Genomic DNA, 57,671 nt, shown 5'->3' with positions numbered 1-57,671 from the left:
GCCTGAAGCTGGTCACCTTCCAGCCGTTCCGCGATTTCGAAGGCATGCCCGAGCCCCAACGTACCCGCGCGTTTGAACGGGCCGAACGCAAGTTTGACCTGATGGAAGAACTGGGGACGGATCTTTTGATGGTCTGTTCCAACGTATCCCCGCAATCATTGGGCGGGCTTGATCGCGCTGCCAAGGATCTGGCAGAGCTTGGCGATCGTGCCGCCAAACGTGGCCTGCGTGTCGCGTTCGAGGCCCTTTCATGGGGCAAGCATATCAGCGACTATCGCGATAGCTGGGAAGTGGTGCGTCGCGCCAATCACCCGAATGTTGGTTTGGTGCTTGATACCTTCCACATCATGGCGCGCAAGGTACCGCTCGATGCGATTTCGTCGATCCCGGGCGACAAGATCTTCCTTGTTCAGGTCGCGGATGCGCCAATCCTTGAAATGGATGCATTGTCATGGAGCCGCCATTTCCGCTGCTTCCCGGGGCAGGGGGACTTCCCGCTCGGTGAATTCATGCGCAACCTTGCGATGACCGGTTATGACGGCCCGCTTTCGCTTGAGATTTTCAACGATCAATTCCGATCCAGCTCGACCAAGAACGTTGCCAAGGATGGTTTGCGATCGCTGATTTATCTTGGGGATGGTATCGAAGGTGTTCAGGTTGGCAAAAATGGTACGGCCCTGCCGCCAAAGGCGCATGCCAAGGAAGTCGGCTTTGTCGAGTTCGCGGTTGAAGAAGAAAATGCTGAAAAGCTTGCGACCCTTTTTGCCGCCCTTGGATTTGAAAAACGCGGCAGCCACAAAACCAAGGCCGTAACCTGGTGGAAGCAGGGCGACATCAACCTTGTGATTAATTGCGACAAGGATGGCTTTGCGCATTCCTATAATATCGTGCATGGCCCGTCGGTCTGTGCTGTGGGGCTTAAGGTCAATGATGCCAAGGCGACCATGGATCGTGCGCAATCCTTGCTTGCCGCCCCATTTAGTCAGGCGGTTGGCAAAGGCGAAATTGAAATGCCCGCCATCCGTGGTGTGGGTGGCAGCCTTGTTTACTTCCTTGATGATCACAGCGAATTGTCGCGTATCTGGGATGTCGAATTTGAACCCGCCAAAACCGCCGAAGATGCCAAGGCAAAATTTCGGGCGGTCGACCATGTTTCATACTCGATGCAGTATGAGGAAATGCTGACCTGGCTTTTGTATTTCACCTCGATCTTTGATCTTGGCAAAATGCCAACCCTTGATATCCCGGATCCGGGCGGGCTTGTGCAAAGTCAGGTGGTACAAAGCGATGCGGTGCGTTTGATCCTCAATGGATCGCAAAGCCCGCACACCCAGCATTCCCAGTTCCTCAATGAATTCTTTGGCAGCGGTGTGCAGCATCTGGCGTTTTCAAGCGACGATATCTTTGCATCGGTTGATTATTGCATGGCACATGGGGTCGAAATTCTGCCGATCCCGGAAAACTATTATGACGACATCGAAGCACGTTTTGGCTTGGAACCGGAACTGCTTGATCGTTTGCGTGCACGCAATATTCTTTATGATCGCGATGATGAAGGCGAATATTATCAGGCCTATACGCGAACCTTTGCCAACCGATTCTTCTTTGAATTGGTCGAGCGTCGCGCGTATCGTGGCTTCGGGGCGGCCAATGCGCCAATCCGGCTTGCGTCACAGACACGGATGAACCGTCGTGGTGAGGCGGCGAAATAACCACACGGCCCCAAGCGGATAAAGGCGGGAACAAGGAAATGAGCGTGCAGGAAATTCTAGTCATCAACGGACCGAATCTGAACCTGCTGGGGCAGCGACAGCCAGAGATTTATGGCTATGACACGTTGGCCTCGATCGAGGAAAAGTGTGCTGTGCTCGCCAGGGAACTTGGCGTTTCGGTGCGGTTTGGCCAGTCCAACCATGAAGGTGCGATCATTGACATGATCCACGAGGCGCGCACGAAATCAGCCGCGATCGTGATCAATGCCGGGGCCTATACCCACACCTCGATCGCGATCCATGATGCGCTCAAGACCTTTGAGGGCTACATCATCGAGTTGCACATTTCCAACCCGCATGCCCGCGAAGAATTCCGCCATACCAGCTGGATCAGCTCAGTCGCCGATGCGGTGATGGCCGGTGCCGGTGCCTATGGCTATGAGCTGGCAACCCGCTTGGCAGCAGAGAAGATCAAGGCTGCATCTTAGGGCGGGATTATCCAATCCTTTGGCCGTGAAGTTCTTTAATTTCAGCTCAAAATGGTTTGAATAATCGCGACACAGGGTTTGCGAAGACATGAAGGGTGGCCAAGGCCGCCCTTTTTGCTAACTACGTGATTGCTGACTAGACCGAGCTTCTTGACCGCAAGGCTGCCGCCAATGTGCCGTCATCAAGATAATCAAGTTCACCGCCAACGGGTACGCCATGGGCAAGGCGGGTGACCTTGACCCCGGTTTCGATCAGCCGTTCGGTGATGTAGTGCGCGGTGGTCTGGCCATCGACGGTGGCGTTGGTCGCAAGGATAACTTCGGATACGCCATCGGCGCGCACGCGATTGACCAAGTGATCAATCTTGAGGTCATCCGGGCCAACGCCATCAAGCGGTGACAGGGTGCCACCCAGGACGTGATACCGCCCCTTGAAGGACGCCCCACGCTCAAGGGCCCAAAGATCCTGAACTTCCTCGACCACGCAAATAATATCCGTGCTGCGGTTCTGATCGGCACAGATATGGCAGGGATCGGTGACATCGATATTGCCGCAATTGGTGCAAGTCGTCATGACCTCGGCCGTGGCATGCAGCGCATCGGCCAGCGGGATCATAAGCGTCTCGGGTTTTTTGAGCATCTGCAAAACCGCACGCCGTGCCGAACGCGGCCCAAGGCCGGGCAGGCGCGAAAGCAGCTTGATCAGATTTTCAATTTCCCGTCCGGTCATGATGATCCCGTGTCTTAAAACTGTGATCGATACATATTGCTTGTATCAAAAACAAAGGGCGGCGCAATGCCACCCTTTGCCGCGTACGATGAAAGTACGAAATTTATCGTGTGTCCGATGAAAGATCAGAACGGCAGTTTGAAGCCTTCTGGCAGGTTCATGCCGCCGGTGACGTCTTTCATCTTTTCCTGGACGGCGGCCTCGACCTTGACCTTGGCGTCGTTATAGGCAGCCACAATCAGGTCTTCGAGGACTTCGGTGTCGTTCGGGTCAACGATGCTTTTATCCAGCGAAAGGCCGCGCATTTCGCCTTTGCCGTTCAGCATCACCTTGACCATGCCCGCACCGGACTGGCCTTCGATTTCAAGTTCAACCAGTCCTTCCTGCATTTCCTGCATTTTGGACTGCATCTGCTGGGCCTGTTTGAGCATCCCTGCAAGGTTCTTCATAGCTCGTCGTCTCCTTCGAGATAAAATGCGTCGTCATATACGGAACCGCTTTCGTCCTCTTCACCTTCGGCGTTTTCCTGTCCGGGTGGCAGATGGACGGCAACGATTTTGGCTTTGGGTAAACCATCAAGTATGGCCCTGACCAGCGGATCTTGCGAGGCATCCGCCTTGCGCTGTTCAAGGGCCTCAAGTTCCTGTTCCTTAAGCGTCGGGGCCCCTTCTTCGCGCTCCGACACACTGACCAGCCAGCGATGACCGGTCAGGCCATTCAGCGCCTTGATCAGCTTGGTCGAAAGGTCCGATCCCGCCCCGCGTGCCGGGCGAAATTCGATGCGACCCGGCTCATACTTCACCAGATGCATATAGTTTTTGACCTGCATCGAAAGGCCGGTGGTTTCCCGGTCCTTGCCAAGCAACTCGGCAACTTCTTCGAACGTTTCCGGCATCTTGGCATAGACTGGCTGTTCGACCTGTTGGGGTTCGCCCAGCGGGTCTGGTCGCGCCCGCGCCACTGCGGCTGCACCGCCGCCGCCATTAACAACCTGCATGCGCGGTCCCGGACCGCCACTGCCGCCGCCATTGCCGCCACCTTGGGGCGCGCCGCCGCCGTTACCGGCATTGTTCATATCCTGACGCAGCTTCTTGATCAGATCACCGGGTGGTGGCATTTCCGCGGCATAGGCCAGACGGATCAGGATCATTTCAGCGGCCTGAATGGGCGATGGCGCAATCCGCGTTTCTTCAAGGCCCTTCAGCAGCATCTGCCAGGCGCGGGTCAATTGCGGCATGGCAAGCTTGGCGGCGATTTCCTTGCCGCGTTCGCGTTCGATCTGTGACACGCCGGGATCATTGGCGGCATCAGGCGACAGCTTCACACGTGTCAGCCAGTGGGTCAGATCAAGCATATCCTGCAACATCACCGGCGGATCACCGCCAAGGGCATATTGCGCACCAAGAAGTTCCAGCGCCTCGTTAATCTCGCCCTTCATGGTGTGATCGAACAGATCGAAAATCCGCGACCGATCCGAAAGGCCCAGCATATCACGCACCTGCTGGGTGGTGACCTTGCCAGCACCATGCGAAATCGCCTGATCGAGCAAGCTCATGCCATCACGCACCGAACCATCGGCGGCACGCGCGATCAGGGTGACGGCTTCTTCTTCGATCTCGGCATTTTCAAGCCCGGCGATGCGGCTATAGTGCGCGGCCAGTTCGTCGGTCTGCACTCGGCGCAAGTCAAAGCGCTGACAACGCGACAGGACCGTGATCGGGATTTTGCGGATTTCGGTGGTGGCAAAGATGAATTTCACATGCTCTGGCGGTTCTTCAAGCGTCTTCAAAAGCGCGTTAAACGCACTTTTCGAAAGCATGTGCACTTCGTCGATGATGTAGATCTTGTAGCGCGCCGACGTCGGGCGATAGCGTACACCCTCGATCAGTTCGCGAATGTCATCAACACCGGTACGCGACGCCGCATCCATTTCCAGAACGTCAACATGACGGTCTTCGGCAATCGCGCGGCAATGCTCACACACACCGCACGGCTCGATCGTCGCACCGCCCTTGCCATCCGCACCAATGCAGTTCAGGGCACGCGCAATGATACGCGCCGTCGTGGTTTTACCAATCCCGCGCACACCGGTCAGGATAAAGGCATGGGCAAGACGGCCACTTTCAAGCGCATTTGACAGCGTCTTGACCATCGGCCCGTGGCCGATCAGTTCATCAAAGGATTTCGGGCGGTATTTCCGCGCAAGAACCTGATACTCGCTTTTGCTTTCTGGCTCGGCCGTGGTGACGGGCGCGGTTGTGTCCGCGACGTTACTGTCTGTCACCGTGTCACCTTCTGGTGCCGTTTCGCTGGCGGTCTCGATCTGCTCGCTCATTCATCCGGTCCGGACTGTTTTAATTCTCATTCGGTTTTAGCAGCTTCGAAGCCCTATGGGAAAGGCCAAGTGGGAAATTTCCCATACAAAAAAACATCTGCCCGCGAATGTCAGGGGCATGGCAAATATCAGCGATTTCAAAGGGAGAAATGAAAGGGTGAGAGACTGAACAGCGACCCGGAAAAACTCGTTACGGCTGCTACCTTCCGGTCCTGACCGGGTTGGCGAGCGGTCCGTCCACTGCCAGCCTCTCGCCCCCTATATCGCGCAAGCGTCCATAAAACGCAAGGGTTGGCTGGGATTTTTTCTGTTATCAAGCAATCGTGGCTTTTGACCGATCCCCACCCACGTTAATGTCATGCTCCGTCACCACAGGAAATGTCGGCGATCCCATGGGCTTGCCCGATATTTTCCGCATCAGAATTTCAAGAAAGTGACCACCATGTACAGGCTGTTTTATGAATCCGTTGATCTTGATCGCGATGCGGTTTTGCGCAAACGCGAAGACTGGCAACAGGTTCTATTGGCCGAGGAGTCGCTGCGCATCCTGATCTGTCACGCCGGTGATCCACTTTTTGCCTGGCCCGAAGATATGGACGCCCATGAACTGGTGGTGCTCGGCGCCCCGGCCGTGCCGCATCTGGATGTTGATCTTCATCGCGGGCAGTGGATTTATCTTGGCCGTGATGAAAGCGGGCCGGTGATTGCGGTCGATATTGCCGCGGTGGTGACCGATCGTGACGAGGCGATCCGCAAACTCGGCGGTGGTTTTGGCGATATGCGCACCCGCATGGCCAATCTTTCGGTGGATGAGGCCGCCCTTGCCGCACAGGCGCGCGCGATTTTCAACTGGCATCAGGGGCACCAGTTTTGTGGGGCGTGCGGCCATCCGAACCTGGTGGCAGAGGCGGGCTATCGTCTGCAATGCAGCAATCCGAACTGCGGCAAATCGCATTTCCCGCGCACTGATCCGGCCGTGATCATGTTGATCCATCATCAGGATCATGTGTTGCTGGCAAGATCCCCGCAATTCCTGCCCGGCATGGTGTCGGTTCTGGCCGGTTTTGTCGAACCGGGTGAAACCCTTGAACAGGCGGTCGCGCGCGAAGTGTTCGAAGAAGTCGGTGTCCGGATCAAACGCCCGCAATATGTCGCATCCCAGCCCTGGCCGTTTCCGGGGTCCTTGATGCTGGGCTTTGTCGCCGAGGCCGAAACAACCGACCTTCTGCCTGATAACGACGAAATCGAGTTTGCCATGTGGGTGCATCGTGATGATGTGCCCGATTTGCCGGAAAAGGGCATCAACCTGCCGCGTCCGATATCTATCGCGCGCTTCCTTCTGGAAAACTGGTGTGCCGGGCACATATAAAGACAAAGAAGCCTTTGTCACCATCCTGGTGATACGGCATCGCTGTACTGGGTGATGATCGGTATTCAGGAAAAAGCTTTGGTAGCGATACGTTTTCTACGCGATTTGGTTGTAACCGGCGTTGCTGTCTGTTTGCTTGCGACTTTGTTCGCAGTAACGGCCGCAAAGGCTCATGAACGGATCCCCGTCAAGGTTGGTGCGTACGAATATGGCGTGGTCTATTTCTATGATGATGGCAAGCCACAGGGCATGGTTCTGCACCTGATCAGACTTCTGAATGATTTGCAGGACGAATATGTGTTTGAACTTGCCGAAACCTCATCGCGCAGGCGCTATCAGGCCGTCACCAGTGGCGAGGTCGACCTTGTTCTGCTGGAAAGTGCGCAATGGGAATGGCGGAATCTGGATGTTCAGTTCTCCAAATCCATTGTTCAGGAAAAGGACCTTTATCTGACGCTTGCCGGGCCGGATAACACCGACGCACTTTTGTCAGATGTGACAAATTATCCGATCCTGTGCGTGTTGGGGTTCCATTACGGATTTGCCGATTTCAACGCAGATCCGGAATATCTGCGCCAGAACTTTGATGTTTTGCTGCGCTATAACGAGCAAGAAGTCCTTGACGGACTTCTGGCCGGGGAAGCCCCGATTGGTATTGTTTCGGCGGGCTTTCTGGCTGCCCGGTTTGTTGATTATCCGTCTTTGCGCGAAAGCCTTGTGATTTCCGATCAGCCCGATGCCGTCCATGATCTGGTGGCGGTGCTGTCAGCCGGATCGTCTATCCCGCTTGAACGGTTCAATCAATTGATTGCGAAACTGCAATCCACTGGCGAGGTCGAACGCCTGTGGCAGCAACTTCACATCGGTCTGTCTGGCTAGGTCCTGACCCAAGTCCTGCGCCAAGCCCCGACCGGATTGGCTAGTCGATCGGTGGAATACGGGCAATAACATTGCGGCGCAGGGCGTCTGGACGTTCGCGCCAGGCAACAATGCCCTTTTCACTTTCGGCATATTTTGACGCCAGTTCACACAGGTCTTCTACCATGCTGTCAGGATCAACATTGCCATAAACATATCCCCATTTACCCGATCCGTTCAGCGCGACCGAACAGCCAGACTTGCAGTTGGTCAGGCATTCAACCGGTTTAACCTCAAACGGCAGATCGCGCGTGGCACAGACTTCCTGAATGCGCTCAAAAAGCGTCTGACCATCGCGCGGATCACTCGGTGCGCTGGCGATTGAGGACGTGCAGGTCGTGCAGATATTCAGGCGGGACTTGGCAGTCATGCGGGTGATCTTATCCGGGCTGGTGACAGGTAAACGACGCGGGGGCGCATCCAATCAGCTTGCGACTGGTTTGGTCAAGTCATCATCAAGATGTTGGGTGACATATTCCTGAATCGCACCGGCAAGCTGGCGATTGACCAGCGGATGGGCTTCTTCGGCCAGCATGACAGCAACACCGACGGCTGGCAGTGGCGGAAATCCGTCCCGCGTATCAAGGATTTTGAATTCGTCGGTCACACTGGCCGCCGCAAGGGCGCCAACCCCCAACCCATCGCGGACCAGATGCAACATCGAGGCCGCTTGCCGCGAGGTCGCATAAAGCGTGAAGGGCCGGTTGGATTTCGAAAAGGCGTCAATCGCCCATGCATGAAACTTGCAATCCTCGGCCGGCAGAACAAGCGGCAGCGGATCAAGAAGATGCTGCTTATGAACCGCCGATGTCACCCAGACCCCAAGTTCATGGCACAGGAAATATCCCTCTTCACCTTTTTCCGACCGGCTGATGATCGACAGATCAAGCTCCCCCTGATCAAGCATCCGGCGGAGCAGGATCGTCGGATTGACCGACACGAAAAAGCGCGCCTGTGGATGCACCGCACTTATGGCGCGCAGAACAATTGGCAAAATCTTTTGCGCGTAATCATCAGGGCAGCCGATGCGGATCGGACGGCTTTCTTCCTGCGAACGCAATTGTCCCATCGCCTCATCTGTCAGGCTCAGGATCCGTCTGGCATACCCGACAAAGGTGATGCCTTCATGGGTCAGTTGAACGTTGCGCCCGTTGCGCTCAAACAGTTTGTTGTCGACCAGTTCTTCAAGCCGCTTCATCTGCATCGAAAAGGCCGATGGCGTGCGCCCGATACGGTCGGCGGCACGGTTGAAGCTGCCGCATTCGGCAAAGGCGACAAAGCTTCTGAGAAGATCGGAATCCATGGCCTCTCCTTTGATCAGAAAAATTGATCAGGAATTTTGAACAATAGGGTCAAAACTATTCGATTGTCCGATTTTGATCCAGCGGCAAATATCAAACCCGGCCGGCCAATGCTGTAATGCGAATGCTTTTGATGCATATGCCACAAGGATGAGTCTGATGATTTTGAACGACTATTTGATGTCGGGAAACGGCTATAAGGTCCGTTTGCTGCTTTCGATGCTGGGTCAACCGTTTGAATATGTCGAACGCGACATCATGAAAGGCGAAACCCACACGCCCGAATACCTTGAAAAGGTCAACCCGAACGGCAAAATTCCAGCCCTCGTCCTGGATGACGGAAGGACCCTTGCCGAAAGCAACGCCATTCTGATCTATCTGGCCGAAGGCACCAATTTCATCCCCGAGGATGCCTATGACCGGGCCGATATGATGAGCTGGTTGTTCTTTGAACAGTATGACCATGAACCGAACGTCGCCGTTCTGATTTCATGGTATGCGATCAAGGGCCTGCCGGAACATGCCGATATCCTTGAACCGATGAAACAGGCAGGGGCCAAGCGTGCGCTTGATCTGATGGAAAAGCGTCTTTCAGGGCATAACTGGCTGGTGGGCGATGCGCTTACCATCGCCGATATCTCGCTTTATGCCTACACGCACCGGGCCGAGCTTGGCAAAATCAGTCTGGCACCCTATCCAGGCATTCGCGCCTGGCTTGACCGGATGACGGCGGTTCCGGGCTATGTACCGATCACCTGGACGCCTTAAAGGGCACCAAAAAGCAGCCACCACAAACAGGAACGTCACCCAAGGCAAGGGGGAGGCGGGGGAAGTTGTTCCCATCCGTGGTGGCTGAATACCCTGACGGGAGAAACGTCAGGGTGGCGGTACAATTTTCAGGCTGATTTCAAAAGCTTTTCTGGCAAAAGCGGATCGGTCTGGGCCGCAGAACTTCGCGCCTTGAAGCGCCTAAAGGCATCGGCGACATTGGGCGCGTTTGCCAACATTTCAGGGCCGCCCGGCATCGCGTTCAGATAATGCATCATCGGCATGATCATCATGTCGGGAATGGTGAAACGGTCGCCACAAACCCAGCCATAGCCATAAGCAGCATCAAGGACAGAAAGATCGTGACGGATGCGGTCCGCCATCTCGTTCATACGGGTGGTAAATTCCGGGTCGCGACGTTTGACATCATCGGCAAAAAACATCGGAATAACGAAATTGCGGATGATGTCCGGATCAAGCCGGGTCATGGCGACACTGATCCACTGGTTCATCCGGGCCGCTTTTTCGGCATGCACCGGGCGCAATAACGGCCCGGGGAAATTATCATCAATATAGCGGCAAATGGCGGCGGTTTCATAAAGCACGAACGGCCCGTGGGTCAGCACCGGCACCTTGCCAAACGGGTTGTTGTGCAAAACTGCCGGTGTTGGCGGATGGCCGGGTGGCTGGACATTCCGGCTGCTGAACGCGAACGGTATTTCCTTTTCCAGACAGGCAATGCGAACTGTGCGTGTCAGGTTACTGCGCGGCATTCCGATAATTGTGACATCCGACATGGCAAGACCCTTTTGTTTGGTGAACTTGCAGACAGGATTACGTCCCCCATAATATGTTCAAGAACATATTATCAGAATGTGTCATGGTGAATCTGTCGCCAGATCCAAACATCCGATGACGTCCGATTACGTGATGGAGTTCGAAATGCCCTATGCGCCGACGCACAAGCCCAAAACCCGCATTCGCATCGTCAATGCGGCAAGTGCGCTGTTTAAAAAGCACGGGTTTGAAAATGTCACGATTGATCAGGTCATGGCAGCGGCCGGGCTGACCCGCGGCGGGTTCTATGCCCACTTCAAGAACAAGGAAGCCCTGTTTGTTGCCTGCGTTGAAAACGGCATGTCGCTTTTGTCATCGCCCGTGCTGGCAAAATTGCGCAAGGCCGAGCTGTCCGGAAGCGACTGGGTGACATCCTTTGCCGAACTCTATCTGTCACGGGTGCATATCGATAACCCCGAACTTGGATGTGCGCTGCCAACCCTGTCGTCCGAAGTCTCACGCTCCGGCGATCAGGCGCGTTCGGCGTTTTCAAAACTGATTGATCAGGCATCGGGAAAACTTGCCTGGAAACTGGCAAAGGAAGACGGTGTTCCGGGTATGGATAAACCTGTCCCGGTCGATGGTGAGTCCGTACTGCCAGATGTTCCTGATGGTTACCGCACCGAAGCCACATCTATGCTGGCGATGCTGGTCGGGGCAGTTGTTCTGAGCCGTGCAGTCGATGACGAGACGGCCGACGATATCCTGACCTCTACGCGCAAGACAATCCTGCAATCGCGAGATCGCCTATGCGCGAAGGCTGGTCAGAAAACCGCCTGATCAGTCGTAAAAGCCCGACAGGATTTCGGCATAGATTTTCACAAGGTTTTCGATGTCATCGACCATGGCGTGCTCATCGACCTTGTGCATGCTTTGCCCGACCAGACCGAATTCGGCGACTTCGGTATATTTCTGGATGAAGCGGGCATCTGATGTGCCGCCGGTCGTGCTCATTTCAGGTCGCTTGCCAGTGATTTTTTCCGACGCATCAGCAATCAGGTTGGCGAGTTTGCCCGGATTGGACAGGAAGGCCTCGCCGGAAATCTTGACTTTGAGATCGTGCGCGCCGGCATGCTCGGCACAGACATCCTCGATCCATTTTTTAAGATCGGCACCTGTGTGTTGATCGTTAAAGCGGATGTTAAACGCCGCACTGACCTTGGCAGGTACGACGTTGGTTGCGGTATTCCCCGCATCAACCGTGGTGATTTCAAGGTTGCTGGGCTGGAAATGATCCGTGCCCTGATCCAGCTCACGGGAATTGAGCACATCCAGCGTTTTGAGCATGCGCGGAACCGGATTGTCGGCCAGATGCGGATAAGCCACATGACCCTGCGCGCCATAAACCGTCAGCCAGCCGGTGATCGAGCCCCGTCGCCCGACTTTCATCATCTCGCCCAGATATTTCGGGTTGGTCGGTTCGCCGACCAGACAGGCATCAAATTTTTCGCCCTGCTGATCGCACCATTCGACCAGCTTGACCGTGCCATTGATCGCATCGGCCTCTTCATCGCCGGTGATGAGAAAACTGATCGATTCATCGAAATCCGGGTTGGCGGCAAGGAAGGCGTCAACTGCACCGACAAAGCAGGCAATGCCGGTTTTCATATCCACAGCCCCACGGCCAAACAGACGACCATCTTTGACCTCGCCGCCAAACGGATCGACGGTCCATGCGGCACTGTCGCCAGCCGGGACAACATCGGTATGACCGGCGAAACAGAAATTGCGGCCCTTGGTGCCAAGGCGGGCATAGAGATTGTCAATCGTGTCACTGCCATCGCCATCGAAAACCTTGCGTGTGCAGGTAAAGCCGCGGGCCTCAAGCGCCTTTTGCAACACATCAAGCGCGCCTTCATCAGCCGGGGTGACCGACGGGCAGCGGATCAGGGATTGTGCAAGTTCAAGGGCGGTCGACATTGGTGCTCTCTTGGTCTTTGGGTGCTGGACAGCAATAGGAATTTGTGCCTATTTTTTGTTTCACGTGAAACAAAAGAAGAACAAATATACATTAAGGGGCGAAACAGCCATCCGTTTCGCCCCTTATATCATGATCGTAAAGCGCGTTGCAGATCAGTCGCGCAGCAGCTCATTGATCGAGGTTTTCGAGCGGGTCTTTTCATCAACGCGTTTGATGATGACCGCGCAATACAGGCTCGGCCCCGGCGTACCATCCGGAAGCGGCTTGCCCGGAATGCTGCCCGGCACGACGACGGAATAAGCCGGGACACGACCGACAAAGGTTTCGCCGGTGGTGCGGTCGATGATTTTGGTTGATGCGCCGATAAAGACACCCATCGAAATGACGGCACCTTCTTCGACGATGACACCTTCGACGATTTCCGAACGGGCACCGATAAAGGCATTGTCTTCGATGATGACCGGGCCGGCCTGAAGCGGTTCAAGCACGCCACCGATGCCCGCACCACCCGACAGGTGAACGTTTTTGCCGATCTGTGCGCAGGATCCAACCGTCGCCCACGTGTCGACCATAACGCCGGTATCGACATAGGCGCCAAGGTTAACGAATGACGGCATCAAAACGGTGCCCGGTGCGACATAGGCCGAACGGCGCACAATGCTGCCTGGAACGGCGCGGAAACCGGCCTGTTTGAATTCGGCTTCGCCCCAGCCTTCGAATTTCGACGGGACCTTGTCCCACCAGTTGGTGTTTTCGCCCGGGCCACCTGCGATGGTGGTCATGTCATTGAGACGGAAGGACAGCAGAACCGCCTTTTTCGCCCACTGATTGACAACCCATTTGCCGCTGGTTTTTTCGGCAACACGCAGTTCGCCGGAATCCATGGCATTGAGCGTCTGTTCAACAGCCTTGCGGATTTCACCCTGGGTAGAGGAGTTAATCTCGTCGCGGTTTTCCCATGCGACGTTGATCACGCCTTCAAGCTCGGTTCTGTTCATTTTTCGAAGGTCCTTGCGGTCAGCCAAAATTGCGTCGGCGGAGAATGGTCAATGCGCGCGCGCAAGTCAACTCCGCCAGTTTACGTAGAAACGCCTGTTTCAGGCAGATTTCCGTTCCTGATCCCGTATGGCCGATAGACATAGCCGATCATACCGCCAAGCTCAATCCTGGAACGATGACAAATCAGCGCTGCCCTGCCCGGTAGCGGGGAAGTGAAGCGCCCTGATTGGGCGCAGCTTTAACGGGGGGATTACGATCCGGTGTTAAGCCCGCGCAAGAAGCCGACAAGATCATCCGTTTCATGATCAATGCGCGGATCATCGCGACCGGCCTGCGCCCATTCAAGATCGGTATGCACCCAGACGGTGGTCATGCCCATATCCTTGGCCGGCAGAAGGTTTTTGGCCATGTCTTCGAAATAGACCGCGCGGGTCGGGTCGATGCCATCGCGCGCCAGCAACAGGTCATAGGGTTCCTGCTTGGGCTTGGGAATGTATTGCGCATCGACAATGTCAAAGATGGTTTCGAAATGATCGGCAATGCCAAGCCGATCCATCACCCGTTCGGCATGGCCGCGCGATGCATTGGTGAAAATCAGTTTGCGACCCGGAAGGTCATCAAGCGCAAGGGCAAGATCCGGTGCGGGTGCCACGACCGACAGATCAATGTCATGCACCTTGGCAAGATAATCGGCCGGGTCGACTTCATGTTCGGTCATCAGCCCGTGCAAGGTAGTGCCATAGCGATGGAAATAATCCTTTTGCACCCGATAGGCTTCATCGGCCTCAAGCTTAAGCGCATCGCGGACATATTGCCCGATCAGGTCGGAAACCTGTGAAAACAGATTGCAGGCCGCAGGATAGAGCGTGTTGTCGAGATCAAAGATCAGCACGCTGTCATCGTCAAGACGGGGCAATGCGGATCTGCTTTTCGCGGCGGTGGTCATGATCAGGGGCCTTCCGGATATGCTTGTTGGACAGACGTGCCTTCCGCACGTGTCAGGCAGTCGACATTTGTATGCGATCCTTACGTCGTTGCAAACCGTCAGGATCAGTCAGAACGTTAATCGTGTACATGCGGTCATTTGTTCACCGTTGCGTTGCATGCATGCGCGCGCGATGTGCGCAGGGGTTTAAAACGGCCGACAAGACCAAACATATATGGGGTCCTTGAACCGGTTAAGTGCCAAACAGGATGGGATCCGGCCCTGAAAATCGGGAGAGAACATTATTATCCGTCCGCATAGGAAATTCAGGTTTTGTAAAACCCTTGTTAAGTAGAAGCAGCGAAAATGACCGAAAGCCATTAGGGCCCAGACTGGTTTCCGTGCTCGGGGGAGGGGAAACATTTGTTGATCCGGGCAGCGTGAGAGGGTGCATTGGATAAACTTATAAAGGCGCGAACAACCGAACTGCGCAATGAGAGAAACCGCTTTGCGGCATTGGCCTTTGTCTGGGGGGATCTTCTTCTGGAACTGGACGGGGATCTGCGCATTGTTTTTGCATCTGGCGCATCGGACGGGATTTTGGGGCATCGGCCGCAAGACCTGTCGGGGAAGTCGTTTATCCAATTCCTGGCAAAACAGTATCGCCCGCTGGTGACAGAGATGTTGCGGGTCGCGCGCCGTCGCGGGCGCATGGACAATATTCAGGTCCGCTTCAATCAGCAGGCCGACATGTTAAGCCCGCCGGTTTCCATGAGTGGCTATTTCCTGCCCGATCTTGGCGATCATTTCTTTGTCGCGCTCAGAGTTGCGATCAATGCCCTGTCGCCTGATGTTGCTGCCAGCCTTCAGCGCGACAATGCCACGGGCCTTCTGGATGAAGAAAGCCTGTCAAAGGTTGTGACCGAACGGCTTGTTGCGCAACGCGAAACCGGGGCTGAGCATAAATTTACCCTGATGACGCTCAATGCCTTTGACCCGCTTTGTCAGCGGATGCAACAGATAGAGCGCGCAGAACTGATGGCCAGTGTCGGGGCGTTTTTGCGAGCTCATTCGGTTGCCGGTGACACCGCCGGACGGCTGGGGACCGAGCGGTTTGGCATGTTGCACCGTCCCGATGTTCCGATTGGCGAACTTGAAAAGCGAATCGCGGAATGTGTGCGCGATGCCGATCCGACCGGGGTTGGCATCGAGGTCAGTTCATCGGTGACCGATTTTACCGCCGAGCTGATCCCACCGGGCGACCTAGCGCGCGGTGTTTTGTATTCCATCCGGCGGTTCTGTGACCGGCAGGAGCACAGCTTTACGTTTTCGCGCCTGATGGGTCAGGCGGATAATCTGGTCAACAATACCTTTTCGGCGATGCAGGATTTTGGCACCCGGGTCGATCAGTTGAAGTTCGATACGGTGTATCAGCCGATCGTGCGCCTGCCGAATGCGGAAATCCATCATTTCGAAGTGCTGGTAAGGTTCTATGACGATGATGGCAAACTGATCCCGACACAGGAACTGGTCAGCTTTGCCGAGCAGGTCAATATGGTCCATCGTCTTGATCTGGCGATGTTGCGCCGAAACCTTAAATGGATCAGCGCCCAGCTTGATCAGGGGATAACAGCCCGGGTTGCTGTGAATATTTCCGGCCATTCGTTGGGAAATCCGGATTTTTGCCGGTCTGTGATCGCACTGTTTGAGCGCCATCGCGAAGCACTTGGCCAATTGATGCTTGAGATCACCGAAACCGCCGAAATCACAGATATCGATATGGCGGCAAAATGGATTGCCCGTTTCCGTGAATTCGGGGTCGAGATCTGCCTTGATGATTTCGGGACCGGTGCGTCGAACTTCCGGTATCTCAGCGCAATGGATATCGATTATGTAAAGATTGACGGCGAATCAATCCGGCAATCGACCAAGACGGCCAAGGGGCTGGCGTTCCTGCGATCGCTTGTCGATCTGTGTCACGATATCAATGTCGAGGTTGTCGCCGAGATGATCGAGACAGACAAGATGCGCGAACTTGTGACCAAGGCCGGTTTTGACTATGCTCAGGGCTATCTTTTCGGCAAGCCAGAGGCCGACATTACGCTTTATTGGCGTGATTCTGTTTACAAGCGATGATCAGCAGGCAAAGACATGCGCGGGCGGTGATATTGAGCCGCGAGAAGCGGTGTTAACTGGCCCGATCAGTTTTTGCTGTCCTCGGAAGTCAGGCCATATCGGGCGAGGATTTTGTCAAACAGACCGTTTTCCCGGATCGCCACAAGCCCGTTGTTCAGTTCCCTGAGCAATGTCTTTGGGTCCCTTGCTTTGCGCGAGATGCAGGCAAAATAGGGATTGTTGGAAATCACCTTGGAACGGACCATCGCGATATCGGTGATGGCGTGTTGCGAATGATGCAGTTCGTATTCCATCGGCGCCTTGTAGGACAGGGCGGCATCGATACGGCGTGACAGCAGCATATTAAGAAGGGTGGCCTCGTTATTGACCACCATAACATCAAGCCCGGCTGCACGGGCGGTTGACTCAAGGCTGTAACCGCTGACCACACCAATGATCATGTTTCTGGCATCGGAAATCTTTTCAAGCGATTGCAGGGCGGTCTTCCCAAAGGCATAGAACGCGACCCCGACATGGCCGAGTAGGTAGGAATAAAACATATCCTCTTCGCGTTCAGGCAGGTAACTGCACGAACACAGACCATCAACCTGTCCGGTACTGGCAAGGAAATAAGCCCGTCGCCAAGGGTAAAATGGTGTGATCAGGGTGATGTTGCGCGTGGCAAATGCGGCGCGCAATATTTCGATGTCATAGCCCGGTAAAGCGGCATTCTGGGCAATTTTTGAGGGTGGGAACGGATTGCACGCCAGTGTGACGGTACGCTGGTTGCCAGCGGGGGGGATCAGGGTGTTCTGGGCCGATGCCATGCTGATCGTGCCTAGCAGGACCAAGGCAGCAAGGGTCAGGTAAATGATATTGGTGCAGATTCTCAGGTGTTGGCGTGCGCCGAAAGCAGAGCAGCGCAAAGGCACATATGAAATAATACCGGCCCACTTTCCCACGATTTTTTAACCGCTCAAAAAAGAATAACGGAATCAATATGCTATCACGTTTTGGTGGATAACTATGAGTTATTCGCGTGATGTATGAAACAATTTAAGGTAGAAAGATTTACAAATAGTCACGCTACAAAAAAAGGCCGGTGTTTAACACCGGCCTTTTTGAATATCAATGCCCGAATTTATTCGGCGGCTTTGACTTCCGCGCTGTTGCGGATGGCAGCTTCGCGGACATCGTCGGTGACATGTTCTTCAAACTTCGCGAAGTTCTTTTCAAACAGGCCGGTCAGGTTGGTGGCAGCCTTGTCATAGGCAGCCTTGTCTTTCCAGCTTTCGCGCGGGTTCAGAACTTCTGCCGGGATGTCACCACAAGCAGTCGGATATGCCAGACCGAAATACGGATCGGTCGCAAATTCGGCACTTTCCAGCTCGCCATTGAGCGCGGCATTCAGCAGGCCACGGGTGTAGGCAATCTTCATGCGCGACCCAACACCATAGCCACCACCGGACCAGCCGGTATTGACCAGCCAGCAATTGGCTTCGTGTTTTTCCATCATTTCGCCAAGCAGCTTGGCGTAAACCGAGGGATGACGCGGCATGAACGGCGCACCAAAGCAGGCAGAGAACGCAGCAGTCGGTTCCTTGACACCCTTTTCGGTGCCAGCAACTTTTGCGGTATAGCCCGACAGGAAGTGATACATCGCCTGTGCCGAGGACAGTTTTGCGATCGGCGGCAGAACGCCAAAGGCATCACAGGTCAGCATGATGATGTTTTTCGGATGGCCGCCACGACCGGTTTCCGACGCATTCGGAATGAATTCGATCGGATAGGAAGAACGGGTATTTTCGGTGTGACGGGCATCGTCGAGATCAAGCTCGCGCGATTGCTTGTTCATCACAACGTTTTCAAGAACGGTGCCGAAACGCTCGGTCGTTGCGAAGATTTCCGGCTCGGCTTCCTTGGAGAGCTTGATGACCTTGGCGTAGCAGCCGCCTTCGAAGTTAAAGACGCCGTCTTCGCCCCAGCCGTGCTCGTCATCCCCAATCAGGGTGCGCGATGCATCGGCAGACAGGGTGGTTTTACCGGTCCCCGACAGGCCAAAGAAGACGGCGGTGTCACCATCCTTGCCCATATTGGCCGAGCAATGCATCGGCATGACGCCCTTGGCCGGAAGAATGTGGTTAAGAACCGAGAAGATCGATTTCTTCATTTCGCCGGCATACCAAGTGCCGCCGATGATGACCATTTTGCGTTCAAAACTGACCATCACGAAGACTTCGGAGCGGGTGCCGTCGTCTTGCGGGTCGGCCTGAAGGCCCGGTGCATGCAGAATGGTGAATTCCGGCGCGAAGTCGCGCAGTTCTTCTTTCTGCGGCTGGATGAACATGTTGCGGGCGAAAAGGTTATGCCATGCGTTTTCGTTGATTACGCGAACCGGCAGGCGGAAACGCGGATCGGAACCGGCATAGCAATCCTGAACGAACAGTTCGGTGCCCTGAAAATATGCGCGCACTTTCTGATAGAGGCGCTCAAATACTTCCGGGCTGACCGGGCGGTTTACATCGCCCCAATCGATATCTGCCTTGGTGCTTTCTTCTTCGACGATGAAGCGATCCAGCGGGGAACGGCCGGTATGTTCGCCGGTAAGGGCGACGAAGGCACCGCCTTTGGCGATTTTACCTTCATTGCGACGGATCGCATGTTCATAAAGGCCGGCAGCGTCAAGGTTCCAGTGAACGGCGCCAAGGTTTTTGAGGCCATGGGTTTCAAGGCCTACACGGCTGACAACGGGTCCTGATTGCAGCACGAAACTCTCCTGGTGGGAATGAAAATCTGGGGGTTAATGTCCTATTTTACACTGCCAATTGTGGGTAATCGGAAGCGCTGAGACATATTGTTACAAAGGTGTCTTAAAAGCAACCGCTCCTTTTGCCTTATACCTAGGAAAACGTAAGTGTTTTTGCGTTTGCGAAAATTACATTTTCAGGGTCGCGGGTTTAATGTTCAGAATGCAAATGGTCCGACTTATGCGCGCCATATTTTGCACATTTTGACCAAAATTTCGCGTGCCTCGTCCGGCGTTCGGACCGGGGTCGGGAAGTCGATTCTAAGCGGTGCGGTATCGACCGAATTGGCGGTCAGAACCATGCCATCGCAATCGATGGATTGCATCTGCCAGCCGCCGTTGGGATCGGCAGTGGTGAAGTGACCAACAATGCCAGACAGGGCATCCATATGATCGGCATTCATATGGGCGACGATCCCGTCATGGCCGTCGATCAGTGCCTTACAGTTTGGCAGGATCAGTTTATCACCCGAAAGGCGGCGTTGTTTGCCAAATCCGCCCACCCAGTAGGCTGCATCGACAGAAACCCGATAGAACCCGAAATCAGCAAAATCGGCATATTGGGCAGCATCCGGATTGGCGCGCAGATAGCAGGCGCGAATTGCCGGGGTATCATCGCGCACAGCACGACCAAACACGGTCAGCCGCGCCGTATCCGTTTCAATCATCGCGTCCCCGTCTGCCAAAGTTGGTGGCGGGGTAAACAAAAGGGAAACCTGATCATCGGCCAGAATGTGACGGGTGTGATCTGCCAGTTCGGAAATCAGCAACAGCGGTGTGCCATCAATATAAATGGCCGGAACGACCATCGAGGCGACGGGCCAGCCATCTGTGACCTGCTTGTGGCCAACAGCAATTGTCGCCAGGGTCGCGTGGTTTGCTGTGCGCATCAAATGACGCAGTGATGTTGCAGAAGCTGTGCTTGCTGACATGCCCGGTTCCTTCTTTATCTGATAGCAAACTAATTGCCGCAATCAGGTCGGGCAAGTAGTTGAAAGAAGAAGCACGGGTGGGGGATCAGTCTTGATTGGACTTGGCGGGAGTGTTGGCCTTGCGCTTCTGCGCGCTGGCGATAACCCGCTTCTTTGCGCCGTCACTCAGGGTCATCCACGAACCGATTTCATCGCCGGTACGAAAACATCCCATGCAATGGCCCGATTTCTGGTCCAGCACACATGTGCCGATGCAGGGGGATTTGACGGGCATGAAAAAAGGTCTCCAAAACGTAAATGGCAGGAAGCAATCAAGCTTCCTGCCATAAAAAGCAGTTTCGCGCGCAGCAATCAAGGGGAGGATCTTGGGCTGCGCGCGAAACGAACGGGGGGATGGCCGGTTATGGCTTAAATCAATTCACTTAAAGGCGATTGAACCACTCGCGGACCTGACGGTCGGCCTCTTCGCGTTGAATGCCATAGGCTTCCTGAATCTTGCCGACCAGTTTGTCTTGCTGGCCATCAATGGCATCGACATCATCGTCGGTCAGGCGACCCCACTGTTTTTTGACGTCACCGGTAAGCTGTTTCCAACGTCCTTCGATTTGGTCCCAATTCATTATCGTCTCCTGTTTTGGTTGACGGTTTGCTCGACCAAGGGATGTTGTGCCCTTTGTCTTATTCAACGAAAGAGCCGCATCGTTGTTCCAAATTGATTTTCCGGATGGCTTACGGCAACGGGACGCAGCATTGACCGTGGTGTGCTTGCCATATTGTGCTCGGGCGGGTATAGCCCGTTGCAGTTTCTTTTCATGGAGTTGTTTTCGCACCGGCCTGACACGGGGTTTTGGTGCGGCACGGAGGAAGATATGCGCGGCTATTTCGGGATTGGAATTGAAGGGGCAAGCAAGCCTTTGAATGTGGGCACCCTGTTTCGTTCTGCCCATGCCTTTGGCGCAAGCTTTGCGTTTACGGTGGATGCAGATTTCCGCGAGGAACGCTCCAACATCACCGACACATCGAAGTCGGGCGAACAGATGCCCTACTATCATTTCCCCGATCACGACAATCTGTTTCTGCCGCAGGGCTGCCGCATGGTGGGGGTCGAACTGACACCCGATGCGATTGAACTGCCAAGCTTCAAGCATCCGTCGCAGGCGGCTTATATCCTGGGTCCGGAACGCGGAAACCTGTCGGATGAAATGCAGGAAAAATGCGATTTCATCATCAAGATCCCGATGAGTTTCTGTGTCAATGTGGCGATTGCCGCCAATATCGTGATGTATGACCGGGTGATCAATCTGGGCCGCTTTGCCCCACGCCCGGTGCGTGCCGGTGCGCCGACCGAACCCAAGCCCGAAGCCCATTATGGCGGCTGGATTTCGCGCACGCGCAACAAACGCAAGGGTGACCCGGAAAAATTCCGTCAGGCTCCGCCGCCCGATTACTCGGTAATCGACGGTTCGCTTGATGATGATGATGCCTGATTACCGCAACCCAATGCCCCAGATATAAAGAAGCAACGGCCGCGAGGGAGGAGCACGGCCGTTGCTGTGTGTGATCTGCGGTTTGCTGTGCCGTGACAGGGGGGGGCTTGGCACGCCGCGCAGATCAGGGTGTTTGGTGATGGTCAGGCGGCCTTGTGATCGGTCGCTGTCTCTTCCTTGTTTGTCGTGTCGTCTGTTTCTTCGGTTTCTTCTTCGGGGCGTTTGCCATGCGGGTTGCGCAGAAGATTGGCGATCATGCGCATGCCGACTTCGCCCTGAAGGGTCAAAAGGCTTTCGGGGTGGAACTGCACGGCACTGATCGGCAGGCTTTTGTGGCGGATGCCCATGATTACCCCGTCGTCACTGCGCGCCGTGACCGCAAGGTCGGCTGGCATTTCAGCCGCCTTGGCAAACAGGGAATGGTAGCGTCCGACAACGATGTCTTCGGGCAGGCCATCAAACAGCGGATCGGTTGTATCGAGTTTCACCTTTGACGGTTTGCCATGCATCGGTGTGACAAGTTGGCCGAGTGACCCGCCAAAGAATTCGACAATCCCCTGCAGACCAAGACAAACCCCGAATACCGGCAAACCGGCGGCCAGCGCACGTTCGATGCTGTCGCGCAGGTGATAGTCATCCGGGCGCCCCGGACCGGGCGACAGGAACACCAGATCAGGTTTGAAATCCTCAAACGCCTGATCGGGGAAGCCCGGACGGAGTGTGAGCGTTTCTGCCCCCGTCGCACGAATGTAGCTTGCAAGGTTTTGCACAAAGCTGTCTTCGTGATCGATCAGAAGCACGCGTTTGCCAACGCCTGATACCGTCGGATCAAGGGTGACTTCATCCTTGGCATCGCGGGTGACAGCATCAATCATTGCAGATGCCTTCAGGACGGTTTCGGCTTCTTCGGCGTCGGGTTCGCTATCAAAAAGAAGCGTCGCGCCCGCACGGACCTCGGCGACGCCCTGTTTCAGGCGCACAGTGCGCAGCGTCAGTCCGGTATTCAGATCGCCATTGCACAAAACAGCCCCGATCGCCCCGCCATACCAGGCGCGTGCGCTGCGTTCGACGGCCTCGATATGTTTCATGGCGGCGCGTTTGGGGGCACCGGTGACGGTCACGGCCCAGCAATGGGTCAGGAAGGCATCGAGCGCATCAAAGCCATCCCGCAGGCGACCTTCGACATGATCAACCGTGTGGATCAGGCGCGAATACATTTCGATCTGACGCCGGCCCAGAATGCGGATGCTGCCCGGTTTGCAGACGCGTGCCTTGTCGTTGCGATCGACATCGGTGCACATGGTGAGTTCTGATTCTTCCTTGGCGGAATTCAGCAATGTGCGGATGTTTTCGGCATCTTCAATCGCATCGCGGCCACGCGCGATGGTGCCGGAAATCGGGCAGGTTTCGATGCGCTGTCCCTTGACCCGGACATACATTTCGGGCGATGCGCCAATCAGATGTTCACCGTCGCCGAGATTGATCAAGAAGCCGTAAGGGGCGGGGTTGCGGCGTTTGAGACGGCGGAAGATTTCCGATGGTTTGACATCGCAAGCAGTGCGGAAAACGCGGCTGGGCACGACTTCGAACAATTCACCACGGGCAAAGCGGTGCTTGGCGTCTTCGACGATTGTGGCGTATTCGCCCTGCTTCATGTCGTTTTCGATTTCGGCATTGTTGCCGCGTGACGGCGGGTGGGGTTGGGAAATACGTTCCAGCCCGGCGGTGCTGCGGCCATCGGGGGCGATAAATTCATAATCAAACCGGGTGGCAACGCGCGACGCATGGTCGACTGTGACCATCTGATCAGGCAGGAACAGGTGGATGTCCTTATGATCCGCCGGGCGGTCCTGGGCCAGATTGATCTGTTCGAAATGAAGCGCGATGTCATAACCAAACGCGCCATACAGCCCAAGCCGTTCATCGCCCTTGTGCCCGAACAGATCACGCAGCGCACGCACAACCGAAAACAGGCTGGGTTGCTGACTGCGTTGTTCTTCGGGGAACCAGGCGGCGGGTTTTTTGACCACGCCATACAGCCCGTCTTCGCCGTTGGTCAGGCTTTCAACATGGGGATGGTTTTCAAGCGCCGTCGAAATGACATCAAGCAACACCCGACCGCGATCATTGAGCGCATGGAGGGCAAAGCCGCGTTCACGTCCGACAATTTCAAGCGGTGGGGCATCAAATCCCATGTCCCAACGTGAATAGCGCCCCGGAAATTCATAGCTTGACGACAGCAACACGCCCTTGGTGCCATCAAGCGCATCAATCAGGCCTTCGGTTGCGTTTTCGTAAGCCACTTCGGTCATGCGGCGGATCACCGAAACACCGCCATCGGTGGTGTAGCGATATTCGCTGCTGTCAGTGGAAATGCCGGTTTGGCTTGTCGGGGTCGTCACGTTTTTTACTCCTGTGTGGGCCTTTTGCCGCAGGAGCCATGTGATCTTTAGACAAGGAGGAAGAAGTCTGAAAACACAAAGCCGCCTGCAAGAATGAGGCGGCCGGTATGTTTAGGGCACGAGTTTTGGCCGCCCGCTTAAGCGAGCCACCACCAACGATTTGCAATGCGGGTCGGGTTCATGCCGTGTGTTTTCATGACGCAACCATGTGCCCAAAAAAACCGGGCGTCAAGACTTTTGCGGCGAGGGGGGTGTTTCGGTGTCGTGCAGTTCAAGGTGAAGCGGCTGATGGCAATGCGGGCAGGTCAGGATTTCATCGCTTTCATTGCGGTGGACATCGCGGATGTCCTCGATAATCCATTGGGCCTGTTCTTCGCTGATGCCAAGTTCTTCCTGATGCGATCGCAGTTTGTTGCGGACCCGTTCGGTCAGACGTTTGCCCAGCAGCTGGCGGGTGGCCTGATGGCGATATTCGGCTTCGCGGCGGCGCAGTTCGGCGTTAAAAGCCGAGGCCAGAATACCGGCCGGGACGGCGACAATCCCGATGCCGGTCAGCGAGATGATGCTGGCCAAGAATTTGCCAAACGGGGTGATCGGCACAACATCGCCATAGCCGACCGTGGCAAGGGTAATGACACTCCAATAAAGCGCATCAAGCAGGTTGGCGAACTGTTCGGGTTGGGCTTCGTGTTCGGCGAGGTAAATCGCCCCGGCACTGAAAACCAGCATGCAGGCAAGGGCGGCACTGGCGGCACCGAAAATGCCCATCTGCTGGCGAAACACCAGCATCATCAGTTCCAGCCCGGTGGAATAGCGGGTGAATTTCAACAGGCGCAGCAACCGGACAATACGGATAAAGCGCAAATCAATGCTGGTAAAGAACCACAGGAAGATCGGCAGGATCGCCAGAAGGTCAATCAGTGCCATCGGCGTCAGCATATAGCGCAGCCGACCGAACGTGCCTGCAAAACGGGGATTGTCCGGGGCGGACCAGACACGCAGGGCGTATTCGATAGCAAAGATCAGCGTGCAGACGATCTCGATTGTGGCAAACAGAATGAAATAGCGTTCGGCAAAGGCTTCGACCGAGTCAAAAATCACCGAGACGACATTGATGATGATCGCGCTGGCCAGAACCAGATGCACAAACAGCGAAAACCGCGATTCCCGGTCAACACCGTGCAGAAGCTTCTGGGTTCTTGATCGAAGGGTCGGTTTCATGTCGCGCGTACTCGGTCCGGGCAATGGATTGCACTATTGCCCGGGCAGTTTTGCGCCCAATCATTTCAGAAATGGTTAAATCAACTCTGATCCCCAACGATCAGAGGGATCAGTACCCTTTTGCCGCCTGGATGAAGGCCGAGATTTTGCGCGGGTCCTTGACCCCCTTGCTGCGTTCGACACCGGATGACACGTCAACCCAGGGGGCGCCGGTAATCTTTACGGCCTCGGCGACGTTGCTGGGATCAAGTCCGCCAGCCAGCATCCAGTTGCTTTGGAAGTTCTGACCGGTCAGAAGCGTCCAGTCGAACGAAACCGCATTGCCGCCGGGAAGGACGCTTTCCTTGGGCGGTTTGGCATCAAACAACAGAAAATCGGCAACGCCGTCATAGTTTTTCTTGGCGTTTTCGATGTCTTCGAGGGTACTGACAGAAATGGCCTTCATGACCTTGAGGCCAAAGCGTTCCCTGACCTCGGCCACGCGTTCCGGACTTTCCTTGCCATGGAGTTGGATGACATCGAGATTGCCCGCCTTGATCGCGTTTTCAAGCGCCTCGTCACCGGCTTCGACAAACAGGCCGACCTTATAGATACTGTTGGGGACCCGTTCGGTCAGCGTCTTGGCACCCTTAAGCGAGATATGGCGCGGGCTTGGCGGGAAAAAGACATATCCAAGGGCATCTGCCCCGGCACTCATGGCTGCAATCGCGGCATCTTCGCTGTTAATTCCACAGATTTTTACCATGCAGCTCATCGGGGCATCCTGTTCTTGTCGTCGCTCTAATCTTCTTGGCAAACGCTTGTCGCGTCAGATTGACTTAACAGAAATGACCACGATCCAACAGGATATTTGCGTTTTGTCGTGGCTTTCCACTGGCAGGATAATCATTGCTGCGCTATTTTCCCGGCCATGAGCAAGAACACAGACCCTGCCGCGGGCGAAACCGGCGAAAACACAACCCACTTTGGTTTTCGTGATGTTCCCGAAAGCCAGAAGGCATCCATGGTGCGAGAGGTCTTCGACACTGTTGCGTCGAAATATGACCTGATGAACGATCTGATGAGCGGTGGCGTGCATCGCTTGTGGAAAGACAGTTTCATCAACGAGCTCAAGCCGCGTCCGGGCATGAAGTTGCTCGACGTTGCCGGGGGCACCGGGGATATTGCGTTTCGCTTCCTGAAAAACGGTGGTGGCTCTGTCACGGTCTGTGACATCAACTATGAGATGCTCCATGTTGGGCGCGACCGTGCGGTTGATCATGGTATCCTGAAAAACATCAACTGGACCGTCGGTGATGCGCAGAAATTGCCGCTGCCAGACCAGTCGGTTGATGCCTATACCATCGCCTTTGGCATTCGCAATGTGACCCGCATTGAAGAGGCGCTTTCGGAAGCCTATCGCGTCCTGCGTCCGGGTGGGAAGTTCCAGTGTCTTGAATTTTCCAAGGTCGTCGTTCCGGGGTTCGATAAGCTGTATGACACCTATTCATTCAAGCTTTTGCCCGAAATCGGCCGGTTTATCGCGGGCAATCGCGAAGCTTATCAGTATCTGGCGGAAAGCATTCGCAAGTTCCCCGATCAGGAAACATTTGCATCCATGATCCGGGCGGCTGGCTTTGAGCGGGTAAAATACCGCAACCTGTCTGGCGGGATTGCAGCCATTCATTCCGGTTGGCGGATATAAGGGCGTTTGACGCATGATCCGTTTTATTCGTAACAGCTTTCGCCTGCTTGCCATGGCGCGCACTTTGGCGCGCTATGATGCGTTGTTTCCACTCGCCCTCGTGCCGGGGGGGAAACTTGTCGCGTTTCTGGCTCGCCTGACAGCCCCGTTTTCACGCCGGTCTGATTTGCCACCGGGCAAAAGACTGGCCCGTGCGCTTGAGGAATTGGGCCCGGCCTTTATCAAGCTTGGCCAGACCTTGGCGACCCGATCCGACTTGATTGGCGATGATGTGGCGGCCGACCTATCATCGCTTCAGGATCGCCTGCCGCCATTTTCGGCCAAGGTTGCCAAACGCATCATCACCGAACAGCTGGCTGAGCCGTTTGACGTGCTGTTTGCCGAATTTGATGAAACGCCGGTCGCCGCCGCATCGATCGCGCAGGTGCATTTCGCCACCACGACCGATGGGCGCGAAGTGGCCGTCAAGGTCCTGCGCCCGGATATCCGGTATCGCTTTGCGCGCGACATGGACCTGTTTTACTGGATTGCGGAACTTGTTGAACTGACCCAGCCGCGCCTGCGTCGTCTTAAACCGATTGAAACGGTCAAGGCGCTTGAAGACAGTGTCCATCTTGAGATGGATCTGCGTTTCGAGGCGGCGGCAGCATCGGAGTTCCGCCAAAATTTCGAAGACGATCCGACATATTACATCCCGCAGATCGATTGGGAACGTACCGCCGAGCATGTGATGACCATGGAGCGGGTCAAGGGCGTGCGTATCGATAATGTCGAAGCCCTTGATCGCATGGGCATTGACCGGTCTGACTTGCTGGCCAAGGCGGCTGGAGCATTTTTCCAACAGGTTTTCCGCGACGGTTTTTTCCATGCCGACATGCATCCGGGCAACCTGTTTGTTGATGAAAACGGCCGGGTCAGCTTGGTTGATTTCGGCATCATGGGCCGGGTGGACAAGCAGACGCGTCTTTATCTGGCCGAGATGTTGCTGGGCTTTTTGACGCGTGATTATCACCGGGTGGCCGAGGTACATTTCGAAGCGGGGTATGTTCCGCGCAACCAGTCGCTTGAAAACTTCCAGCAGGCCTGCCGTTCGATTGGCGAGCCGATCCTGGGCAAGGAACTGGCCGATATTTCCGTCGGGCGGTTGTTGGGGCAGTTGTTCCAGATTACCGAACAATTCGGCATGGAAACACAGCCGCAGCTTTTGATGTTGCAGAAAACCATGATCGTTGCCGAGGGGCTTTCACGTATTCTCAGCCCGAATGAGAATATGTGGGAACTGTCGCGTCCGCTGATCGAAGACTGGATGCGTGAAAACCTTGGTCCGGAAGCCAAGATCAAGGAAGCGACCCTTCAGGCGGGAACGATGCTGCGCCGTCTGCCCCGTGTGCTTGAAGCCGCCGAACAGGCATCCGCCGTCTTCACCGAACAGGGGCTTCGTCTCCATCCTGATACGGTTGCAGCGATGCGCGGTAAATCAGGCAATGGTCAGCGCAAATCTGGTGGTGTTTCACGCCAGACATTGGTTCTGTGGGTGGCGATTGCGGCACTGGCTGTTGCTGTTTACCTGAAATAACCAACGCGCCCGGATGGGAGCCCTATGATGGCAGATGGCGATAAAACCATTGAAATCAGTATGGATCGGGCACGGCTTGATCTTGATTACTGCTATGATTTTATCGCCGCGTCCTATTGGTCGGCCGGGCGAACGCGCGGCGAATTCGACCGATCTGTCGAAATGTCATTTCCCGTAGGGGCCTATTGCGAAGGCCGTCAGGTCGGTTTTGCACGTGTGGTCAGTGATCAGATCGCTATTGCCTATGTTGCCGATGTGTTTGTCGATCCGGATTATCGCCGCATGGGCATTGCTGCCAAAATGATCGATGCGTTGCATAGTCACCCGGAACTAAAGCGCGTGAAACGCTGGCTTCTGGCGACAGCGGATATGCAGCCGCTTTATCGTTTACATGGTTATGCGGATCTCGACGACATGATGATGATGCGCCTTGATGAGGACGCAAGAAACCGCGATCCATTACGCTAGGACCACATCGAAAAACAAAAACGCCGCCACGGAAAACCGGGCGGCGTTTTTTTTGGGTTTTAAGCCAGATGAAGCTTAGCTTGCGCGCACTTCATTCAAGAAGTTGCCAACCTCACCGCGCAGCGTGCCCGACTGGCTGTTAAGCTTGTCAGACGCGCCAAGCACTTGATGGGCGGCTTCGCCGGTCTGGCGGGCGGCTTCCTGCATTTCGCGGATGTGGTTGGACACTTCCTGCGTGCTTTGAACCGCCTGCTGAACCGAGGTCGAGATTTCCGTGGTTGCCTGACCCTGTTCTTCGACCGCAGCCGCCACTTCGGACGCGATGTCATTCAGGTTGGCAATGATGCCGGTGATCCCGTCAATCGCGCCAACCGCCTGCTGGGTCGAGCCCTGAATACCGGAAATCTGTTCGGAGATATCCTCGGTCGCGCGCGCGGTCTGGTTGGCGAGGTTTTTGACCTCGTTGGCGACCACGGCAAAGCCCTTGCCAGCATCACCCGCACGGGCGGCCTCGATCGTGGCGTTGAGTGCCAGCAAGTTGGTCTGTTCGGCAATTGCCTGAATGATCTGCACGACCTCCCCGACTTTCTGGGCCGAGACATCAAGACCCTGAACCATTTCGTTGACCCGGTTTGCCTCGGTCGAGGCATTGGCGGTGATGTTCGATGTTTCATTTACCCGTGCGCTGATGTCGCGGATCGAAACAGCAAGCTGTTCGGCCGCACTTGCGACGGTTTCGACACTGTGATTGGCCTGTTCAACCGCGGCAACCACGGCCTGTGATCCGGCTTCGTTTTGTTGGACTGCGGCCACCATCGTCTGGGCGACTTCCTGCATTTCGCCAGATGCGCCAGACACACCGTCGACCACACCCATGACGGTTTGTTCAAACCGGCCGGCAAGGGCCGCCATGGCTTCGCGGCGTTTGGCCTCGGCACGTTCGCGTTCCTGTTCGCGTTCGCGATCAAGCTGGGCGACGCGCTTGGCGTTTTCCTTAAAGATTTCGACGGATGACGCCATTTCGCCGATTTCGTCATTGCGCTTAAGGCCCGGGATATCGACATCCAGTTCGCCATCGACAAGCGACCGCATCGCGCCATTGATCTTGACCATCGGGGTCAGGATCTGATGGCGCAGGACAAACCATGTGACGCCAAGCAAAACCACCAGAATGGCCGCCGCCAGGGCGACCTGAATGATAACGGCCTGCTGGACTTCGGCATTGACGCGATCAAGTGACCAGGCGGTGACCAGCATGCCCCGATACTGATCTTCGTCGCGGCGCTTGGAGTATTTGGTGATCGGGGCACCGACGATCACGGCATCTTCGGAAATGAAGCTGATGACTTCCTTGTTTTCAAGTTGCCCGAGATATGGCTCGATCAGGGCTGCCAGATCATGCTTTTTGAGCGTTTCCGACTGGTAGGTGCCAATGGCATCCCCACCGGGATTGGCCGCGATCAGGCTTGCAAGCTGCGAGCCTTCCTTGTCGGTGATCTTGCGGAATTCCTTTTCGACCGATGCACCATCCATGGCAATGAAGCCCGGCTGAACCGCCGTTGACAGCATTTCGGTTTTTTCGACCGATTCATTATACATGATTTCGATCATGGCATTGCGTTGCGAGACGGTCTGAATGGTCATCATCGCGGCAAAGCCGACGATGAGAAGTCCCACAATCACAAAAATTACTTTACGTCCGACGGAGGCACCGGATCTCTTAGGTTCGGCCATTTACGGTCTCCCAATCCTTCAAAGGCAGAATTAACCCAATCCCTAGATCTGATGTCGGTGATCGGCCTGAAGCTCCGATCATGTTACCGACAGTCAGGTTGTGACGAATTGTTGTCCTGTGTGATGTTCACAGTGACCAATTCGTGCGTTTATTTTTCCGTAATGAGGCACAAAGGTGTGGCGACTACATTCTGGTTTGTTGTTATGCCGCTGAGGCTACCCCATCTGGTAAAATTACTGAAACAAGAAACAATGGGCGTGGTGAATATTCCATTTCCGTAAAACCAAATGAATAAATCCACTTATTGGTAAGGCTTTTTTGGTAAATTATGCTTTGTGCAGGAAAGGCCACATGCCGCCGAATCGGGCGGTCAGTGCCGTGGTCAGTCTGTGGGAAATGCCTTTAACGGGGGCGATGGCTTTTGCCAGATAACGGCAAAGGCACCGGGGGAAACAGGAATGGCGAAAGCGGCGACAACGCGCAAAAAACGACCGGCAAAGAAGGCATCAAAGCCGTCTGCGGATAATATGGCAGCCAAACAGGATGATCCGGTGATCCCGGCAAAGGACGCCCCCAAAAAAACCGAAGATGTTGCTACCAGCGATCAAAGCATGCCGTCGGTCAAAAATGGTGATGCCGCGGTTCAGCGCCGACAGGTAATCAGTGACCTGTTTCAACGCGGTCTTGCCGCACATCAGGCCGGCCAGATTGACGATGCCATCCGTCTTTACAGCACGGCCCTGCGCCAGAACCCCAATCAACCGGATGTGTGGAACAACCTTGGCGTGGCGCTTCGTCGCAGCAAGAAGTTCGAGGCCGCCCTGATTGCCTATCGACGCGCGGCAGACTTGCGCCCCGGCAATGCCGGCTTGTGGTCGAATATGGGCAATTGTCTGCGCGAAATGATGCGGTTTGACGAGGCGCTTGTTGCGCACAAGAAGGCGCTTGAACTTGATGACACGGTGAAGTCGCATACGTTTAATACCGGCCTTGTGTATCGGGATATGAACCGCTTTGAAGAGGCGCTTGACTATTTCGACCGTGCGCTTGCGATTGATCCAGATTATGTCGATGCCAACTGGGACAAGTCATTGGCGCATCTTGCGCTTGGCAACTATGCCGAAGGTTGGGCGGGGTATGAGACGCGCCGCAAACTTGCCGATAATCCGATCCGGCCGCTTGAAACAGCGCCCGAGTGGGATGGCAAAGCTGATCTTCGCGGCAAACGCATTTTACTGCGTGCCGAGCAGGGGTTTGGCGACATGATCCAGTTTGCCCGTTTTGTGCCGCTGGTGGCTCAAAAGGCCGCACATGTGATCCTTGAATGCCGCAAGGAACTGATCCCGATCATGAAGACCGTGTCGGGTGTGGGTACCGTTGTGGAAAAGGGGCGCGCACTTCCGGAATTTGATGTGCATGTGCCGCTTCTAAGCCTGCCGCATGTGATGGGCATCGGATCCAAAGAGCTTCAGAAAATCTCGACCGATAGCTATATCTCCGCGCCGCAGGGCAAACGTGCGCGATTGGCACCGCCGCCCGGAACGGTGCTTAAGGTCGGGCTGATCTGGGCGGGCAAGCTTAATCCGCGGGATAGATCCTGCCCGCTTGAAACCTTGCTGCCGATCTTGTCGGCCAAGGGGGCGGCATTTTACAGCTTCCAGATTGATGATCGCCGCGGCGATATCGACAAGCTTGGCCTGCATGCCTTTGTCACCGACCTTGGCGATCATATTCATGATTTTGGCGACAGTGCCGCGTTGATGCAGGCGATGGATCTGGTGATCACGATTGACAGCTCGCCGGCCCATCTGGCGGGGGCGCTTGGCGTGCCGGTCTGGATGTTGCAGCTTTACACCACCGACTGGCGCTGGATGGTGCACCGGGCAGATAGCCCATGGTATCCGACCTTGCGGATCTATCGACAGGATAAACCCGGCGACTGGTCATCGGCGATCCAGAAACTCGGTAGTGATTTTTCAACCCTGCTGCAGGCGCGGATGAACGCGCAGTAACAACGCTGCCAGCGAATACTTGCCTTCGGGCCCAACAGGGCGTAGTTAAGCGGCTTGATTTTGTGGAATGCGGGTCTGGATGGTGATGCCTTTGGGTGACGCCTTTAGGTAATCTCTGGGCACATTCATTTGGCGAACCGATCTGGCGCAGGAGAATTCTTGTGAGCGAAGCTGCTTATAACAAAGGTTTCCCGGTTTCCTGGGAACAGATGCATCGCGATGCCCGTGCACTTGCATGGCGACTGTTGGAAAAAGGCCCGTTCAAGGGAATCGTGGCAATCACCCGTGGCGGTCTTGTGCCAGCGGCCATCATTGCCCGCGAACTTGATATTCGCCTGATTGATACGGTGTGCGTACGCAGCTACTCTGACAAGACGCGTGGCGATCTGGAATGGCTGAAAGACATCAAGGGTGACGGTACCGATATGCTGATCATTGATGATCTGGTCGATACCGGCAAAACCGCCAAGGCTGTGCGCGAAAAACTGCCGCATGCGCATTTCGCAACCGTTTACGCCAAGCCGCTTGGCCGTGAAATCGTTGACAGCTTTGTGACCGAAGTCTCCCAGGACACCTGGATTTACTTCCCCTGGGACATGGAACTGTCGGTCAACGCCCCGATCTCTGAACGCGTTCGTTAATCGACCTGGGGAAACTGTCCGTATCCCTTTAAGGCCGATTGCCAGACAAGGAGATTTCAGGATGACCCAATATTTACGCCCGGACTTCCGTCGCCAGTTGCACACCGCACGCCGATGGGCCGGGCGTTTGTGTTTGGGGGCCGTTTCTGCCGCGGCTGTGACCGCGGGAAACCTTCCCGCACAGGCCCAGCAGGTTTCCGAACGGGTGGCGCGCGTTCAATCGATGCTAACGGCTGAAAGTGGATATCGCCTTTCGGTCTTTGCCGAGGTCAGCAACGCCCGGACGATTGCGGTCGCCCCGGAGCTTAAAGGCGCTTTTGTCGGGACGCGCGGGCCGAACCTTTATTTCGTGCGTGACCAGGATGGCGATGGCTTTGCCGAGGACGTCAATCTGATTGCCGATGACTTCAAGCTGGCCAACGGGATTGCCTATAAACCCGGGACCTTGTTTGTCGCCGATCAACACCGCATCGTGTCCTATGATCTTGCCAATTTTGATGGCGAAAGCCTTGGTCGCCCGCGGATCCTGTTTACCAATCTGCCCGATGAGCGCCATCATGGTTGGCGCTATGCCGCGTTGTCACCGGATGGCGACCGCCTGTTTGTTGCGGTCGGGGCACCGTGCAATATCTGCAAGGTCAGTGGCCTTGAAGGGACGATCATTTCCATCCCGGTCAATGGCGGTGCACCGGATATTTATGCCAGTGGCATTCGCAATTCTGTCGGGCTGACCTTCCATCCTGAAACGGACGAGCTTTGGTTTACCGATAATGGCGGCGATATGCTGGGCGATAACATTCCGCGCGAGGAACTTAATCGTGCCAGCCAGTCTGGCCAGTTCTATGGCTATCCCTGGTATGCGGGGAACGACACCAGAAGCCCGCAATTTTCCGATGAAACGGTGCCAGAAGAAGTCACTTTCCCGGAATTTACCTTTAATGCCCATAATGCGCCGCTTGGCTTCACCTTCGATGGTGGGGATGCGCTGGTGGCGCTGCATGGATCCTGGAACCGCACAATTCCGGATGGGTACGAGGTGGTCCGGGTCGAATTCATCAATGGCAAGCCGGTAACAGAAAACCCGTTCCTTGTCGGTTTCCTGCGCAGCAATGGCGAAGTGATCGGGCGCCCGGTTGATGTGAAACACTATATCGACGGATCGATCCTGATTTCCGATGACCATGTCAGTGCGATCTGGCGTATGGTGCCGGAAGGCTAAAGTTTTCCGGTATTTGGTCGGGCAATTAATTGGATGGATCTGGATGGGACCGGCTTGCGTTGATCGGAAAAGCGGGCTATAAATCGCGCGCTTCGCGGGTGTAGTTCAATGGTAGAACGGCAGCTTCCCAAGCTGCATACGAGGGTTCGATTCCCTTCACCCGCTCCAAGCTTTTCCCGAACATCATCATATCCGACCCAGCGCACATGACGTCGTGCTATCGCATGCGCCTTGGCATGTTGTGGCATTGCCATTGCTGTCTTCGCCGTTGGCGGGACAACAGGCAATCAACCGATCACGCAGACGGTTTCGGGCGCGTTGGACGCGTGACTTCACTGTGGGGAGGGCGATGGCATTGCGGGTGGCAAAGTCGGTTTGCCGCGTGCCGTTAATGTCGATTTCTTCTAGAACGGTTTGGTCGGTTTCGCTCAATCGACCGATGAAGCCCATCACGCAGTCATGCAAACCGGGTTTGTCGTGCGGCTCGTCATGGTTCAACAGGGTCGGATCGGTATTGAGGGTCTGAAGTGCGGTATGTTCGCGCCCCTGTCGTCGATAGAAGTCCGCCACCTTGCTGCGTGCGACGGCATAAATCCAAGCGGACGGATTGGATGCCAACCGAAGGTCTGATTTTTTGCGGATAATCGTTTCAAGGATGTCGGCAACAACATCGTCGACCGCGTCCTGGGGAAGACGGTGATAGACGAAACTGCGCAGGCCTTTTTGCAAGGCCTGCCAGTCTGAAGTTGTGTGATGTGTCGATGCAAACTTCATGGTTCTTTACGTGCAGCACACCTGATCTGGTTGCAGTTCCTTGCCCGGTTGTTGGCCACAACAGCCAGCCCCCGACGTTTGTCGATCGGCAGACTGATTATCTGGCGCATCGTCAAGGATACGATACCACTCCCAGTCAAGTTCGTCTGGTCCTGTTGCCCAGAACTTAGCCTGCTTTGCGTGACAACATCCGGTTTCCGCAACGTCGCTGGTGACAAGATTACTTTGATGCAGCCGGGCTGACGCGGTTTCAAACGCCTGCTCGCTCAGACATTCGACACCGATATGGTTCAGGTTTTCGGTTGCCGCCGGGTGTTCGAACAAAACCAGCTTAAGCGGCGGGTTTTGAATTTCGAAATTGGCATATCCCGGCCGTTGTTTGTGCACCGGGCTTGCGAACATTTCGCTGTAAAACGCGATGGCACGGTCAAGGTTTTTCACATTCAAGGCAAGTTGCAGGCGCATCTTATTCTCCTGTTTGATCGAAGCGATAAAGAGGAAGACGCGCGAAGACGCCAAAAGATGCACCTGCCACCAAAAAGGAGCCGGTTACGGTGATGGCGGCAGATAGTTCAGGTTCATGTCACGTGCCTCTTCGTCGCTGCAGATTTTGGTGTCTGAGGCAAAATCGGCAAAGCGCGGATCAAGGGTGCTGAGGTAATTGCCCTTGCCGTCAGCGATGAACAGGCAGCGTCCGGTTTCACCTTCAAGCCGTTTGCCCGCCCGCCAGTCAGACGGGGTAATCATATCGCCACCATGGATGCCGATGCCGGCATTGTCGGCATCGCGCGACAGACGGTCATAACGATGGGAATAGCCCGCAATCGGCAGCGCTTCACCGTCGCTGATCATTGCCGCCGCCACGTCACGTTCACCGATCCCGCATTCGACAATGGGGAAATCACCGGCCTTGCCCGCGCGTTCCTGATCACCGGGCCAGCAATGGACATCAAACGGTGCCATGGCGAAATATTTGCGCAATTGCATGGCCGAAGACATGCCGCAGTCCCAGAAACTGCCATTATGCAGGCATTGCTGGCCAAGTTCCGGGGCGTCCATGCCAGCGATATCAAGCACCTGACCGGCAATCATGATGGTATCGCCATCAATCACCTGAACATCGCGACCCCTTGCTTCCAGTCCGGCCGGATCAGCAAGTTGGGGCGCGTTGTCAGCCGCATGGACCGGTGCGCTGTGCCAGTGAAGGCCAATGGCAATCAAGGCCGGAATGGCAAGAAGGACGATCAGGCGGATAACGCGTTTCACACTGGCCTCAAAGATCTGCGGGGTGAGTATTTGGCAAGAATGACACAACGGTCATGGCAAAAGAACAAGCAAAAAGAACGGCAAAATGATGACGCCTGTGTCGGGTGGGTAGCGGGCAGCGGGAATTGCCATCAATGGTGTCATGCACAATAACCGGATGCATCAATTGTCAATTGGCGCTACAAGCGGGTTTGTCTTTTGCTGTCAGGGAAGCTTGCTTGTTCCGTCTGCAACCCATCTTTTTCGTTGTCGGGGTTATGGTCATTATCATCGGTATATCGATGATGGTGCCTGCTGCTGTTGATCTTGCATATGGCAACCCGGACTGGAAAATTTTTGCCCAGGCCTCGATCACGACCATCGGGCTTGGCGGTATGGCGTGTCTTGCCTGCCGGTCCGATATCGGACCGCGTGTGACAGCACGTCAGGGCTATGTCCTGACGGTGGTGTCATGGATTGCGATTAGCCTGACCGGGTCCTTGCCGCTTTGGTACTCATCACTGGAAATCAGTTTCTGTGATGCGGTGTTTGAAACCGTTTCAGGCCTGACGACGACCGGGTCGACGATCCTGTCGGGGCTGGATGAATTGCCGCCGGGATTGTTGATTTGGCGATCGATCATGCAATGGCTGGGCGGGATCGGGATCATCGTCACCGCCCTTGCCCTGTTGCCAATGATGCGGGTTGGCGGCATGCAGCTTTTTCAGATGGAAAGTTCGGACCGGTCGGAAAAACTCAGTGGGCGCATGCGCGACATGTGCCTGCAGATCGTGATGATTTATTCCGTTCTGACCCTGGTGTGCATTGTGTTGTATCGCATTTTTGGCATGGGATGGTTTGATGCGATCAATTACGGCATGACGACCCTGTCGACCGGGGGCTATGCCACGTCGGACCTTTCATTTGCCAAGTTTGACACCAGCCTGTCGCTGCACTGGATTGCCATCCTGTTCATGTTTTTTGGTGGTTTGCCGTTTACCGCCTATGCGGTCTTTCTGCGCAAGCGTGCGATCAAGGCCGTGATCGGCAATCAGCAAATCAGATTGTTCTGCCTGATCATTGCCGGCTTTACGTTTTTGCTGACCGTGCGGTTGGTGCAGATATCGGATGACGGTATCTTCCGGTCGCTAACCATGGCGGCATTTAACCTTGTGTCGGTAATTACGACCACGGGCTATGCATCGGGTGATTATCTGTTGTGGGGCCCGGCGGCGGTCATGCTGTTTTTCTTTGCGACTTTTATCGGCGGCTGTTCGGGATCGACATCGGGCGGGTTCAAGATGTTTCGCCTGTATGTCGTGTTTACCGGGCTTCGTGCCCATTTCATGCGCCTGCGCAGTCCGTCGGCCGTGGTGGTCAGCCGCATTGATCGACATGAAATCACATCCGACATCTATAACGCGGTTACGGTCTATGTCTTCCTTTTGACCATCAGCTATATCGCGGTGACGATTGCCCTTGGTTTGACGGGGCTTGATCTGATTACCTCGATGAGTGCGGCGGCAACTGCGCTTGCCAATGTCGGGCCGGGGCTTGGCAATATCATCGGACCGGCGGGTAATTTCCAGTCATTGCCGGATTCCGCGAAGTGGATTTTGGATGTTGCCATGGTTCTGGGCCGGCTTGAGTTCGAGACGCTTCTTGTGCTGTTGATGCCGTCCTTCTGGCGCGACTGATCCCTGATTTTCATTTTGTCGATTGTTGCTTTTGGTCTGTGACGGTTGCCACAGACCGAAGGTTTACTTTGCGTCATTTTCGCGCCGTGTATAAGTTTGTAGCGTTAATAACAAACACACAAACAGTGGACACGGACATGAAACTGCAGAAAACGATCACGACCAAAATCGCCGGGGCCCTTGCGGTCCTTTTCCTGGCTGGTGCTGTTTCCGCATGTTCGCCCGAGGTGGGCAGCGAGGAATGGTGTAATGACCTTAAGGAAAAGCCGAAAGGCGACTGGACGGCAAACGAGGCGACGGATTTCGCCAAACATTGCCTGATGTGATCAGTGCATTCGCCTGATCGGACATTAAAACGATCAGCCGATTCTCTTTCATAGTCTGGATATGTCGTCTTTATGGCGGCTAAATCCGCCCTTTGACGTCTGCTTGGCGGTGGTACTGTTGAAGGGCGGATTTTTTATGTCAGCCCGTTTAAAGTCGCCATGGAACAATCTGTTGTCCGGTGCGTTTTTACTCAATCAGAACCGCGCATGAATGCAATGCAGCAAGGTACATTTGCGTTGCCTTGATTAATCCTTATAATGCGCGGCCCGTGAATGATCGCGGCAGTCGAATATGACAATAAATTTATTGCGAGGTTAGACAACTATTATGAGTGCCGAAAATCTCCATGTCGGTGTCATTGGCGCAACCGGTGCGGTTGGCGTCGAGCTGATCAACGTTATGTTTGATCGCAAGTTCCCTGTGGGTGAACTCACCCTGTTCGCGTCCGAGCGTTCAGCGGGCAAGACCGTGGAGACTAAATTCGGCACTAAGACCGTCGCGCTGTTTTCTGTTGAAGAAGCCAAACAGTGCGACATTGTCTTCCTTGCTGTTTCCGGTGATTTCGCCAAGGAATATGCGCCCAAGATTGCCGAAGGCGCGCTGGTGATTGATAACTCCTCGGCGTTCCGCCTCAATGACGATGTTCCGCTGATCGTGCCGGAAATCAATGGTCACCTTGCCAAAACGGCAAAACTGATCGCGAACCCGAACTGCACCACAGCGATTGCCGCAGTTGCCCTTTGGCCGCTGCATCAGGCCTTTGGCCTAAAGAAAGTGATCGTGTCGACCTATCAGGCCGCATCGGGTGCCGGTCAGCCGGGCATGAACGAACTGCGCGAAGGTCTGGCGGCTGGTCTTGCTGGCAAGCCGGTTCCGGCAGAGGTGTTTTCATCGCCGCTGGCGTTTAACGTGATCCCGCATATCGATACTTTCCAGGACAACGGCTATACCCGTGAAGAAATGAAAGTGACCTGGGAAACGCGCAAAATCTTTGGCGCGCCGGACCTTCCGGTATCGTGCACCGCGGTTCGTATTCCGACCGAGCGTACCCATTCCGAGGCCATTGTGGTTGAAACCGAAAAGGTTGTGACCCCGGAGGCGGCACGTGAAGTGCTTGCAAAGGCCAAGGGTGTGAAGCTTGTCGATGATCCGGCAAACAACAAATACCCGATGCCGCTGACTGCGACCGAACAGTATGACGTCGAAGTTGGCCGCATTCGTACCAACCTGATCTTTGGTGATCATGGTCTGGAACTGTTTGTTGCCGGTGACCAGTTGCTTAAGGGTGCTGCGCTTAACGCTGTTCAGATCGCCGAGGCATCTATCGCCGACTGATTGCGCACCGAAGCGAATTAAACAAAAAACACCCCCGGCAGAACATTCTGCCGGGGGTGTTTTTTTATCTGGTCGCAGCCTGACCGGATCAGGACAGGGAGATGTGATCGCGGCCGGATGCCTTGGCGGTATACAGCGCGTTGTCAACACGGGCCATCAGGGTATCAAGGTCTTCGCCATCGCGATATTCGGTGATGCCGGCACTGATGGTAACCGGAATATGATCGCGCCCGAAACGGACCGGGGCATTGCGGACAGAGTCGGCAAGTTCGCGCGCCTTTGTCATGGCTTCCTTGCGATCCTTTCCGGGGAACAGAATGACGAATTCATCCCCGCCCCAGCGACAGATCACGTCTGAGTCCTGCACATTCTGGCGAACCATGGTCAGAACTTCGCGAAGGGCGGCGTCCCCGCCCGGATGGCCATAGCCGTCGTTGATTTCCTTGAAGCCATCAACATCAAAACACATCACCGACAGCACCGATTTTTGCCGTTTTGCGTTCTGAACCGCCTGATCAAAGATCATGTCAAAGACCTGACGGTTAAACGTGCCGGTCAGTTTGTCACGCGATGCCAGTTCTTCGAGGCGTTTCTGATAATTACGCACGGTCAGGAAGGCGACCAGTCCGACCACGATCGTGATCAGCAACGAAATCGCGATATTGATGAACAGGGTGTTCTGAAGACGCGCATCAGATGAATAGTCACTTTGTTCAACAATCAGAAGCCAGCCGAATTCAGGCACCAGACGGCTGTTGACGAAATAGGTGTGTCCGCCATGTTCGTAACTGATCGAAGCGCCGGGCGAGGTCAGAATTTTGGTGGCCTGAGTACGCATGCCCGGGCGTTCCTGCAGGTTGTGGGCATCGCCAAAGCCGCTGCCGCGCAGGGTGACATGACCTTCGGTGTCGATGAAATAGATCGTCCTGCCATAGCGTGCCTGATAGGTTTCGATCAGATTGGTGACCGAACTGACCGCAAGGCCAACACCGGTAATGCCGATGACATTGCCGTCATAATCACGCACCTGATAATTGACAAAGATCGACAGGCGTGACCGATCAACCGTGTCATGGTCGATATTGATCTCGTAAGGTTGCTTCGCGTCACGGGCGCGGAAATACCAGCCATCGGCCGGGTCATCTTCGCTGACCTGTTTGATCACGCCGGTCGGGTGATAATAGTTCCGGGTTTCTTCGGAGATGAAATAGGACGTGATCGTGCCAAAGCGCGACTGAATTTCGCCCAGATACCTGGTGATCCGTTCCTGATCGTTTTCGCCAGAAAGCGCCCAGTCGCGAACGAACGTATCATGGGCCATCAACGAGGAAATGAAGATCGGCTGAAGCAGATCGCGCTGGATCTCGGAATAGATATTGTCGCTGGTCAGCGGAAGCGTGCTTTCGGAAATCTGTTCTTCAAGAGAATCCCGGGCGACATAGAAGCTTACAAAACTCGTGGTCAGAAACCCGACCGCCAGCAGAACGCACAGAATGATCGCGAAGTATAATTTCTTTCCCCACACGGGAAGCTCCCCAAGGATAGTCACAAGGCAGGCACCGATGATTGAACTCATCGTTTTTTGGTCTGGCTAATTTAGGGGAAAGCGCGCCATGTTGCACGACACAAAATCAAATATCGGGAGTTTTGCGTTCTTTGGGCGATGTGCAAAAGGCCAAAAGAAACCGGAAATTATATTGGAATGATTCTGATCAGCATGGAAGCTATCAGAAATAACTAATAATTTTAGACATCGTTATGCTGGTGTCGTCACGCAGTGTGGTGATATTGAAATTCGGATCAAAGGTGACGGTCGTTCATTAATCAGGGTGCGGGCGCGAACAGATCGTGTTGATGATCGTGAAATTTCGACGGCAAGGCAGCTTGCAACAGCTTAAAAGAACTGGACATTGTGGCCTCATATGCCAAGAATTTCGCTGCTTGTGATGAAGGGGGTACATGCAGACCGAATTTTCGGGTATGCAGTGGCTTCCGAAAACAGAACATCAGACGCACCATATGCCGTTTGTCCGGGGGGATTTCGCGGTGTATGTGCCAAGAGGCGCTTCATTGATCGATTTCCGTCCCATTCTTTTCATCGTCGGCATTTTGCTCTGTACGTTGTCGATTGGCATGTTCATCCCGGCGTTGGTCGACCTTTATTACGGGCAGCGTGACTGGATCGTGTTCTCGGCGGCGTCCTTTGTGTCGCTGTTTGTCGGCGGGGCATTGATCATGATGAATCGCATGGACAATCTCAAGATCAACTCGCGCCAGGCCTTTATCCTGACGACGCTGAGCTGGCTGGTTCTGACGGCGGCATCGGCACTGCCATTTGCCTTTTCCGATCTTGATATGTCCTATACCGACGCGTTTTTCGAAGCGATGTCAGGTATTTCCACCACCGGGTCGACCGTGATTGTCGGCCTTGATACCGCGCCGCAGGGGATCTTGCTGTGGCGGGCACTTTTGCAGTGGCTTGGCGGGATCGGGATTATTGTCATGGCGATTGCCGTCATGCCGATGCTGCGCGTTGGCGGGATGCAGTTGTTCCGCATGGAAAACTCCGACAAATCGGACAAGGCGTTCCCGCGCGCAACCCAGATCGCGATGGGAATCGCGATGCTGTATCTGAGTTTCACGGGGCTGTGGGCGATTATGTTGTGGTGGGCGGGCATGACGCCGTTTGATGCGATTGCGCACTCCATGACAACGATTGCCACCGGCGGCTTTTCGACCAAGGATGCGTCGATCGGGCATTACGATAGTGCGACGATTGATGTGATCATCACGCTTGGCATGGCGACGGGGGCGTTGCCGTTTATTTTGTATCTGCAGATGCTGCGCGGGCAGGGTCGCGCCTTGTTCCGCGACAGTCAGGTGCGCTGGTTCATCACAATTGCGGTTTCGATCGTTGTCGGGCTTGCGCTTTGGCATTCGGAAACAAACAATGTCGATTTCCTGTATGCACTGCGCTTTACGTCATTCAATATTGTGTCGGTTATGACCGGGACTGGTTATGCCACCACCGATTACGGGCTTTGGGGCCCGTTTGCGGTGACGGTGTTCTTCTTTGTCATGTTCATTGGCGGCTGTGCAGGATCTACAACCTGTGGGGTGAAGATCTTCCGCCTTCAGGTTCTGTATGAAATCGCCAAGATCCAGCTTTCGCACATGCTGCGTCCGCATGGCGTTTTCATTGCCTATTACAACCGCAAACCGCTTTCGGAAGATGTCACGGAATCGGTTCTGAGCTTCTTCTTCCTGTTTGTATTCTGCTTTGTGGTTCTGGCCGCAGCACTTGGTGCAATGGGACTTGATTTCATCACCGCAGTGTCGAGTGCCGGGACGGCGATTGCCAATGTCGGCCCGGGCCTTGGTCCGATTGTCGGCCCATCGGGCAATTTCGCAACACTTCCGGACGGGGCAAAGTGGCTAATGTCGATCGGGATGCTTATCGGTCGTCTTGAAGTGTTTACCGTATTGGTTCTGCTGTTCCCGGCCTTCTGGCGCGACTGATCAAAACCCAAGACATTTATCACCGAATTTTCCGGCACCCGCAGGCGACGCTTGCGGGTGCTTTTTTGTCTTGTTGACAAAATAGGACAATTGACCTAATTTCGGGAATGGGACAATTGTCCTAATTCAGATCAATCTGGCGGCATATCGGAAAATGGCATCAGAAACACGAGACCGGATTGTCGAGGCAGCGGACCTTCTATTTTACCAGCACGGGTTCGAGGCAACATCGTTTGCCGATATCGCAGCCACCGTCGGCATATCGCGCGGCAACTTTTATCATCACTTCAAGTCCAAGGACGACATCCTTGATGGTGTGATCAACCGCCGCCTTGCCAGTACCAAGCAGATGCTGGATCGCTGGGAAATTTCCGGATCAGACCCGGCGGAGCGTATTCGAAGCTTTATCCATATTCTGATCGTCAATGGCGAGAAAATCCGAAAATACGGCTGCCCGGTGGGTACGTTGTCGTCAGAACTGGCGAAACTGAACCACGCGGCCAAAAGCGATGCCGCTGCGCTGTTCACCCTGTTTCGCAGTTGGTTGTGCCGACAGTTTGAACAGTTGGGCTTTGGAGACCGGTCAGATGAATTGGCCATGCATATCCTTGGTCGTAGCCAGGGTGTGGCGACCCTTGCCAATGCGTTTGATGATGACCGGTTCCTGCATCACGAGGTCGAACTGATGTGCACCTGGCTTGATGATCAGATTGCCGATCTTGCCCGCAAAAATAATCCAGACAGGGAGTAGACGATGTTTGCGATCTTTTTGAAATTTGCCGAAAACCGCCCAAAGGCCGCGGAATTCATGGACGCGCACAAAGCGTGGATCAAGCAGGGCTTTGATGATGGTGTGTTTCTGATGGTCGGTAGCCTGCAACCCAACATGGGCGGTGCGGTTCTGGCCCATGGTGTGTCGCGCGATGAGATTGAAACCCGCGTGAATGCCGATCCGTTCGTTGTCGAAGGGATCGTTAGCGCCGAGATTTTGGAAATCTCGCCCGCGCGTGCCGATCAACGTCTTGATTTCCTGATGGCCTGAGCAATGAGCAAAACAACAATCGGAACGGATGGAAAATGCCGGTGTGCCTGGTGTGACGCGGCGCCGGAATTTAACGCCTATCACGACACAGAATGGGGTTTTCCGGTGACCGACGACATCCGGCTGTTTGAGAAAATCTGTCTTGAAGGGTTTCAGTCGGGATTAAGCTGGCGCACGATCCTGACCAAGCGCGAGAATTTCCGCAAAGCCTTTGCCGGTTTCGATTTTCACAAGGTTGCCCAGTTTGATGATGCGGATGTCAAACGTTTGCTTGGTGATGCCGGGATCATCCGGCATCGCGGCAAGATCGAGGCATCGATCAACAATGCCAAACGGGCCTGCGAAATGGTGGCCGAGGAAGGATCACTTGCCGCCTATTTCTGGCGGTTTGAACCGAAACCGGATGAGGTGGATCCGCCACAGTCGATGTCAACTTCGCCGACGTCGGTGGCACTTTCCAAGGATCTCAAAAAACGCGGATGGAAGTTCGTCGGGCCGACCACGGTGTTTGCGTTCATGCAGGCGATGGGCCTGATCAATGATCACGCGCAAGGCTGCTTTTTGCGCCAACAGATTGACGACATGCGTGCGTCATTGGTCCGCCCAAGCTGATGTGATGTCAAAAGAACACCCCTTGTCCGTAACTGGACAAGGGGTTTTGAGGGCGGGGACCATTTCGGATCCCCTGATGATAATCCGGCAAGGATTATGGGGTATTCGACATGCGGTCTCACTTGAGGTGCCAACGCCAAGGGAGGGTGCAACAGGGGGTAGGAAGGCTTCAAAAGAATACGGTGCACACTCAAGCGAGTTTGGCGATACCGAACTTTGGGTCAGGAGCGGATCGGGGATCGGGATCAAGCCCGGCATCGCCATAACCCAAGGTCGCAAATGCTGATCAAAAGATAAAATCGAATATAAAATTAAAATAGATAGGAAAAATCTATCAACCGGATGCGCCGCAGCATGGGAATGCCGCGAAATCAGTTACCAAGTGGCAATTTGACTGTGAAAACAGCACCATCAGGCCCTGTTGCAGTGAGGCGAAGTTCACCGTTATGGGTGCTGATCAGTTCGCGTGCGATGGCAAGGCCAAGTCCGGTGCCGCCTTGTCGCCCGCTGCCGGCAAACGGGACGAACAGGTTTTTGATCGCCTTTTCGGGTAATCCCGGCCCGTTATCGGCAATGACAACTTCAATGGAGCGGCGGGCTTTAGCCGATTCGTCACCCTTTTCAGGTTCGGTTTGAATTTTATGGCTGATGGCGACGGTGGTCGCCCCGGCCTCCAGCGGGTTGCGCATCAGGTTGCTGAAGGCGCGAAACAACATGTCATAGTCGGCTTCAAGCATGACATCATCAGGCAGGTCGATCTCAATGCGCGCCGGGCAGGGTTCACTGGCGACAGGTGCATCGCCCATTCCGCCATCAAGCAACGGTTCGCATTTTTGCAGCAAAATCTGATCGCGGATTTCCTCGATCAGTTCAATCAGCGTGAAGGTTGCCAGATCGCGCGGCGGCGGGGTTTCGCGGGCAAAGGACAGGGTTTGTTCGCTGATATAAACAGCGCGTTCCATCGATGACAACAGGCGCGGCACCACGGCGCGGACTTCGTCATCTTCGCTTTTGGCAAGCTGTTCTGTCATCAGCATCGAGGTCGCCAATGCATTGCGCAGATCATGGCTGATTTTGGTGGCGGCCGTGCCCAGCGCGGCAAGTCGGCGACGCTGATTGAGCATCGCCTGAATGTCTTGCTGCATCATGGCGAGTTCCTGGCGGGCGACACCGATTTCATCGTCACGTTCGCCGGGATTGATCAGCGATGCCTTGTCCTGCGGGTCTTCGCGAAAACGGATCATGTCGCTGGTCAGGGTGCGCATCGGGCGCACCAGCAACCGGTTGAGCGCGAAATAGACAAGTCCGGCCGTAAAGAAAGAAATCATCAGCGACAGGCCAAACACCCGCCAGCCGAAATTGCGCATCGCCTCGGTCAGGCGGTCTTCATGAACAAGCACCTCGATCTCGAAATCAGGCGCCATGGATGGCATGCCGACCACGCGCAATACCCGGTTTTCAGTCTGGCTGAGTGTCGCCAGCCCTTCCATCAAGGCCATCGGGATCGAGAAATCGCTCAGATTGACATCCTTGTCGACCTTGGCAGGCATATCATCGCGTTGCAGCAGCAATTTGCGATCTTCACGGCGCAGGATGACGGCCTCGATCCCGGCATTGGACAGAAGTTCGCGTTCAAGATCATCGGGGATCATCTGATCGGGGGTGGCTTCAAGGGCAAGGGCGGCAAGGTACCCGGAATCAAGATGCGCCTTTAACCAGTCAATCCGAAAGCGTGCGACAGAGGGGGCAAAGACAAACACCTCGGCAAGCATGACAAAGCTTACCGTCAGCACCAGAAGGCGCGCGGAAAGCGATTTGGCCCAAGGGGGCAATTTCAGATGCCGGTTATTCATTAACTGATGTTAGGCCGATAAAACGAAAAAAGTACAGCGATACAGATGCTTGTTTTGATGCGCGATCCAAGAAAACCGCTTATGCGAACCTGAGCAGGAATCTAACAAGCTTGCGCGTTTTTTCGCCAAACAGGCTGGGGGTATACCAGGCCCCGGCGACGCGTTTGGAAAGTTCGCCCAAGGTCGGGTAAGGTGCGATCATCCCGGCGATGGCGCCGATCTTCATCTTCTTGCTGATGGCAAGTGACCAGACACCGATCAGTTCACCCGCCTGCCGTCCGACGATGGCAGCCCCCAGAATCCGGCCATTTGGTTTGGTGATGACCTTGATGAAGCCCTCGGTCTCGGCCTCTGCCCGGGCGCGGTCATTTTCGGCGTAATCCCAGGTCACAACGCGGATGTCATCGCCATATTGTTCGCGGGCGGTCTTTTCGGTCAGGCCGACCTGTGCCAATTCCGGGTTGGTATAGGTCACCCATGGCACGGCACTGTGATCGACCTTGGCCGGAAGACGGAACAGCGCATTGCGAATGACGATGCCAGCATCATATCCCGCCATATGGGTAAATTGCAGGCCGCCGGTGATATCGCCAATGGCAAAGACCTTTTTGTTTGACGTCCGCAATCGCGCATCGACGGAAATGCCACGGTCGGTATAGTCAATACCGGCATCCTTCAGGCCGAGATTTTCGACATTTGGTTTGCGTCCGGTTGCCAGCAAAAGGTGGCTGCCTTCCAAGGTAATCTCGATGCCCTGATGTTCGATCACGACCCTGATCTGGTCATTCACATCAAGGATTTCCTTGGTCTTGGCGCCTTCATAAAGGCTGATGCCATCGGCCTTGATACGGTCGCGGATAACAGCCACCAGATCCGGATCATCCTTGGGCAGGATGGTGCCCATTTCAATCACGGTAACTTTCGCGCCCAGCTGATGATGGGCCTGCGCCATTTCAAGCCCGATGGGCCCGCCGCCGATGATGATCAGATGTTCTGGGCGAACGCGGTTTTCGAAAATGGTTTCATTGGTGAAATAGCAAACGGTTTCAAGGCCGGGGATCGGTGGTACTGCCGCACGCGATCCGGTGGCGATGACAAAGCGTTTGGCCTTGATTGTGGTTTCACCGGCAATGACTTCACCCGGACCGGTAAAACGGGCTTCGGCCTGAATGACCGTGCAGCCGAGTTCTTCGAACCGTTCGACAGAATCATGGGGCGCGATGCCTGCGATCACGGAATGAACATGGTCGATTGCCCGGCCAAAGTCGATCTCCACCGGCCCGGTCGATACGCCAAACCGTGAAGCCCTGCGTGCATTTTCCGCGGCATGGCCAGCCGCCAGCAGCGCCTTGGACGGAACGCAGCCGGTATTAAGGCAATCACCGCCCATCTTGCCCTTTTCGATCAGGACAACCTTTGCGCCCATCTGAACCGCGCCGGCGGCGACCGAAAGGCCGCCGGATCCAGCTCCGATGACACAAATGTCGGTCGTGATGATCTTATTCATCGGCGTTCTCCCCGATTTTACGTTTGCGCAATTTCTTGTAGGCCACCGGCAAAAGCGCCAGCACGGCGAGCCCGATGATCGGGGTCAGAATACGGGGTTCAAAGATGATGCCAAGATCAGGTGTCTTGCCCTGATCAAACAGCGCGCCAAGACCATCCCCGATCGAGGCATAAACAAAAGTGCCCGGAATGATGCCGATCATGGTGCCAAAAACAAAGGATCGCAGTTTGACGCCAAGAAGGGCCGGCACAAGATTGACCAGCCAGAAGGGAAAGATCGGGATCAGGCGCAAAACCATCAAATAGCTAAAGGCGTTTTCAGCAAAGCCTTCTTCCATCCTGCGGACGGCGTTTCCGGCCTTGGCGCGCATCAGATCGTAAAATGCATAGCGGGCCGCAAGGTAAACGATCGTCGCGCCGATGGTGGCGGATACCACAACATAACTGGTGGCAAGAAAAGCCCCGAATAGAAAGCCACCCGTGATGGTCAGGATCGACCCGATTGGCAGGGAAAGTGCGACCGAAACGACGTAAAGCCCCATAAAGACCAGAACGCTGGAAACCGGGTTATCGGCAACAAAGCCCTGCAACAGGTCACGGTTTTCACGCAGGGACTCAAATGACAGCAAATCCAGAACGCCGCTGGCCCATGCAATGACAAGCCCGACAATCAGCACAGCCACCGGCAAAAGTTTGCGCCACAGGGGCTTTGATGTGCCGGTGATTTCCGTTGGGATATCTTGTTTCTGTTCGGACAAGTTTGACGCCATTGAACTGGTTTTTGTCATTAATTTCAGTCTCTTGCAAGTCGCATCGGTGGGGCGATATGCAAATCCTTAAACAGCAGGATCGCATTATTTGATCCAACATTAGAGAGAAATCTCAAAACTTGCTTATGAACTGCCTTCACCATTGCGTGAGGGCAAATTGTACAAAGCCGGGCGGGATGGCGCAGGAACATGCGCAATAAACCTGAGGGAGTGGCGCTTGACGTAGGGGAAAACTGGACGTATCGTCTGCGCATCGTGGGATTTGTCGACCGGCTTGCGGCCACGTAAAAAATCGCTAAAGAGGGGTGCTATGGCTTCGGCCCTGACCCAATCATGCCGGTCAGGGTTTTTTTGTGTCCGGATTACGATATGCATATATTTCGGGCATGTAGGAGCAAGACGATGACGACCGACAAAAAGGCTTCCGATAACTGGCGCGCAGCGACCCGATCCGTGCGTGGCGGTACAGCGCGCAGCGGATTCTGCGAGACCTCCGAAGCCATCTTTATGAATTCCGGCTATGTGTATGAAACTGCCGCCGAGGCCGAGGCCTCCTTTGATGGCAGCGGTCCGGAACGTTTTGTGTATTCGCGTTTCGCCAATCCGACCGTTGGCATGTTCGAAGAACGCCTTGCCCTGATCGAGGGCGCGCAATATTGCCGCGCAACGGCATCGGGCATGTCGGCTGTCTGGAATGCGTTGGCGGCCAGCACCAAGGCCGGTGGACGTGTGGTTGGATCGCGTGCGCTGTTCGGGTCGTGCGAATTTATCCTGACCACGCTTTTGCCGCGGTTTGGTGTTGAGACCGAACTGGTGGACGGCACGGACAAGGACGCCTGGGAAAAGGCACTTTCGAAGCCGGCCGATGCGGTTTTCCTTGAAACACCTTCGAACCCGACGCTTGAGGTTCTTGATATCGCCTTCATTTCCGAACTGGCGCACAAGGCCGGTGCCAAGGTGATTGTCGATAACGTCTTTGCCACACCGATCCTGCAAAAGCCGATGGAACTGGGGGCGGATATTGTTGTCTATTCCGCGACCAAGCATATTGATGGGCAGGGGCGCTGCCTTGGCGGGGCGATCCTGTTTAATGACAAGGAATGGCATGACGAACACCTGACTACCTTCCTGCGTCATACCGGGCCAAGCATGAGCCCGTTCAATGCCTGGGTTCTTCTTAAGGGGCTTGAGACACTTAGCCTGCGTGTGGATCAGCATATTCGCAATGCAACTGCATTGGCTGAGTTTCTTTCGGAACAGCCGCACGTGTCACGCGTTCTATATCCGGGGCTGAAAAGTCACCCGCAGCATGAACTGGCAATGAAGCAAATGTCTGGCCGTGGTGGTGGATTGATCGCAATCGAGCTTGCCGGTGGTAAAAAAGCAGCCTTCTCGTTGCTTGATAATCTCAAGCTGATTGATATTTCCAACAACCTTGGCGATGCAAAAAGCCTTGCAACCCATCCCTGGACCACCACGCATCAGCGTGTACCGGCCGAGGACAAGGTTGCCATGGGCATTACCGAGGGCATGCTGCGTCTATCTGTCGGTCTGGAAGATATTGATGACCTCAAGGAAGACCTGTTGGCGGCCCTTGCCGTTTAAAAGCATGGACCAACAGTAATCCTGACATCGATCCGGCCCGTACATTGTGCGGGCCTTATCGTTTCCGATCCGGGGGATAATGCCAGTTTGTTTTGACTGCCGACTGGTACTTTCGGGAAGGATTGTCTACATAAAGGGTCCATCCATCGCATTCTTGGCTGATGCAAATTGACTGGAACACACTTGGCCCGGAGATATGCATGTATTCGACCGTAACCCACGACATCAAGGTATCGGTAAAACCGATGTTCCTTGAGGACGAATCAGACCCGGACACCCATCGTTACATTTGGGCTTATCGCATCGAGATCGAGAATCTCGGATCGAAAACTGTTCAGTTGCTTAACCGTCACTGGCGGATTACGGATTCGCGTGGCGAAACCCAAGAAGTCAAAGGCCCGGGTGTTGTCGGCGAACAGCCTGTTTTGGCCTGCGGCGAAAGTTTCAACTACACCAGTGGCGCGCCACTGACCACGCCAAGCGGCTTCATGGTCGGAACATTCGAAATGACGGATATGGACGGCAATCATTTTGATATTGCGATTCCAGCCTTTTCGCTGGACAGTCCGCATGGGCAACACACTGTGAACTGATCGCATCAAAAAACAGTATCAGGTAGCGCGGGCCGTGAGCCCCACCAAGGCAGGTTCAATCCTGTAATAAAATGACAAAGGATTTGGTATGTGCAGCGAACATAACCCGGTGAAGCGTCCGACACGCGAAGAAGCAGAAGAAGCGGTTCGGACACTTCTGCGTTGGGCCGGGGATGATCCCGACCGCGAAGGTTTGCGCGGAACCCCTGACCGTGTGGCACGGTCTTATGGTGAATTCTTTGCTGGCTATCAGCAGGACCCGGCTGAAATTCTGCGTCGGACATTCGAAGAAACCGACGGCTATGACGAAATGGTCGTTCTGCGCGACATTCGCGTCGAATCCTATTGCGAACATCACATGGTGCCGATCATTGGTGTGGCACATGTCGCCTATCTGCCGCGCCGCCGTGTTGTTGGCATTTCCAAACTGGCCCGCGTGGTCGAGGTTTATGCCAAACGCCTGCAGATTCAGGAAAAGATGACCGCACAGGTTGCCAACACCATTCAGGAAGAACTCGATCCGCTTGGTGTGGCGGTGGTGATTGATGCCAATCACCAATGCATGAGCACCCGTGGCGTGCACAAGACCGGCGTGTCGATGGTCACCAGCCGGATGCTTGGCGCATTCCGCGACGACCCGATCACGCGTCGCGAATTCTTTGCCATGATCGGGCGCTAACAACAATTTGATACAGCTATACAAACAAAGAGGCCGCAGCATTTGCTGCGGCCTTTGTGATGATTGCCGGTCTTTGAACGATTTAGTCCTTGAAGTCGCTATGGCAGGACTTGCAGGTCTGCATCATCTGACCAAGCGCTGCCTTGAAGTCGTCTTCCGATCCGCCATTGGTTGCAACTGTTTTGAGGTCCGCGGCCTTGGAATTCAGTTCATTGGCAAGGCCGCTGAATTTCGACCAGTCGTCCCAGATGTCAGAAAGTGCTTCGGAAGGATGTTCGTTGCTGCCTTCGGGGAAAAGGGTGGTAAAGGTTTCGCCGGAATTGCCTTCAATAATCGCGGCTGACTTTGCAACCTGTTCGGGGTCATAGGGCAGGGCACCCTTCATCATTGGCACCATGATCTTGACCTGCTGACCGATGGCCTTCATGCCATCCATACGTTCCTTGACGACACCGGTTGCTCCTTCATGCGCAATGGCGGCAATACTGACCGTCATGGTCGAGGCAACTGCGGCACCTAGTAGAATTCTCAACTCTCTCGTCCCCTTTTTTGTGTGTTTGTAGCTTGGCGCGTGGGCGCGCCCATAACCGGCCTATTGACCAAATCGGGCAAGGATATGGTCAACCGAACCGACATAATGGCCGCCAAACAGGCGAACATGGACCAGTAACGGATAAAGATTATACAAATCGCGGCGTTCTTCAAAGAATCCGGGATTGATTGGCAGTATTTCATTATATCGCCCAAAAAATTCCGATGTCAGGTCGCCAAATAGCGTCCCGAAGGCCAGTTCGATTTCCCGGTCCCCGTAATAGATCGCCGGATCAATCAAACCGGCAAGTGTGTCGATCCTGCACAGGATATTGCCACCCCACAGATCACCATGCAGGAGCGAGGGTTTGCTGTCTGTGGGCAAATAGTCCTCAAGCCTGTCAATCAGTCGATCAAGTCGGGCGACAATACTGCCCGGAAGCTTGCCTTCACGCTGCGCACAATGCGCCATATGGCGTAAACGATGTTCGGCGAAAAAGGTAATCCAGCTTTCTTCCTGTGTATTGGGTTGCGCCAGGCCGCCAGTTAAAGTGTCAAAGCCAAGTCCGAACATATCGGATGTTACCTGATGCTGGCTTGCCAACTTTTCGGCAAGCTCGCGCTGCACACGACCAGTCATTCGGTTGTCGTTGGCGATAAATGTCATCACCAGACAATTTGTGTCGGCATGGATGACCTCGGGACAAGGGATCGGGGAGTGCGTTTTGAAATAACGCAGCATTTCCGCCTCGATCAAAAGACCTGCACTGTCTTGCGCATCATTTGTCGTGCTGTGTTTGATCACCAGTTGCCGCCCATCATCCAGATCGGCGCGCATTACATTGGCAACGCATCCACCCGAAAGTGGCGCGATGGATCGCACCGACGCCCCGGTGTGGCGTTTGATCAAATCTGAAAGAGCGCGTTTATCCATGGCATATCCATGATCCGTTCCGAGGGACTAGGGGCCCTGGATTCCGTGTTTTTCGCGGATGTGCGACAGCAGGTTGCTTGAGGCTTCCTCAATCATGTCAAACACATCGACAAACCCGTTGGCACCGCCGTAATAGGGATCGGGGACGCTTTGTCCTGCCATCAACGGGTGATAATCCAGAAACAGCTCAATGCGGTGCTGATGGGTATTTGGTGCCTGGCGGCGCATATCGCGCAGATGCCCGTCATCCATGGCCAAAACATAATCGAACTCATGGTAGTCCGTCGGTTTGATCTTGCGGGATCGAATATCGCTGAGATCAATGCCGCGACTTTGCGCCATTTCACGCGATCGCGGGTCGGGCAATTCGCCAACATGATAGGCCGACAACCCGCAGCTATCGACGCTGATATGGTTATCCAGTCCGGCATCGCGAACCATCTTGCGGAAAACGCCATCGGCCGTGGGCGAGCGACAGATGTTGCCGGTACAGACGAAAAGAACCTTGATCACGCTATCTATCCGTATTGTCTGGGAAGGGGCAGGAGATGCCTTTCAGAGTGACATGCCCATCCCCCGCGGGCAACGACTTGTCGTTCCGCGCAGTGATCTTCATCTCAAAGATGTTTACGCAAAACCGGATGAATGTAACAGCTTCGTGACATTTTGAATGCGACACTGACAGGTCAGTCATTAGTTTGTATGATCGCGCCAATTACCTTCAATTTGGCGCGTTTTGATGCAGGAATTTGTTTCTTTTGGTTTGCATGTTGCCCTGATCCGGCAACTGGCATGGTTGCCGCGGGGCTATGACCTTGTCCCGGGCGGGACTGTCGTAACTTCAGCCAAGCTGCGCAGCATCATGCTGGCCCTTGAAGAGATCAATGGTCCGGCGGTGCTAGTGCGTCTTGGGCGGTATCTGGCGGCCAAGGAACAGGAACCGATCCTGACCATGTTGCGTCACTCGGCAACACCGTCGGTGATTGCGGATCGCTGGCGCCGACTGGAAGGCTATTCCCACGCGCGTGCACGCAGCGACTTTTCCGTCACCGGAAAATCCATGACCATCCATCGCGGGGTCGTGCGCGGTCAGCCCCCGGCACGCGTGGAAAACCTGCTTTTGCTGGGATTTTTGATTGGGTTGCTTGAAGCCGCCGGGGCCGAGAATATTGACGCCACCATTTTGCCAAGCCACGGTCCGGCAGTGCGCGTGACGCGCAAGGGCCGCATTAGCGACAAACTGGCTTTTTCAGGGCGTGGCCTTCGTTTTCGGATCAATTGGGGCAGTTTCGAACAGGTTTCGTCATCCTATCCATTCATGGCCAATATGCCCGGTACCGCGCCCTCAATCGGGGCGCAGCGCCCGATCGTGCAACAGCTTTGTACGGTTTTGGAACATGACATCGGTCGCAGCTGGACGATTGATGAAGTTGCTACTGCGCTTGATACATCAGGCCGCACCTTGCAGCGCCGCTTGCAACAGGCCAACAGCCGGTTTTCTGACCTTTTGCGTCTGGTGCGTGTGCGCGAAGCCTGTCGGCTTTTGTATGGCACCACGCTTTCGGTTGGTGAAATCGGGTTCTGGTGCGGCTTTACAGATAATGCGCATTTCTCTCGTGATTTCAGACGTTTGATGGCGATGCCGCCCTCTGTCTACCGTGAGGCCAGCATCGGCCATGCCGGTTTGACCCGGGCGTAACGGCCAACCAGTCGGGAGTGACTGCGACCATTTATGGTGTGCGGGTTGAGCGCCGGATGATTGACCTGCCCGGTTTCCTTGGGTATCAGCAGCGCCATGAATGATTTTGTTTAAATCATCGTGCCCCTTCGCATCCACGAGGCTGCCATGACTGACCCCATCCGTCCTGCAAACGAATATTCCGGTTTTCTGCCGCAGCGTTTTGACAATCGACCGGATGCCGATGATGTCATCGTCAAAACCTGGACCGTTGGGGACGCACTGACCGATCATAGCGTGCCGGAAATGCCAGCAGCCCTGTCGCTGTTTTTTGATCTCGTTGCCCCGGCAGCGGGCCGGTCGAATGCAACCGGGTTTGCAATGTTGTGGCTCGATCGTCATCCGCATGAAGAACCGGGCTGGCGTCTGTCCATCGGCCATGTCGGATCCGAGGATGATCTGGAATTGGCGGTGACCAAACCGTTGGCACGCCTTGTCGATGCCCTGCCAATGGCCAATTTTGAATGCGAAAACTGGCACATGACCCGCCCGCTTTGGCGCAAACGCGCCGAGCCGGTAAAGCTTGTTTTTTGGGGTGATTTTGCCAAGCATGCCCGCGCCATTCTGGGCCACAGCGATGCGGCATCATTCTATCAGCCGCTTGGTGCAGGACTTCGGTCTGACAATGTCACAAGCATGCTGCCCTTGCTTGAAGACATGCTCGGTGATGCTTTCTTGCAAAACGGCATGGGGTTTGAAGATGCCCTGCGCCTTGGTATCGCATTGGGGCGCGCGCATCTGATCGAAAGCTGGATCGAAGCCGGTGGTTCGGAAAAGGAGCCCTATTTCCGGCCGATGAAAATCTGGCATCAGGCATGGCTTGCCAATGCATTGATTGATCCGGCGGTGGCAAGTCTTGCCATGTCGGGCAAACCGCCGATGCCGGCCCTTGATTTCGGGAATGACAGCACACCGGCATCGCGCCGTGCAGCCCTTGATGATGTGTCATCCTGGCTGACGACCGTGTTCTTTAGTGATGAACATCCAGCCCTTCGCAATGCCTTTGTGGCAGGCGTGCAAAATGCTGTCTGGCTTGATCATGACCTGCAACAATATGTTCAGCCGCAACAACGCTCCGAGATATTGCAAGGTCTGATGCCTTATTGTCGCTGGTTCCTGGCGATGGCGCTTTATAACCATCTGGACAATCTGGCGGCGGGAACAGCGCGCGAGGATCAAATCGCATTTTACGCGATCATGGTTGATGCCTTGCCGGAACTGGCACCGCTTGGCGCGTTTGCCACCCAACGCGATATCGAACAGCACATCATCCGGATTGATGCCGCGCGCGCCGCATCGGCGTTCGACACGTTGGTCCTGCCGTTCTGTGATCTTTTGATGCCGAAGCGCCAATTTGATGCCGCGCGTTCCTGATCACCTGCATGGCATGGGTTAAAAAAAAGCGCCGCCGCGCGAAACCGGCGGCGCTTTTTGTTTGTTTGTCGATGACTAGATCTGTTCGGGATGTTCCGGAATGTCGCGCGATGACACGATCAGGAACCGGATTGCCAGACCACTGACCGCGACAAGGCTTGCAATCGCAATCCCCCAGAACAGGCCGCGCACCCCCATCTCAAGAACGAATGACAGGTAATAGCCAACCGGGATCATGACAAAGATATAGGACACCAGATGCAAAATCGTTGGTGCCCATTTATCGCCAGCGCCACGTAGGGCACTGATCGCGGCATTCTGCCCGCCATCGGTCGGGAAAATGATCGGCATCAAAATCAGCACAGAAACCGTGGTGGCAAGCACTGCGACGTCCTGGGTAAACAGATGTGCAACCGCATCGGGGAACAGATAAAGCGGAATGCTGAGGGCCAGCATCACGCACATCGTGGTCAAAAGACCAATCCACCCGGCAAGCGCCATGTCCGGTCGGTCCCGCCTGCCATAGGCAATGCCGACCCGAACCGATGTTGCCGAGGCCAGACCAAGTGCTACCATAAACATCAGGGCCAAAAGCGTCATGCTGATGCCGTAACTTGCCGCGGCAATCACGCCAAGACGACCGGCGAAAAGCTGCATGGCGGCAAAGGCGCCGGTTTCCATCCCCTGACTGGCACCCGCAGCATAGCCAAGATGGCGGGCATCGCGCGATCCGCGCCACCACCCTGCAAAGCCGTTGCGAATGCCATAAAGATGATGGCTTTTCATCAGCAGGATATACCCAAGCAGACCAAGCGCCATGAACCAGCGAATGACGCTTGATGTCCATGCCGCACCTTCGGCACCCAGTTCCGGCAAGCCAAACGCCCCGTAAACCAGCCCGTAATCAAGAACGAGGTTGACCAAGTTGGCCGCGAT

55 protein-coding genes, 1 tRNA gene, 1 other RNA gene and 1 riboswitch (2 of these 58 running past the window's edge) are annotated in these 57,671 nt (G+C 55.0%); of the genes, 27 read left to right on the top strand and 30 right to left on the bottom strand.

The window, feature by feature from the left end; all coding sequences use genetic code 11:
- Together DY252_RS21560 and aroQ are read left to right on the top strand one after the other, a co-directional pair.
- Positions 1-1,712 carry the 3' portion of a bifunctional sugar phosphate isomerase/epimerase/4-hydroxyphenylpyruvate dioxygenase family protein gene (locus tag DY252_RS21560; protein WP_064788163.1) on the top strand. It extends 160 nt beyond the left edge of the window, so only the last 1,712 of its 1,872 coding nucleotides appear in the window; its start codon lies off the left edge, out of view; its stop codon occupies positions 1,710-1,712.
- Between the two features lie 38 nt (positions 1,713-1,750).
- Positions 1,751-2,200, top strand: coding sequence for a type II 3-dehydroquinate dehydratase (gene aroQ / locus DY252_RS21555; protein WP_064788164.1), 450 nt, complete (start codon positions 1,751-1,753; stop codon positions 2,198-2,200).
- 136 nt (positions 2,201-2,336) lie between these two features.
- Here the strand turns inward: aroQ and recR are convergent, their stop codons facing one another.
- The 4 genes from recR to ffs all read right to left on the bottom strand — a co-directional run bounded on the left by recR (position 2,337) and on the right by ffs (position 5,517).
- A complete protein-coding gene (gene recR, locus DY252_RS21550) occupies positions 2,337-2,930 on the bottom strand; it encodes a recombination mediator RecR (RefSeq protein ID WP_064788165.1) in 594 nt (197 codons plus the stop codon).
- Positions 2,931-3,055: 125 nt separating this feature from the next.
- Positions 3,056-3,379 (bottom strand): YbaB/EbfC family nucleoid-associated protein, encoded by a 324-nt coding sequence (locus DY252_RS21545; protein ID WP_008889081.1) that lies wholly within the window; start codon positions 3,377-3,379, stop codon positions 3,056-3,058.
- The gene (locus tag DY252_RS21540; protein ID WP_064788166.1) at positions 3,376-5,265 is read right to left on the bottom strand and encodes a DNA polymerase III subunit gamma/tau; all 1,890 of its coding nucleotides are present in this window, start codon (positions 5,263-5,265) and stop codon (positions 3,376-3,378) included. The genes DY252_RS21545 and DY252_RS21540 overlap by 4 nt, the downstream gene beginning before the upstream one ends.
- Before the next feature lie 157 nt (positions 5,266-5,422).
- Positions 5,423-5,517, bottom strand: an RNA gene (ffs, locus tag DY252_RS21535) — signal recognition particle sRNA small type.
- Positions 5,518-5,707: 190 nt separating this feature from the next.
- Between ffs and nudC the strand changes: the two genes are divergently transcribed.
- A complete protein-coding gene (gene nudC / locus DY252_RS21530) occupies positions 5,708-6,634 on the top strand; it encodes an NAD(+) diphosphatase (protein ID WP_064788167.1) in 927 nt (308 codons plus the stop codon).
- Positions 6,635-6,712: 78 nt separating this feature from the next.
- Entirely contained in the window at positions 6,713-7,513 is an 801-nt protein-coding gene (locus DY252_RS21525; RefSeq protein ID WP_165374936.1) for a transporter substrate-binding domain-containing protein, read from the top strand.
- Positions 7,514-7,553: 40 nt separating this feature from the next.
- On the opposite strand, the gene DY252_RS21520 is transcribed toward DY252_RS21525, so the two are convergent.
- A complete protein-coding gene (locus DY252_RS21520; RefSeq protein WP_064788345.1) occupies positions 7,554-7,922 on the bottom strand; it encodes a DUF1636 family protein in 369 nt (122 codons plus the stop codon).
- A gap of 54 nt (positions 7,923-7,976) precedes the next feature.
- Complete coding sequence (locus DY252_RS21515) at positions 7,977-8,855, bottom strand: LysR family transcriptional regulator (protein ID WP_064788169.1); 879 nt, start codon at positions 8,853-8,855, stop codon at positions 7,977-7,979.
- A gap of 157 nt (positions 8,856-9,012) precedes the next feature.
- Between DY252_RS21515 and DY252_RS21510 the strand changes: the two genes are divergently transcribed.
- Positions 9,013-9,621 carry a glutathione S-transferase family protein gene (locus DY252_RS21510; RefSeq protein ID WP_082923413.1) on the top strand — a complete coding sequence of 203 codons (609 nt, stop codon included), beginning with the start codon at positions 9,013-9,015 and terminating at the stop codon, positions 9,619-9,621.
- Positions 9,622-9,749: 128 nt separating this feature from the next.
- Here DY252_RS21510 and DY252_RS21505 read toward each other — a convergent pair whose 3' ends face one another.
- The gene (locus tag DY252_RS21505; RefSeq protein WP_064788171.1) at positions 9,750-10,418 is read right to left on the bottom strand and encodes a glutathione S-transferase family protein; all 669 of its coding nucleotides are present in this window, start codon (positions 10,416-10,418) and stop codon (positions 9,750-9,752) included.
- A 115-nt stretch (positions 10,419-10,533) separates the two neighbouring features.
- Between DY252_RS21505 and DY252_RS21500 the strand changes: the two genes are divergently transcribed.
- The gene (locus DY252_RS21500; protein WP_231959665.1) at positions 10,534-11,238 is read left to right on the top strand and encodes a TetR/AcrR family transcriptional regulator; all 705 of its coding nucleotides are present in this window, start codon (positions 10,534-10,536) and stop codon (positions 11,236-11,238) included.
- On the opposite strand, the gene dapE is transcribed toward DY252_RS21500, so the two are convergent.
- The 3 genes from dapE to DY252_RS21485 form a co-directional block, all read right to left on the bottom strand.
- The gene (dapE, locus tag DY252_RS21495) at positions 11,239-12,378 is read right to left on the bottom strand and encodes a succinyl-diaminopimelate desuccinylase (RefSeq protein ID WP_064788172.1); all 1,140 of its coding nucleotides are present in this window, start codon (positions 12,376-12,378) and stop codon (positions 11,239-11,241) included. It abuts the gene before it with no gap.
- A gap of 153 nt (positions 12,379-12,531) precedes the next feature.
- A complete protein-coding gene (dapD, locus tag DY252_RS21490) occupies positions 12,532-13,377 on the bottom strand; it encodes a 2,3,4,5-tetrahydropyridine-2,6-dicarboxylate N-succinyltransferase (RefSeq protein WP_064788173.1) in 846 nt (281 codons plus the stop codon).
- A 251-nt stretch (positions 13,378-13,628) separates the two neighbouring features.
- A complete protein-coding gene (locus tag DY252_RS21485) occupies positions 13,629-14,324 on the bottom strand; it encodes a pyrimidine 5'-nucleotidase (RefSeq protein ID WP_064788174.1) in 696 nt (231 codons plus the stop codon).
- A gap of 432 nt (positions 14,325-14,756) precedes the next feature.
- Here DY252_RS21485 and DY252_RS21480 point away from each other — a divergent pair, with 432 nt between their 5' ends.
- Complete coding sequence (locus tag DY252_RS21480; protein ID WP_064788175.1) at positions 14,757-16,439, top strand: EAL domain-containing protein; 1,683 nt, start codon at positions 14,757-14,759, stop codon at positions 16,437-16,439.
- Positions 16,440-16,504: 65 nt separating this feature from the next.
- Here the strand turns inward: DY252_RS21480 and DY252_RS21475 are convergent, their stop codons facing one another.
- The 5 genes from DY252_RS21475 to DY252_RS21455 all read right to left on the bottom strand — a co-directional run bounded on the left by DY252_RS21475 (position 16,505) and on the right by DY252_RS21455 (position 20,776).
- Positions 16,505-17,380, bottom strand: coding sequence for a substrate-binding periplasmic protein (locus DY252_RS21475; protein WP_129542787.1), 876 nt, complete (start codon positions 17,378-17,380; stop codon positions 16,505-16,507).
- 179 nt (positions 17,381-17,559) lie between these two features.
- Positions 17,560-19,185: a phosphoenolpyruvate carboxykinase gene (locus DY252_RS21470; protein ID WP_064788177.1), complete on the bottom strand. Its 1,626-nt coding sequence runs from the start codon at positions 19,183-19,185 to the stop codon at positions 17,560-17,562.
- Positions 19,186-19,403: 218 nt separating this feature from the next.
- The gene (locus DY252_RS21465; RefSeq protein ID WP_064788178.1) at positions 19,404-20,156 is read right to left on the bottom strand and encodes a HugZ family pyridoxamine 5'-phosphate oxidase; all 753 of its coding nucleotides are present in this window, start codon (positions 20,154-20,156) and stop codon (positions 19,404-19,406) included.
- Positions 20,157-20,241: 85 nt separating this feature from the next.
- Positions 20,242-20,511 (bottom strand): DUF1289 domain-containing protein, encoded by a 270-nt coding sequence (locus tag DY252_RS21460; protein ID WP_231959666.1) that lies wholly within the window; start codon positions 20,509-20,511, stop codon positions 20,242-20,244.
- A gap of 67 nt (positions 20,512-20,578) precedes the next feature.
- Positions 20,579-20,776 carry a CsbD family protein gene (locus DY252_RS21455; protein WP_008889101.1) on the bottom strand — a complete coding sequence of 66 codons (198 nt, stop codon included), beginning with the start codon at positions 20,774-20,776 and terminating at the stop codon, positions 20,579-20,581.
- Between the two features lie 249 nt (positions 20,777-21,025).
- On the opposite strand from DY252_RS21455, the gene DY252_RS21450 reads away from it, so the two are divergent.
- Positions 21,026-21,643: an RNA methyltransferase gene (locus tag DY252_RS21450; RefSeq protein ID WP_064788180.1), complete on the top strand. Its 618-nt coding sequence runs from the start codon at positions 21,026-21,028 to the stop codon at positions 21,641-21,643.
- A 143-nt stretch (positions 21,644-21,786) separates the two neighbouring features.
- Here the strand turns inward: DY252_RS21450 and DY252_RS21445 are convergent, their stop codons facing one another.
- From DY252_RS21445 to DY252_RS21435, 3 genes are all read right to left on the bottom strand, one after another.
- Positions 21,787-24,045: an anthranilate synthase component I gene (locus DY252_RS21445; RefSeq protein WP_064788181.1), complete on the bottom strand. Its 2,259-nt coding sequence runs from the start codon at positions 24,043-24,045 to the stop codon at positions 21,787-21,789.
- A 228-nt stretch (positions 24,046-24,273) separates the two neighbouring features.
- Complete coding sequence (locus DY252_RS21440) at positions 24,274-25,266, bottom strand: ion transporter (RefSeq protein ID WP_064788182.1); 993 nt, start codon at positions 25,264-25,266, stop codon at positions 24,274-24,276.
- A gap of 109 nt (positions 25,267-25,375) precedes the next feature.
- Complete coding sequence (locus DY252_RS21435; protein WP_064788183.1) at positions 25,376-26,020, bottom strand: phosphoribosylanthranilate isomerase; 645 nt, start codon at positions 26,018-26,020, stop codon at positions 25,376-25,378.
- Positions 26,021-26,176: 156 nt separating this feature from the next.
- Between DY252_RS21435 and ubiE the strand changes: the two genes are divergently transcribed.
- The 3 genes from ubiE to DY252_RS21420 are packed head-to-tail and all read left to right on the top strand — an operon-like array spanning position 26,177 to position 28,994.
- A complete protein-coding gene (ubiE, locus tag DY252_RS21430; RefSeq protein WP_063085689.1) occupies positions 26,177-26,950 on the top strand; it encodes a bifunctional demethylmenaquinone methyltransferase/2-methoxy-6-polyprenyl-1,4-benzoquinol methylase UbiE in 774 nt (257 codons plus the stop codon).
- A 13-nt stretch (positions 26,951-26,963) separates the two neighbouring features.
- Positions 26,964-28,526, top strand: coding sequence for a 2-polyprenylphenol 6-hydroxylase (gene ubiB / locus DY252_RS21425; RefSeq protein ID WP_064788184.1), 1,563 nt, complete (start codon positions 26,964-26,966; stop codon positions 28,524-28,526).
- Positions 28,527-28,553: 27 nt separating this feature from the next.
- The gene (locus DY252_RS21420) at positions 28,554-28,994 is read left to right on the top strand and encodes a GNAT family N-acetyltransferase (RefSeq protein WP_064788347.1); all 441 of its coding nucleotides are present in this window, start codon (positions 28,554-28,556) and stop codon (positions 28,992-28,994) included.
- Positions 28,995-29,069: 75 nt separating this feature from the next.
- Here DY252_RS21420 and DY252_RS21415 read toward each other — a convergent pair whose 3' ends face one another.
- Positions 29,070-30,728, bottom strand: a complete 1,659-nt coding sequence (locus tag DY252_RS21415; protein ID WP_064788185.1) for a methyl-accepting chemotaxis protein — start codon at positions 30,726-30,728, stop codon at positions 29,070-29,072.
- A 459-nt stretch (positions 30,729-31,187) separates the two neighbouring features.
- Between DY252_RS21415 and DY252_RS21410 the strand changes: the two genes are divergently transcribed.
- The 4 genes from DY252_RS21410 to DY252_RS21395 all read left to right on the top strand — a co-directional run bounded on the left by DY252_RS21410 (position 31,188) and on the right by DY252_RS21395 (position 34,769).
- Positions 31,188-32,741, top strand: a complete 1,554-nt coding sequence (locus DY252_RS21410) for a tetratricopeptide repeat protein (RefSeq protein WP_064788186.1) — start codon at positions 31,188-31,190, stop codon at positions 32,739-32,741.
- A 161-nt stretch (positions 32,742-32,902) separates the two neighbouring features.
- Positions 32,903-33,382, top strand: a complete 480-nt coding sequence (gene gpt / locus DY252_RS21405; RefSeq protein ID WP_008889111.1) for a xanthine phosphoribosyltransferase — start codon at positions 32,903-32,905, stop codon at positions 33,380-33,382.
- A gap of 61 nt (positions 33,383-33,443) precedes the next feature.
- Positions 33,444-34,601: a PQQ-dependent sugar dehydrogenase gene (locus DY252_RS21400; RefSeq protein ID WP_064788187.1), complete on the top strand. Its 1,158-nt coding sequence runs from the start codon at positions 33,444-33,446 to the stop codon at positions 34,599-34,601.
- A gap of 94 nt (positions 34,602-34,695) precedes the next feature.
- Positions 34,696-34,769 (top strand) — tRNA-Gly (locus DY252_RS21395).
- Positions 34,770-34,787: 18 nt separating this feature from the next.
- Here the strand turns inward: DY252_RS21395 and DY252_RS21390 are convergent.
- The 3 genes from DY252_RS21390 to DY252_RS21380 all read right to left on the bottom strand — a co-directional run bounded on the left by DY252_RS21390 (position 34,788) and on the right by DY252_RS21380 (position 36,641).
- The gene (locus DY252_RS21390) at positions 34,788-35,375 is read right to left on the bottom strand and encodes a sigma factor (RefSeq protein ID WP_064788188.1); all 588 of its coding nucleotides are present in this window, start codon (positions 35,373-35,375) and stop codon (positions 34,788-34,790) included.
- A gap of 6 nt (positions 35,376-35,381) precedes the next feature.
- Positions 35,382-35,840, bottom strand: coding sequence for an ArsI/CadI family heavy metal resistance metalloenzyme (locus DY252_RS21385; RefSeq protein ID WP_064788189.1), 459 nt, complete (start codon positions 35,838-35,840; stop codon positions 35,382-35,384).
- A gap of 84 nt (positions 35,841-35,924) precedes the next feature.
- Complete coding sequence (locus tag DY252_RS21380) at positions 35,925-36,641, bottom strand: thermonuclease family protein (protein ID WP_064788190.1); 717 nt, start codon at positions 36,639-36,641, stop codon at positions 35,925-35,927.
- Positions 36,642-36,898: 257 nt separating this feature from the next.
- Between DY252_RS21380 and DY252_RS21375 the strand changes: the two genes are divergently transcribed.
- The 3 genes from DY252_RS21375 (at position 36,899) to DY252_RS21365 (ending at position 39,979) form a co-directional block, all read left to right on the top strand.
- Positions 36,899-38,317 carry a TrkH family potassium uptake protein gene (locus DY252_RS21375; RefSeq protein ID WP_064788348.1) on the top strand — a complete coding sequence of 473 codons (1,419 nt, stop codon included), beginning with the start codon at positions 36,899-36,901 and terminating at the stop codon, positions 38,315-38,317.
- A 137-nt stretch (positions 38,318-38,454) separates the two neighbouring features.
- Positions 38,455-38,643 (top strand): DUF3012 domain-containing protein, encoded by a 189-nt coding sequence (locus DY252_RS21370; protein ID WP_008889117.1) that lies wholly within the window; start codon positions 38,455-38,457, stop codon positions 38,641-38,643.
- A gap of 328 nt (positions 38,644-38,971) precedes the next feature.
- Positions 38,972-39,979, top strand: coding sequence for an aspartate-semialdehyde dehydrogenase (locus DY252_RS21365; protein WP_008889118.1), 1,008 nt, complete (start codon positions 38,972-38,974; stop codon positions 39,977-39,979).
- 88 nt (positions 39,980-40,067) lie between these two features.
- On the opposite strand, the gene DY252_RS21360 is transcribed toward DY252_RS21365, so the two are convergent.
- Complete coding sequence (locus DY252_RS21360; protein WP_064788349.1) at positions 40,068-41,504, bottom strand: sensor domain-containing diguanylate cyclase; 1,437 nt, start codon at positions 41,502-41,504, stop codon at positions 40,068-40,070.
- A gap of 434 nt (positions 41,505-41,938) precedes the next feature.
- On the opposite strand from DY252_RS21360, the gene DY252_RS21355 reads away from it, so the two are divergent.
- The 4 genes from DY252_RS21355 (at position 41,939) to DY252_RS21340 (ending at position 45,152) form a co-directional block, all read left to right on the top strand.
- Positions 41,939-43,498, top strand: a complete 1,560-nt coding sequence (locus tag DY252_RS21355; protein WP_231959668.1) for a TrkH family potassium uptake protein — start codon at positions 41,939-41,941, stop codon at positions 43,496-43,498.
- A 154-nt stretch (positions 43,499-43,652) separates the two neighbouring features.
- Entirely contained in the window at positions 43,653-44,249 is a 597-nt protein-coding gene (locus DY252_RS21350; RefSeq protein WP_064788191.1) for a TetR/AcrR family transcriptional regulator, read from the top strand.
- A gap of 3 nt (positions 44,250-44,252) precedes the next feature.
- Positions 44,253-44,540 (top strand): YciI family protein, encoded by a 288-nt coding sequence (locus DY252_RS21345; RefSeq protein WP_064788192.1) that lies wholly within the window; start codon positions 44,253-44,255, stop codon positions 44,538-44,540.
- 3 nt (positions 44,541-44,543) lie between these two features.
- A complete protein-coding gene (locus tag DY252_RS21340; RefSeq protein WP_008889123.1) occupies positions 44,544-45,152 on the top strand; it encodes a DNA-3-methyladenine glycosylase I in 609 nt (202 codons plus the stop codon).
- 371 nt (positions 45,153-45,523) lie between these two features.
- On the opposite strand, the gene DY252_RS21335 is transcribed toward DY252_RS21340, so the two are convergent.
- From DY252_RS21335 to DY252_RS21325, 3 genes are all read right to left on the bottom strand, one after another.
- Positions 45,524-47,005 carry a sensor histidine kinase gene (locus DY252_RS21335; RefSeq protein ID WP_064788193.1) on the bottom strand — a complete coding sequence of 494 codons (1,482 nt, stop codon included), beginning with the start codon at positions 47,003-47,005 and terminating at the stop codon, positions 45,524-45,526.
- A gap of 79 nt (positions 47,006-47,084) precedes the next feature.
- On the bottom strand, positions 47,085-48,512 hold the full coding sequence (locus DY252_RS21330; RefSeq protein ID WP_064788194.1) for a dihydrolipoyl dehydrogenase family protein: 1,428 nt from the start codon (positions 48,510-48,512) through the stop codon (positions 47,085-47,087).
- Positions 48,505-49,299, bottom strand: coding sequence for a TVP38/TMEM64 family protein (locus DY252_RS21325; RefSeq protein WP_082923393.1), 795 nt, complete (start codon positions 49,297-49,299; stop codon positions 48,505-48,507). The genes DY252_RS21330 and DY252_RS21325 overlap by 8 nt, the downstream gene beginning before the upstream one ends.
- Before the next feature lie 227 nt (positions 49,300-49,526).
- A riboswitch (SAM riboswitch) is annotated at positions 49,527-49,601 on the top strand.
- Positions 49,602-49,683: 82 nt separating this feature from the next.
- Between DY252_RS21325 and metZ the strand changes: the two genes are divergently transcribed.
- The 3 genes from metZ (at position 49,684) to folE (ending at position 52,158) form a co-directional block, all read left to right on the top strand.
- Complete coding sequence (metZ, locus tag DY252_RS21320) at positions 49,684-50,886, top strand: O-succinylhomoserine sulfhydrylase (RefSeq protein ID WP_064788195.1); 1,203 nt, start codon at positions 49,684-49,686, stop codon at positions 50,884-50,886.
- A 200-nt stretch (positions 50,887-51,086) separates the two neighbouring features.
- On the top strand, positions 51,087-51,479 hold the full coding sequence (gene apaG / locus DY252_RS21315; RefSeq protein WP_008889128.1) for a Co2+/Mg2+ efflux protein ApaG: 393 nt from the start codon (positions 51,087-51,089) through the stop codon (positions 51,477-51,479).
- Between the two features lie 88 nt (positions 51,480-51,567).
- On the top strand, positions 51,568-52,158 hold the full coding sequence (gene folE, locus DY252_RS21310; protein ID WP_008889129.1) for a GTP cyclohydrolase I FolE: 591 nt from the start codon (positions 51,568-51,570) through the stop codon (positions 52,156-52,158).
- An 82-nt stretch (positions 52,159-52,240) separates the two neighbouring features.
- Here folE and DY252_RS21305 read toward each other — a convergent pair whose 3' ends face one another.
- The 3 genes from DY252_RS21305 to DY252_RS21295 are packed head-to-tail and all read right to left on the bottom strand — an operon-like array spanning position 52,241 to position 54,136.
- Positions 52,241-52,690 (bottom strand): c-type cytochrome, encoded by a 450-nt coding sequence (locus DY252_RS21305; protein WP_197482557.1) that lies wholly within the window; start codon positions 52,688-52,690, stop codon positions 52,241-52,243.
- A 60-nt stretch (positions 52,691-52,750) separates the two neighbouring features.
- Entirely contained in the window at positions 52,751-53,623 is an 873-nt protein-coding gene (locus DY252_RS21300) for a fructosamine kinase family protein (RefSeq protein ID WP_064788197.1), read from the bottom strand.
- Positions 53,624-53,650: 27 nt separating this feature from the next.
- A complete protein-coding gene (locus DY252_RS21295) occupies positions 53,651-54,136 on the bottom strand; it encodes a low molecular weight protein-tyrosine-phosphatase (protein ID WP_064788198.1) in 486 nt (161 codons plus the stop codon).
- 226 nt (positions 54,137-54,362) lie between these two features.
- On the opposite strand from DY252_RS21295, the gene DY252_RS21290 reads away from it, so the two are divergent.
- Together DY252_RS21290 and DY252_RS21285 are read left to right on the top strand one after the other, a co-directional pair.
- Positions 54,363-55,322 (top strand): helix-turn-helix transcriptional regulator, encoded by a 960-nt coding sequence (locus DY252_RS21290; protein WP_064788199.1) that lies wholly within the window; start codon positions 54,363-54,365, stop codon positions 55,320-55,322.
- Positions 55,323-55,469: 147 nt separating this feature from the next.
- Entirely contained in the window at positions 55,470-56,735 is a 1,266-nt protein-coding gene (locus DY252_RS21285; RefSeq protein WP_064788200.1) for a hypothetical protein, read from the top strand.
- 75 nt (positions 56,736-56,810) lie between these two features.
- Here DY252_RS21285 and DY252_RS21280 read toward each other — a convergent pair whose 3' ends face one another.
- Positions 56,811-57,671: the 3' portion of an MATE family efflux transporter gene (locus DY252_RS21280; RefSeq protein ID WP_008889135.1), read on the bottom strand. The gene runs 579 nt beyond the window's last position; only the last 861 of its 1,440 coding nucleotides appear in the window; its start codon lies beyond the right edge, outside the window; its stop codon occupies positions 56,811-56,813.

This window comes from Thalassospira indica (genome assembly GCF_003403095.1).
In the GTDB taxonomy this organism is placed as follows: Bacteria; Pseudomonadota; Alphaproteobacteria; order Rhodospirillales; family Thalassospiraceae; genus Thalassospira; species Thalassospira indica.
Note: the sequence above shows the minus strand (reverse complement) of the source record. Positions and strands in the feature narration are given on the sequence as shown.

Coding starts and splice junctions, on each gene's coding strand:
- aroQ (WP_064788164.1), top strand. CDS start 1,751: ATGAGCGTGCAGGAAATTCTAGTCATCAACGGACCGAATCTGAACCTG.
- recR (WP_064788165.1), bottom strand. CDS start 2,930: ATGACCGGACGGGAAATTGAAAATCTGATCAAGCTGCTTTCGCGCCTG.
- DY252_RS21545 (WP_008889081.1), bottom strand. CDS start 3,379: ATGAAGAACCTTGCAGGGATGCTCAAACAGGCCCAGCAGATGCAGTCC.
- DY252_RS21540 (WP_064788166.1), bottom strand. CDS start 5,265: ATGAGCGAGCAGATCGAGACCGCCAGCGAAACGGCACCAGAAGGTGAC.
- nudC (WP_064788167.1), top strand. CDS start 5,708: ATGTACAGGCTGTTTTATGAATCCGTTGATCTTGATCGCGATGCGGTT.
- DY252_RS21520 (WP_064788345.1), bottom strand. CDS start 7,922: ATGACTGCCAAGTCCCGCCTGAATATCTGCACGACCTGCACGTCCTCA.
- DY252_RS21515 (WP_064788169.1), bottom strand. CDS start 8,855: ATGGATTCCGATCTTCTCAGAAGCTTTGTCGCCTTTGCCGAATGCGGC.
- DY252_RS21510 (WP_082923413.1), top strand. CDS start 9,013: ATGATTTTGAACGACTATTTGATGTCGGGAAACGGCTATAAGGTCCGT.
- DY252_RS21505 (WP_064788171.1), bottom strand. CDS start 10,418: ATGTCGGATGTCACAATTATCGGAATGCCGCGCAGTAACCTGACACGC.
- DY252_RS21500 (WP_231959665.1), top strand. CDS start 10,534: ATGACGTCCGATTACGTGATGGAGTTCGAAATGCCCTATGCGCCGACG.
- dapE (WP_064788172.1), bottom strand. CDS start 12,378: ATGTCGACCGCCCTTGAACTTGCACAATCCCTGATCCGCTGCCCGTCG.
- dapD (WP_064788173.1), bottom strand. CDS start 13,377: ATGAACAGAACCGAGCTTGAAGGCGTGATCAACGTCGCATGGGAAAAC.
- DY252_RS21485 (WP_064788174.1), bottom strand. CDS start 14,324: ATGACCACCGCCGCGAAAAGCAGATCCGCATTGCCCCGTCTTGACGAT.
- DY252_RS21465 (WP_064788178.1), bottom strand. CDS start 20,156: ATGTCAGCAAGCACAGCTTCTGCAACATCACTGCGTCATTTGATGCGC.
- DY252_RS21455 (WP_008889101.1), bottom strand. CDS start 20,776: ATGAATTGGGACCAAATCGAAGGACGTTGGAAACAGCTTACCGGTGAC.
- DY252_RS21450 (WP_064788180.1), top strand. CDS start 21,026: ATGCGCGGCTATTTCGGGATTGGAATTGAAGGGGCAAGCAAGCCTTTG.
- DY252_RS21440 (WP_064788182.1), bottom strand. CDS start 25,266: ATGAAACCGACCCTTCGATCAAGAACCCAGAAGCTTCTGCACGGTGTT.
- DY252_RS21435 (WP_064788183.1), bottom strand. CDS start 26,020: ATGAGCTGCATGGTAAAAATCTGTGGAATTAACAGCGAAGATGCCGCG.
- ubiE (WP_063085689.1), top strand. CDS start 26,177: ATGAGCAAGAACACAGACCCTGCCGCGGGCGAAACCGGCGAAAACACA.
- ubiB (WP_064788184.1), top strand. CDS start 26,964: ATGATCCGTTTTATTCGTAACAGCTTTCGCCTGCTTGCCATGGCGCGC.
- DY252_RS21420 (WP_064788347.1), top strand. CDS start 28,554: ATGGCAGATGGCGATAAAACCATTGAAATCAGTATGGATCGGGCACGG.
- DY252_RS21415 (WP_064788185.1), bottom strand. CDS start 30,728: ATGGCCGAACCTAAGAGATCCGGTGCCTCCGTCGGACGTAAAGTAATT.
- DY252_RS21410 (WP_064788186.1), top strand. CDS start 31,188: ATGGCGAAAGCGGCGACAACGCGCAAAAAACGACCGGCAAAGAAGGCA.
- DY252_RS21400 (WP_064788187.1), top strand. CDS start 33,444: ATGACCCAATATTTACGCCCGGACTTCCGTCGCCAGTTGCACACCGCA.
- DY252_RS21390 (WP_064788188.1), bottom strand. CDS start 35,375: ATGAAGTTTGCATCGACACATCACACAACTTCAGACTGGCAGGCCTTG.
- DY252_RS21385 (WP_064788189.1), bottom strand. CDS start 35,840: ATGCGCCTGCAACTTGCCTTGAATGTGAAAAACCTTGACCGTGCCATC.
- DY252_RS21375 (WP_064788348.1), top strand. CDS start 36,899: ATGGTCATTATCATCGGTATATCGATGATGGTGCCTGCTGCTGTTGAT.
- DY252_RS21370 (WP_008889117.1), top strand. CDS start 38,455: ATGAAACTGCAGAAAACGATCACGACCAAAATCGCCGGGGCCCTTGCG.
- DY252_RS21365 (WP_008889118.1), top strand. CDS start 38,972: ATGAGTGCCGAAAATCTCCATGTCGGTGTCATTGGCGCAACCGGTGCG.
- DY252_RS21355 (WP_231959668.1), top strand. CDS start 41,939: ATGCAGACCGAATTTTCGGGTATGCAGTGGCTTCCGAAAACAGAACAT.
- DY252_RS21350 (WP_064788191.1), top strand. CDS start 43,653: ATGGCATCAGAAACACGAGACCGGATTGTCGAGGCAGCGGACCTTCTA.
- DY252_RS21345 (WP_064788192.1), top strand. CDS start 44,253: ATGTTTGCGATCTTTTTGAAATTTGCCGAAAACCGCCCAAAGGCCGCG.
- DY252_RS21340 (WP_008889123.1), top strand. CDS start 44,544: ATGAGCAAAACAACAATCGGAACGGATGGAAAATGCCGGTGTGCCTGG.
- DY252_RS21335 (WP_064788193.1), bottom strand. CDS start 47,005: ATGAATAACCGGCATCTGAAATTGCCCCCTTGGGCCAAATCGCTTTCC.
- DY252_RS21330 (WP_064788194.1), bottom strand. CDS start 48,512: ATGAATAAGATCATCACGACCGACATTTGTGTCATCGGAGCTGGATCC.
- DY252_RS21325 (WP_082923393.1), bottom strand. CDS start 49,299: ATGACAAAAACCAGTTCAATGGCGTCAAACTTGTCCGAACAGAAACAA.
- metZ (WP_064788195.1), top strand. CDS start 49,684: ATGACGACCGACAAAAAGGCTTCCGATAACTGGCGCGCAGCGACCCGA.
- apaG (WP_008889128.1), top strand. CDS start 51,087: ATGTATTCGACCGTAACCCACGACATCAAGGTATCGGTAAAACCGATG.
- folE (WP_008889129.1), top strand. CDS start 51,568: ATGTGCAGCGAACATAACCCGGTGAAGCGTCCGACACGCGAAGAAGCA.
- DY252_RS21300 (WP_064788197.1), bottom strand. CDS start 53,623: ATGGATAAACGCGCTCTTTCAGATTTGATCAAACGCCACACCGGGGCG.
- DY252_RS21290 (WP_064788199.1), top strand. CDS start 54,363: ATGCAGGAATTTGTTTCTTTTGGTTTGCATGTTGCCCTGATCCGGCAA.
- DY252_RS21285 (WP_064788200.1), top strand. CDS start 55,470: ATGACTGACCCCATCCGTCCTGCAAACGAATATTCCGGTTTTCTGCCG.